This is a genomic window from Actinoplanes couchii, from assembly GCF_016862075.1.
Lineage (GTDB): Bacteria > Actinomycetota > Actinomycetes > Mycobacteriales > Micromonosporaceae > Actinoplanes > Actinoplanes couchii.
This window is the reverse complement of the sequence record NZ_BOMG01000003.1, coordinates 1-56,907: the sequence shown is the minus strand read 5'-3', so window position 1 is coordinate 56,907 and position 56,907 is coordinate 1. Positions and strand designations below refer to the sequence as shown.

The window sequence follows — 56,907 nt, the reverse complement described above, 5'->3', positions numbered from 1 at the left end:
GCTCCGGCGGCAGCACCAGCAGCCGGGACAGCGGCGCCGCCGCCCAGAGGTCGTGCAGCCAGCGGTCGGAGCGCAGTTCGTCCAGCATCCGGTCGGCCGCCCCGCCGACCACCGCGTGCGCGTAGAAGTCGGCCTGCCGCGGTGACAGCCGCTCGACCGTCCAGGTGCGGTACCCGGCGATCAGCAGCAACAGCGGAACCATCACCGCGTAGAGACCCTTGTCGTCCACGGCGAAGAACAGCAGCACCGTGCCGGTCAGCGCCACGATCGTGTACTGCAACCAGGCGACGCGCCGTTCGGTGGACCGATCGATTCCGGTCATGTGCGGCCTCCTGCGGCCAGGTCGATCAGGAGGAAGACCGCCCACTCCCGCGGATGCGGATGTCGGCGGCGCAGTTTCCGGGCCGCCTCGCGGTGGGCCTGCGCCACCGGCACACCGGCCGCCAGCAGCCGGTAGAGCTCCCGCATCTGTCGGGGCGCTATCGAGTCGCCGACCGGCCACCGGCTCACCAGCACCGCCCGGGCGCCCGCCGCGAACAGCGCGTAGGCCAGACCGACGGTGCCCTCGCCGGCCCGGGACTCGCCCTTGGCCGTCTCGCAGGCGGAACCGACCACCAGATCAGCACAAAGATCAAGATCGGCCATCTGGTACGCGTGCAGAAACTCGTCCCCACTCAGCGGGAAACCGGAGAACAGCGGCCGGTCGTCGGAGATCAGCCCGTGCATCGCGAAGTGCACGTACCGGGCCTCCGGCGCCCGCGCCCACACCGACGCCACGGTCGCCGTCTCGTCGATCGCCGACCGGTCGTCGCCGAGGGCCTCGGCCGCGCCGTACACCTCGCGTACCGTCCCGGGCAGCAGGTCCTGGCCGGGTGTCCGGGGCATCGCGAACCCGGCGAACGGCCGACGCGGCCGGTGCCGTCGCGGTGTGCCGCCGAAGCGGGTCAGCACCGTCGCGGACGGGATCGACCACACCACGGACCGTTCGACGAGCACGACGCCGTCCAGTTCCAGCGCCTCGAACGGCAGGTAGGCGAGCACGTCGTCGGCGCACACCGCCAGGTTGCCGAGCCGGCCGGCGAGCGGTCGCAGCAGCCACTCGCCCAGCCGGCGCAGCGCGTCGTCCGGGACGGCGCTGTCCGCGTCGCGGCAGGCGGCGTCGACCTCGGCGGCGGCCGCGGCGATCGTCTCGGTGCCCGCCGCGAGCCGGGTGAGACCCAGGTCGTCGTGGCGGACGGTGAACAGGAAGATCCCGTGATCGGTGACCGTGTACAGGGCGAGCGTGACCGACGGGTCCAGGCCGTCCTGGACCTCGGCGACCGTGCACGGCGGCGGGTAATCCTGGTCGGCGGCCCGCGGGTCGAGGGCCCGCAGGCGCAGCCGCAGCCGTTCGGCCCGCTGTTCGAGCCGGTCGCGGCGGTCGAGCAGGTGCCGGGCCGGTTCGACGACGATCTCGCGATACACGCCACCGAGTTCACGCCGGACCTCGTCCAGTTCGCCGACCACCTCCACGGCCGCTTCGGACGGCTCGACGGCGCCGGTTCCGGCGAGCATCTCGGCCAGAGTCCGGGCCCGGAAGCTCTCCGCGGTGCGGAAGGCAATCGCCGCCTCCTCGGGGGTGTTCCGCAGCCACGCGGCCTGGATCCGGCCGTGGTACGCCACCCGGGCGGTGCCGAACATAAGGCCGAGTCCCGGCTCGGCGGCCGACCCGGGCCGCATGCTCTCGGCGACCTCGATCGCCCGGTCGAAGCTGTCGGCCGCGCCGTCGGCGTCGCCCTGCTCCAGCAGCAACGCGCCGAGCGCGGTCCGCGCCCACCGCACGTCGGGCAGCAGGGGCGAGATCCGTTCGCCGATCGCACAGGCCTGTTCGAACATCGTGCGGGCCCGGTCCGGCCGGTCGAGTTCCTGACAGCCGATCCCGATGGCCAGGTACACCCCGATCAGGTGCCGGACCTCCGTCCGCGCCTCGGCCAGGATCTGCTCGCCGAGAGAGACGGCACCCGCCGGATCGCCGCCTTCCAGCAGCCGGAACAGCATCGCGCCGCGCATCCCGACCGCCGTCGGCGAACCGGGCGCGATGGCCTCGGCCAGATCCATCGCCTCGTCGAGCAGTGCGCCGGCCTCGGCGTCCTGCCCGTCGGTCGACAGCACGAGGCTGAGGTTGTGCAGATCCTGGGCCAGCGCCAGCGAGTCGGGTTGACGGTTCCGGCGGATCCGTACCGCTCGCCGGTGCCACCGCGCCGCCTCCTTGAGGTCCTGCATCTCGGCGTACGCCTGGGCGATCCCGCCCGCGATGTGGGCCGCGTCCATCGAATCCGGCCCGGCCCGGTCGAACTGCTCCCGCAGCGCCACCAGCGCGTCAGCGAACTCACCGCGCGTCACCATGTGGTAGGACCGTTCCTGGTCCAGGTGTCTGGTCGTCGCCGGTGACAGCCCGGTGAGGGCGGCCGCCCGGGCGAGGGCCTCGGCCGCTTCGCCGTGCCGCCCGGCGGTCTCGAGGGTCAGGGCGAGGTTGCTGAGGGTCGCCGCCTCCGCTTCCGGGCCGCGCCGGATCCGGCGATCGATCTCCAGGGCCCTGCGCAGCGCCGTCTCGGACTCGTCCAGCCGGCCGAGCCGCTCGTAGGCGATACCGAGATTGTTCAGGACGATCGAGAAGTCCGCCGATTCCGGGAAGCTGAGGCTCTCGTACCGCCGCAGGCATTCCTCGAAGGACTGAAGCGCCAGATCCGGCCGGCCACGGGCCATGTCGATCTCACCCAGGATGGCGAGCCCGTCCGCGGCGGCCCGGGCCCACAGAAGCCGTTTCATCGGTGAGTGCCACCAGCGCGGCCCGCGGTCCACGATCGTCAGGGCGGCGGTGATCTCCCGCCGGGCGGCCCCGAAGTCCTCGGCGGCGAGGAACCGGCGGGCGGCCGCACCGTGGCGCATCGCCCGCTCGGGAACCGGTCCGGCCACGTCAGAGCAAGCCTTCGGCCATCATGTTCCCAGCATGGTGCCGGTCCCGCGGGGCGACAATGCCGCGTTCGGCGGACCCCGTTCCGGGTAGCCTCCGGATGCGGGAGGGACATGATCCGGGCACCATGGACGGATGTCGGTCTCCCCCGACCTGAAGGCCTGCCGGGAAGCGGCTCGTGCGGTGCGCGCGACGCCGTTCTGGCGGCAGGTCCGGGACACGGTGCGCCCGCCCGGCGTCGCCATCCACCGGTCCCGTCCACCGCTCGGGCTGTTGCTCTACGCCGCCGCCCGTGACGGTCGCCTGGTCTGGCGGTCCGCCGACGAGTTCGCCCTGCTGGAGCCACCGATCGCCCGGGGCCGGGAGTGGGCGGGCAGCGACGCCGGGCGCACCTGGTCCGGCCGTCTGGACCGCTGGTGGGATCACTTGGTGTTCGGCGTCCCACCGGTTCTGCTGCTGGTCCTGAGCGTGCCGACGTCGTTCGTACCGCAGGTGGGAAAGCTTCTGGCTCTTCTGCTCGTCGGTGTCGCGCTGCTGTACATCTCGGGGCAGATGACTGTCGGGCTGATCCCGCGAACCCTCAGGCGGATGCGGGGTACGCCCGACGACAGCGCCCGTGGTCTGCACTGGACCGTGGTCCTGGCCCACCTGACCGATCCGGCGAAGGCCGATCGGCTGCTGCGAGTCGCTCTGGAGAGGTCGCAGCAGCTGACGAGGGCCAACATCCGGCCGGACGTGGCGGAGGGCACCCACGCCCTGATGTGCCTGGAACGCGCGATCACCACCGCGGAGGCCCGGAAGGCGGTATCGGTCGCGCCGTCGGCCACCGGTTCGGGCCCGGACCGCCCCGGGGTGTACGTCGTGCTCGACGGCGGTGGTTTCCAGCCACCCGATCCCGGGGCGCACCGGCCGATCAGTTTCATCCCGGTGCTCCTGGCCGGCACGGCACTCGTCGTCGGTGTGGTCGCCCAGCTCACCGCGGACGCCGAGGCCGCCGCGTGCGCCGCCGCCCGGGACTGTGCCGCCCACCCGGCGACCTGGATCGACGCCGTGACCTGGCTGATCAACCGCATGTTCCTCGACGACGCCGGTCTGGCCCCCGCCACCCGGCAGGCACGGATCTTCGGCTGGCTGATGCCGCCGCTGGCCCTGGTCGTCCTGCTCTGCCTGGCAGTCGCGGGCTGGCGGCAGGCGAGCACGTTCAAAAAACGACAGGAAAGGACCGACATCCACTTGAGTACGACGATCAACCGCCGCATCCGGGTCCTGGTCCTGACCGTGCTGGACGTCGAACGGGACGCCGTGATCAGCGCGGTCACCGCCGTGAACGGCAGGCAGCCGGAGCCCGACACGATGAACGGCTACCCGGTCTTCCGGCTGGGCCGGCTCGGCGACCAGGACACCGAGGTGCTCGTCGCCCAGTCCGCCCAGGGCACCGCCACCCCGGCCGCGATGACGCTGACCGCGGAACGCCTGATCCCGGTGGTGAATCCCGACTACGTGATCCTGGCCGGCATCTGCTTCGGCCTGTGGTCACGCCAGTGGGACGGTGGCAAGCAGGAGATCGGCGACGTCGTCGTCTCCGAATACGTGCAGAACATCGACCATCAGAAGGTCACCGACCGCGGCACCATCTGGCGCGGCGAGCGGGTCCAGGCGAGCACACCGCTGTATCTGGCGCTCAAGGCGGCGACATACGGCTGGACGGGCCGGCCGGTCCACTTCGGCACGGTCCTGTCCGGCAACACTCTGGTGAGCAGCGCAAAGTTGCGCGCGAAGCTGCGCCGCCAGTTCCCGGAGGCATCGGCCGGCGAGATGGAGCTGACCGGCGTCTACGTGACCACGGCCGGCCGCCGCAGCGGCTGGATCATGGTCAAGGGCATCTCCGACTGGGGCACCGGCGAACTGACCGACGACACCAGACGCGAAGCTTCAGGGGCCGCCGCAGCCTTCATCGTCAGAGCATTGACCTTCGGTGCCTTGCCGGTCCCCTCGAAAAGCTGATCCCGACGCAGAGACGTCGGAGGACGGAAATATGGAGCAGGTCCGGCGATCTCGGTCGGTAAAGGTCTGACGGCGAGATACACGCGAAGCCCTGATCACCCGAAGGTCTTGCGATTCGTCGTCGGCTCGCGGACGTCGCCAAGACTTATGACCGGCACGCGGTGATGGACGTGCTGAGCGGGCAGCCGGACCTCGTGAACTCGGCCCGTCCGGACGGCCAGTCGCGCTACGCCCCGTTGCATCAGGCCGCGCACGGCGGTGCGACGGTTGGGGTGGTACGGGAGCTGATCATGAAGGGCGCATGGCGCGGACTTCGGGAGGCAAAGGGCGAGCGGCCGATCGACATCGCCAAACGTCGCGGGCACGACCATCTGCTGGGCACCCTTGAGCCGCCGGACAAGCTGGGGCTGAACGAAGCAACGTTGGCGACGATTCAGCAGCGCTTCCACGCCGTGATCAAAAGCAGGGTCGGCACGATCCTCCAGCACCACAAGATACGGCTACCCGAACTCGAGGTTCTCCGGGAGCTTGACCGGCCGCAACTGTGGTTCCCGGTGCCGTACATGAACGGCGGTTTTTGGTTCAACCTCGAGACGAACAGCGGAAGCGCCAAACTTGTCTCGCTGAGCTGGAGCCGCGACGTTCCAGACTCCGAACGGCGTCACGAAATAACCGCGACCAATACTCTTGGTCAGAAATTCCCCTCAGAGTCTCGTGACATGGCACGGGTGTAAGGCCATCGAAGAGAGCTCCTTCTGATACACGCGCACCGCGACAACGGAACCGGGCGACGCCCACACCTTCGGCATCATGCCGATCCTTCATGAGACACGTGGATCACCAGGTCATCGGATGTCGTTGCCGGGGTGTTCCTGGTCGTAGGTGTCCCGGGCGCCGGCGATGGCGGCGCGGTTTTCCAGGGACCAGTCGGCGAGTGCTTTGACCAGGTGGGTGAGGCTGGCGCCGGTCGCGGTGAGGCGGTAGTCGACCTGGGCCGGCACGGTCGCGTAGACCGTGCGCAGCACCAGGCCGTCGCGTTCCAGACGTCGCACCGTGAGGGTCAGCATCCGCTGGGAGATCCCGTCGACGGCCTGCTGGAGTTGCCGGAAGCGCCGCGGCCCGCCGGCGAGTTCGACGATCACCAGGACCGACCATTTGTCGCCGACCCGGTCGAGGACGTCGCGGATCCCGCAGTCGGGGTGGTCCGGCTGCCCGCAGGGTTCGAGGTCCGCGCCGCTGTGGGTTACCTCGGTGTGCGTCGGTGACACGGAAATGCCTCCTTGTGGGCCTGATGCATCGGATTCAGGATCGCACCGTAGTTACCGAAGAGAACCACGGCGGGAGACCGAACCACAATGATCATGGTGACAGGCGCGAACGGGCAGCTGGCCTCGCTCACTCTGCACGAACTGGCCGGGCGAGGAGTGCCCGCCATCGGCGGAAGCCGCACTCCCGAGTCCGGGCAACGTGCCCTCGACTTCGACCGGCCGCACAGCCTCGACCTCACCGGCATCGCGACCCTGGTCCTCGTCTCGGCCGGGTACGCCGAAGACGACCGGGTCATCACCCGCCACCGCGCCGTTCTCGACGCCGCGACCCGCGACGGCGTGGGTCACGTGGTCTACACCAGCCTGACCGGAGCGGGCGACCACCTCGGCTTCGCGCTCGCCCATCGGGGCACCGAGCGGATGATCGAAGCCGGCGGATTCGGGTGGACCATTCTGCGCAACGGGCTCTACGCCGAACTGTTCGGTGCACTGCTGACCTGGACACCCGACGGCGTGGAATCGGCGTTCGGCGACGGCGCGCTCGCCGCGGTGGCGCGGGCGGATCTGGCCGCCGCGGCAGCGGTGGTGGCAAGCGACCCGGCCGCGCATGACGGCCGGATCTACGACCTGGTCGGCGCCCCGGTCACGGCCACCGACGTCGCTGATCGTCTCGGTGTCACGCACCGCGCCGTCGGGCTCGGCGAATACCGGGCCCGGCTACTGGCCGACGGCGCTCTCCTGCCGTTCCAGCCGCCGATGCTCACCTCGATCGCCAGCGGCGTCCGGCACGGCTTCCTCGGCGGCACCGGCCCCGACCTCGCCCGGCTACTCGGCCGCCCGCCCGTCGACCCGCTGACCGTCGCCGCGACGGCTGCCGCCGCGACGAGGCCCTGAAAGGGCGCCGGTGACCTCGAGCAGCCGCAGAGCCGCCTCGGACGGGCTGCCCGGCGCCGCGGTGTAGGTGATCAGCCGCTGCCCGGCGTCGCCCGGCAGGTGCAGGACCTCGAAAGCCAGCTCGAGATCACCCACCTCGGGGTGACGGAACAGTTTGCTGCCGGAAGTGCAGGTCCGCACCGGGTGCCGCGACCACGCCGCGGCGAACTCGGCGCTTCTCATCGTCAGCTCACCGACCAGCGACGCCAACTCGGGATCGTCCGGGTGCCGCCCGGCGACCAGCCGCAACGAGGCGATGGCCCGGGCCACCTCCTCCGGCCGGCGTACGTACAGCTCCTCGGTGTGTGGATCGAGGAACAGCATCCGGGTGAGGTTCGGCCGGTCCACGGGCCGGTCCGGCGCCGCGACGTCGGTGTGGCCGGCGAGCAGCGCATGGCCGAGCGGATTCCAGGCGAGCACCTCGGTGCGCCGGCCGACCACGATCGCCGCGACGCCGGTCATGGCGGCGAGCAGCTGCCGCAGGCCCGGAGGCGCCGTCTCCGGCCGGGCCGGCCGTGGGCGTCGGGCGCGCCGCGGCCGGGCCAGGTCGTGCAGGTGGCCGCGTTCGTCGTCGTCGAGGTGCAGCGCCCGCGCGATCGCGTCGATCACCGACGCCGACGCGTTGCTGCTCTGCCCCTGTTCGAGCCGGGTGTAGTAGGTGGCGCTGACCCCGGCCAGCTGGGCCAGTTCCTCGCGCCGAAGACCTTCTACACGGCGGCGGCCGTACGAGGTGATGCCGGCCTGCTCCGGTGAGACGCGGGCCCGGCGGCTGCGCAGGAAATCGCCGAGCTCGCCCGGTCCGGTCTCGTCGGTCATGTTCTTCAGTGTCGTCCGGCGGGAGCAGAGTTGCCTGACCCTGCCAGTACCAGCTTGCCCTGACGTGGGGTGCGCAGGACCACGCCGGCCAGCACCGCAGCGGCAACGCACAGTGCGGCGTTGACACCGATCGCCGTTCGCAGCGCGGACAGCTGCAGGCTCAGGCCGAGCACCGCCGACATGACCGGGATGCCCATCGTGATGCCGACCTGCTGGCTCATCGTGGCCAGCCCGGTGGCGAGCCCCTGTTCCCCGTCGGGCAGCCCCGAGGTCGCGGTCACCATGAAGCCGACGATCGCCACCAGGTTGGCGACACCGCCGGCGAACGTGGCAGCCAGCAGCAGCGGCAACCAGCGTGTCGAATCGCCCAGGGCGACCAACGACAGGGTCGCGCCCGCCTGCACCAGCAGACCGGCGACGAGCGCCCGGACACTACCGAGCCGGGCGATCACCCACGGCCCGGCGATGCCGCCGATGACGGTGCCGACGCCCAGCACGGCCAGCGAGATCCCGGCGCTCAACGGTGTGAAGCCCAGCACCGACTGCAGGTAGAGGGTCAGCACGAACACCAGCGACGTCTCGGTGGCGAAGGCGAGCAACCCGGCCACATTCCCCCCTGCGACGGTACGCCGACGCAGGATCGCCACCGGCACGAGCGGCTCGGAGACCCGCTTCTCCACCTGCCAGAACACGACGAGCAACAGCAAACCCACGAGCAGAGCCGCGACCGTACGCCGATCGGTCCAGGAATGCTCGGCGGCGGCCGTCAACCCGTACACCAGCGAAAGCAATCCACCGGTGACCGTGACCGCCCCGGGCAGATCGACCCGCGGCCGCCTCGCGGGCCGGCTCTCGACCAGCACGAACGGGCCGACGACCAACACGGCCACCGCGACGGCCACGTTGACGAAGAACGCCCACCGCCACGACAACAGGTCGGCGAGCAGGCCCCCGGCGACGGCCCCGGTGGTGAAGCCGGCCGCCATCAGCGCGCCGTTGAGGCCGAGCGCCCGTTCCCGCCGCGGCCCTTCCGGGAAGGACGTGGTCAGCAGCGACAACGCGGCCGGGGTGACGGCCGCCGTCGCCAGTCCCTGGGCGGCCCGGGCGGCGAGCAGCACCGGCGGTGTCTCGGCCAGCCCGCCGACCAGCGACGACACGCCGAGCACGGCGACACCACCGAGGAAGAGGCGACGCCGGCCGAACAGATCACCGACCCGCCCGAACGTCAGGGTGAACCCGGCCGCGCACAGCGCGAAGGAGGTAGCGATCCACTGCAGCCCGGTCAGCGAGAAGCCGACCTCCGCCCCGATCACCGGCAGCGCCACGTTGAGAATGGAGAAGTCGACGGCGAGCGTGAAACTCGCGGTCAGCAGAACGGCCAGGGTGAGCCGTTCACGTACGGAAGAGGTCATACCGCGACGATCGCGGCGTCGCCCGGCGCCAGCCAGCCCTCCGGAGATCCAGGGCTGGCGGCGCCTAGCACTGGCAGGAACAGCCGGACTAGTGCTCTTCGCGGTCGCTGGAGGCGCGGAGGCTGCCGGCGTGCGCCTTGAGCGACGGGTCCTGGCCGGATCTGATCAGGCTGGCCACTGTGGTGATCACCAGGATGCCGATGATGACGCCGAGCGAGACCGGGGTGCCGACCTCGGGAACCGCCGCGCTGACGTCCTTGTGGGCCCAATGCAGCACCAGCTTGACACCGATGAACGCCAGGATGACCGACAGACCCGTGGACAGGTAGACGAGACGGTCGAGTAGGCCCTTGACCAGGAAGAACAGCGCCCGCAGGCCGAGCAGGGCGAACGCGTTGGCGACGAAGACGATGTACGCCTCCGAGGTCACTCCGAACACCGCGGGAATGGAGTCCAGCGCGAACAGCAGGTCGGTGCCGCCGATCGCCAGCAGCACCAGGAACATCGGCGTGAACATTCGCTTGCCGTCGACCCGGGTGACCATCTTGCCCTCGACGTAGTCCTCGGTCACCGGCAGGAACCGGCGGCCCGCGCGGACCAGGGCGTTGTCCTCGATGCTCGGATCCTCGTCCCGGTGCCGGAACAGCTGGAACGCCGTGTACAGCAGGATCAGGCCGAAGACCAGGAACATGAACGAGAACAGGTTCAGCAGCGCCGCGCCGACCGCGATGAAGACGACCCGCAGGATCAGCGCGATGATGATGCCGAACGTCAGCACCTCCTGCTGATAGCGCTCGGGTACGGCGAACGTGCTCATGATGATGACGAAGACGAAGAGATTGTCGACCGACAGACTCTTCTCGACGATGTATCCGGCGAAATATTCGGTGCCGAATCCCCAGCCGTGGACATTGGCGAAGACCACCCCGAAAACGATCGCGACGGCGATGTAGAAAATCGACCAGCCGGCCGCCTCACGGAAACCGACGACGTGTGGACGAAGCACCCCGAGAGTCAAATCGAGGGCAAGCAGGGCGACGATGACGGCGATCGTCACACCCCATCCGAGCAGGGAGACCTCAAGCATGGCCCCGCAGTGCCCAGCGGGCACTGCGATCATGCCTGTCCCATCGTATTGCCAGGAATTTCTCACCTAGCACGGAGATCGGTAAAGAAAGCCTTCCTTTTCTTTTACCGTCTCTTACCACTCTCTTTCCCGGCCGCTGTGACTATGTCCTTTCCCGGATCGGTGTTCAGCGGCGGGTGTCGACGTGGACGGCGAGGCTCGCCGCGTATCCCTGAACGGCGTCGCCGGTGACGGTTGCCATCTGGGTCACCGCGTGGTCGTCCCGGAAGACCATGTCGGTGTCCAGGGTGACGCCGGCCAGGTTGGCCGCCGACTCCCGGTATCCCGGTTGCGCGTAGGCCTCCTCGCAGACGCCTTGCGGGAAGGCCAGCTGCGAGGTCGCGATCACCGCGGTGTGGTCGGTGATGCCCGCCCGGTCCGGGTACACCTCGAAGTGGACGTGCGGCCACCGGCCCGGATAACAACCGGGAAAGACGCTGGTGAATCTGACCTTGCCGGCCCGGTCGACGATCTGCACGCCCCGCAGGAACGTCTGCCGGGTCACGCCGTCGCTGTACATCGAATACCGCCCGTCGCGGTCGCACTGCCAGATGTAGACGGCCGCGCCGGTGAGCGGCCCGCCGCCGGTGGCCAGATCGCTGACGGTGAGTTCCAGCGCGAGGGCCACGCCGGGCACCGGGCCGGAACCGTCGAGACTCGCCCGGACGTCACTGCGCACCACGCCGCTGCGTTCGAGGACGTCGGGTCCGTTGGAGCCGTCACCGGGGAAGGGCCCCTGTGTCTCCTCCGGGATCCGGATTCCCGCGGCCGCCGGGGACGACGCCGGAGCAGCGGACGGCGCACCGGTCGCCGGGGGCGCCGGAGTGGCCGGGGTCGCGGGTTCCCGAGTGCACGCGGCGATCCCGAGGACGGCCGCGCCGGCACCGAAGGCGCGCAACAACTGGCGCCGCCGCATCAGGGTGGCCAGGTCGAACCCCAGCCCCTGATCGGTCACTTCCTCGTCCGGCCGCGGCAGGCGCCGCCCCTGGTACATGGACTCCGAAGACTGCTGCACAGGTTCACTCCGCTCTCGGCATCAAGCACCGAGAATCCCCGACGATCCTGCACGGATCCAGGAGAGTCGCTGAAAGATCTCTGAAATCCATCGCCCGGGTACGCCGGTGCAGCCCCGCCGGCCGTGACCGCGCCGTGCAGATCCACGGTGTGCGCCCGCATACTCTGCCCGGCAGATCCGCTGCAACCGCCGGAGACCTCACGAGCGAAGTAGTCGGTGACAGCACTGGTGATCGGGAAGGAGGTCGATGAACTCCGACAACGAGCTCGCCGAGCGGTTACGCGCCGGCGACGAGACAGCCTTGCGTGAGGTGTATGACCGGCACGGCGCGGCCGTCCTGCATCTGGCGCAACGCCTGCTGGGCAACCGGGCCGACGCCGAGGACGTCACCCAGGTGACGTTTGTGGCCGCGTGGACCGGGCGGGACGGGTTCGATCCACAGCGGGGCACGATCCTGGGCTGGTTGCTCGGCATCGCCCGGCGCAAGACGGTGGACCGGATCCGGGCGGCCACCCGTGACCAGCGGACGACCGAGTCCGTGCAGGTCCAGGCGCCGGCACCGGTGGTCGAGGAGTCACCGGACCGTGTCGTGGACCGTCTGGTGGTCGCCGACGAGATGAAACGGCTGCCCGAGGAGCAACGGCGCACACTGGAACTGGCGTTCTTCGACGATCTCAGCCATCCCCAGATAGCGGCGGTCACCGGGCTGCCGCTCGGCACGGTCAAGAGTCATATCCGGCGTGGGATGGCGAACCTGCGACGTCGTTGGGAGGTGGACGGTGCAACAACATTTGGATCCCGATCGACTGGTCCTTCTCGCGCTCTCTGAGGAAGTCGAGGAGCCGACCGAAATCGATCACCTGGAACACTGCGCCGGCTGCCGGCACGAGATCCAGGCGCTGCGGGACGTCGCCGAGATCGGCGCGGAGACCGGTGCGATACGTGACCTGCCCGCTCCCCCGGAGCACGTGTGGCAGGCCATCCGAGCCGATGTCGCGGCCACCCGGGCGCCGGTCACCGGCCTCACCCGGCACCGGGTGCGGCGGGCACGTCCGCGCTGGCTCGCCCCGGTTCTCGCCGCGGCCGCGGCAGCCGTGATCGCGGCGGCGGGCACCGTGGGATTCGACCGATTCGCCGACCGGGCGCCGGTGCTGGCCCGGGCCACCCTCGCACCGTTGGAGACGGTTCCACCCAATGCCGGAGGTGCCGTGCAGGTGTTCTCCGACGGGCGACTGCGCATCGACGTACAAAATCTGCCGTTGACCTCCGGTTTTCATGAGGTGTGGCTGTTGGATCCGGACACGCCGGGCAAGATGGTGGCGGTCGGGAATCTGCCCGGCCGGGCGGAGGCGGTGCTGACCGTGCCGGCGGGCACCGATCTGAACCGGTACCGGCTGGTCGACATCAGCGACGAACCCCACGACGGCGACGCCACCCATTCGGGCAAGAGCCTGCTCCGCGGAACTCTCACGAAATAGCCGCATCCATCGACGCGGGCCCGAGCGAAGTACGGGTGGTGGCCGTCGGAGCCACCACCCGCACCGATCGGAAAGAGACTCGAAGATGAGGTTCACCCGTCTCGGCAAGCAGGCAGCCGCTGTCGCCATGGCCGCGATCGTCGCCTCCGCACTGGGCGCCGCTCCCGCACAGGCCACCGGCAGCAAGCCGCTCAAGACCAGGTCCCTGGCCGCGGTCCTGACCGCGGACAAGAGCGGCTTCGACCACAACGGTCACGACTACGACATCCTCGCCGCCGCGGTGCAGGCCGTGCTGAAGGCCAAACCCGGCAGCAAGGTCGCCGTGCTCGCCGACGGCAAGGTCAAGCTCACCGCGTTCCTGCCCAACGACCGGGCCTTCCAGCTCCTCGTCAAGGACATCACCAAGTCCAGGAAGCTCCCGGGCGAGAAGAAAACGTTCACCGCCGTCGCCGGCCTCGGCATCAACACCGTCGAGTCGGTCCTGCTCTACCACGTCGTCCCGGGCGCGACGATCACCAAGAAGGCCACGCTCAAGTCCGACAACGCCAAGCTGGCCACCGCGGCCGGCGCGAAGATCAAGGTCAATGTGTACGGTCCGCGCTCACACAAGCGCATCTCGCTGATCGACGCCGATCGCTCCGACCGCAACCCGCGCATCAACCGCTTCGACATCAACAAGGGCAACCGCCAGATCGCCCACGGCATCGACCGCGTCCTGCGCCCGGTCAACCTCCCCTGACCCTCCCCGCGCCGAGGCCGGGCGTGACCTGCGGGTCACGCCCGGCCTCGGTGTTCATCCCCCGGCACAAGACTTCCCAGCGTGCCGGCGTCGTTCATATCGCGAATCGGCTTGTTTCCGACGCTCCTGCTCAACGGTGTGGCACTGTTGTACATGCTGGCGCCGATGGACAACCGGCGCCGGGTGCGGTACCACTCCGATGTGGGCTTGGCATGGTTCCTTCTCGTCGTGGGAGCTGCACTCGGTGCCGTATTGGCCATCTGGGTGCTGCCGGGCCGTAGGCCCAAGTATTTGTTGACTTTCATTGTGTTCGCCGCGTCAGCAGCGCTCTTCTTATTCGCCTTCGACAGTGTCCTGTGGTCCTGCGTGGCCCTTGGCCTGGCCGCGTTCACGGTCGCGGCAAAGGTCGAAGCGCGGAAGTCAAGCCGGCCGTCCGCCAGAGAGAAGTGAGCGGACCGGTCGACAGACTCTGCCCTGCCGCATCCACTGAAGTAGTCGCATGAGCACTGCACGAGGAGTATGTGTGAAGGCCAACGAGACGACGATTCGGAACCTTCTTCAGGGTGAGAGGCAGTATGTCGTCCCGCTCTACCAGCGGCGCTACAGCTGGAAGCGCCGGGATCTGGTGCAGTTGTGGTCTGATCTCCTGCGGGTGGTCGAGGCGGGTGGCACGCACTCCCACTTTCTCGGCTCCGTGGTGCTGGCTCCGTCACCCACGAACACCCCAGCCGGTGTGCAGAGCTGGCTTGTCGTCGATGGACAGCAGCGGCTGACGACATTGGGCATTTTGCTCTGCGCCATCCGTGATCATGTCAGGGACACCGATCCGCAACTCGCTGCCAAGATCGACGATCTCTACTTGTTCAACAAATACGCCTCCGGCGCCGACCGCTACACCTTGCTGCCCACCAAGGCAGACCGGGCGGCCTGGATCGCGTTGATCGAACGTGCGCCTGATGCCGGTGGGGAGGACCGCATCGGGGAGGCGTACCGCTATTTCCGAGCGGCGCTCCTGCAGACGGACGATCCTGCCGACGATTACGACGTCGTTCGGATAGAACAGGCTGTCGCCGGGCAGTTGAGCATCGTCGAGATAGCGGCACACGCCGATGACAACGTGCACCGCATCTTCGAGTCCCTCAACTACACCGGTCAACCACTCACCCAGGCCGACCTGCTCCGCAACTACCTTTTCATGCGCCTGCCGAACCGTGGTGACGATGTCTACGAACGGCAATGGCTACCGCTGCAGGAACTATTGACCGACAGACAACTCGAACAACTCGTCTGGCTCGACCTCGTGCTGCGCGGTGACGACCGGGCCACCCAGGAGTCGATCTATCAAGCCCAGCAGGACCGGCTCCGTCACCTACCGGACGAGGCCACGATCGAGCAGTGGATCGTGGAGCTGCATCACAAGGCGCGACTGTTCCGCAAGATCCTCGACCCGCAGCACGAGGCGGACCCCAAGCTGCGCCAGGCGCTCGATCGGCTCGACCGCTGGGGTGTCGCCGTCGTTCATCCCGTCGCCCTGCACGTCCTTATCGCTCACCACGCCGGCCAGCTCACCGCCGGTGAGGCCGCGGCCGCTCTACGCGTCGTCGAGAGCTATCTCGTCCGGCGCACCCTCGTCGGTCTATCCAGCTCGAACAACAACCGGCTGATGATGTCGCTGGTCAAGGACCTCGGCGAACAGGTCCCATCGGCCAAAGCCATCGTCCGTGCCCTGTCCGGGCCGAGAAAGCGCTTCCCCACGGACCAGCATGTGCGTGACGCCGTGCTGGCCAATAGTTTCTATTGGCTCGGCCGCGGACCCCAACGCGCCTACGTCCTGCGCTGCATCGAGGAGGACCACCGCCACGGCGAACCTCTCGATTTCGACAAGGCCAAGGTCACCATCGAGCATGTCCTCCCCCAGTCCCTGACCGACGAGTGGAAAGAGATGCTCCTCGCTGAGCTGCGGGACGGTGAGACCATCGAGGAACTGCACAGCTCGCTCGTTCACACCCTCGGCAACCTGAGCCTGACCGCCTACAACTCCAAGCTGTCCAACGACGGCTTCGCCGCGAAGAAGCAGATCCTGGCCGACAGCGGGCTCGCCATGAACCGGGACCTTGCCCGCGCCGAACGCTGGGGCCGGTCCGAGATCCACGCCCGGGGGCGGGAACTCGCTGAACGCATCACCAAGATCTGGCCCGGCCCTGATGAGAGCGTCGGCACCACACCGCCGTCCCCGCGTTGGTCGCTCATGAACCGGATCCTCGCGAGCATCCCGGCCGGCAGGTGGACCAGTTACTCCGACATCGCAGAGGTCATGGGTTCACATCAGGTCGCCGTCGGCGCCCGTCTTGCGGCGGTTCCCACGCCGAATGCGCACCGGGTGCTCAAACTGCACGGCGCCATCTCACCCGAATTTCGTTGGCCGGATCCGGAACGCCAGGACGACCCCAAGGCTCTCCTCGAGGCCGAAGGCGTCCGGTTCGACCAATGGAACCGGGCTGCGGCCGATCGACGAATGACCGCCAACGAACTCGCTGAGGCTGTAGGTCTCGACACCGACGACCCCAGCTCAGCGGTAGACGACGCCACCTGAAACGGCGCCAGCGGCTGCGCCAGTTATCGGATGTCGAGGTCATACCGCGACGATCGCGGCCTCACCCGGCCCCAGCCAGCCCTCCGGAGATCCAGGGCTGGCGGTGCCTGGCACCGGCAGGGACAGCCTGGCCTCGGGTGATCGCCGGTCAGAGGTCGTCGAGTTGGATCAGGCCGTCCTGCAGCGCGCGGGCGACCAGGGCCGCCTTGGTCGAGGCGGGGCGGCCGGCCCGGGCGTACCGGACCCGGACCCGGTCGATGTAGCCCTCCACGGTGCGCGGTGAGAGGTTGCAGCGGGCCGCCACCAGCTGTTTGGACTCGCACTGGAACCAGGCCAGCAGCACCTCCTGCTCGCGGCTGGTCAGCCGGGGGCGGTCGGCGGCCTGATCCGCTGACATGGCGCCGGCCAGCGACGGCGGCACGTACGGCAGGTCCTGTGCGGCGGCCCGCACGGCCGCCACCAGATGGTTCTCGCCCTCGGCCTTGGTCAGGTAGGTAGCGCAGCCGGCTTCCAGGCACCGCAACGCGGTCTCCCGGTCCTCACGCATGGTGTAGACGACCACTCGCCGGCCGGCGGCGACCAGCTCGGTCAGCGCGTTCCACTCCACCGTGTGCTGCTGGGAGAGTTGCAGGTCGAGGACGACGACATCGGCCAGCAGCCCCTCCGGGCCCCAGGCGATGCGGGGATCCTTGCCCGCGGCCGTCACCGTGATACCGGCGCCCTGCAGCCAGGACCGGGCTCCGGCGACCACCACCGGGTGATCGTCGATGAGCACGACGGACGGGTTCAGACGGGACATGTCAGCTCCACCCATAGGGTTTCGTCGATAGCGGTGGTGCGGATCGTCAGTGGCTGCGGAACGTCGCCGAGGGTGAGATCCGGGTCGAGGTCCTCGATCCGGGCCACGACGCTCAGGCACACCTGGCCGGTGCCCGGTACCGCGGTCAGGCGCAGGTGCCGAACGGAGTGGCGGGCGCACTCCCGCACCACGTCGCAGGCTGCCCGGCGCAGTTCGGCCGGCAGGGCGCCGGTGTGCACGGCAACCTCCACCCAGGTACCCGCGGCCTGCAGGCCGTCCAGGCGGGCCGACAGATCGGCGCCGAGCGGGTCGTCGTCGGCCTGGTACCACTCGTTCAGCAGCCGGCGCACCTGTGCGGCCGCGACCGGGCTGCGCTGGCGCAGGGTGTCGTCCGGTCCGTCGCCGGACACCGGGTCGGCGAGGCGGGCGAGGACGGGCTCGACGGCGGCGGCGACCGTCCGGGACCGGCGCATCCGGTCGTCGTGCAGCGCGTCGGCCACGATCCGCGCCGTGCGGATGGCCTCCTGCGCCAGGTGCCGTTCCCGGGCTTCCTCGGCGGACCGTTCGAGGGTCAGGGCCGCCAGGGCTACCGGCACCTGCAGGCCGAGGATGCCGAGGGCACGGGCGGTCATCGCGACGGCCTCCGCCGGGCCGGTGGCGCCGGCGACTCCCAGCGCGACCAGCACCGGTCCGGCCAGCACCAGCACCGCCGGCCAGAACCGGGCGCCGGAGAGGACCGTCAGCAGCAGCCAGCCGTTCACCCCGACCGCCCAGTTCGCGGAGGTGTGCTGCAGACCGGTCGGCACGGTCACGGTGACCGCGACGGTGGCGCCGAACGTCACCGTGCCGAGGACGATCGCTGGCACACGCCGGAATCGGCCGGGCGGTGGCCGCAGGCTCAGCAGCGCGGCCGCTCCGAGCCAGGCGACGACGCTGGCCAGGTAGGCAGCGCGACGGATGACGATTTCGCCGGAACCGAAATCGTCGAGCGCCTCGGTCCGATAGAGAACGATGAGCAGCACCCCGCTCATCACCCAGGTCCCCCATCGCATCGCCCCGCTGATGTCGGTCATCGGGCGGGCCAGCGCAGCTCGACCCGGGTTCCGCGGCCCGGCTCGCTGACCACCCGGGCGCTGCCTCCGGCTCGGCGCATCCGGGCATGGACGGACAACCGCAGGCCGAGGTGTACGCCGTCGGGAAGGTCGTCCGGGCGGAAGCCGCAGCCGTCGTCGACGACATCCACTTCCACCGCGCCGGGTTCGGGTTGCCGGATCCGCAGTTCCGCCCGGCCGACGGCGGCGTGCCGTTCGACGTTGCGCAACGCCTCGTCCCGCGCGGCAAGAAGGGCGCGGATGGCGTACGGGGGAAGGCTGCCGTCGCCGGTGACCGGCCCCTGCCCGACGGTGAGGTCGAGGGTGCTGTCGGCCGGTGCCGTGGCCAGGTCGGCGAAGGTGACGGCCCGGGCCGGGAAGTCGAGCAGCGACAGGTCGGCTCGCGCCCGCAGGCGCAGCTCCGGACCGCCGGAGTCGTGTGCCGACGCTGCCGTGAGGGTGGCGGCCACGGTGTCGTGCAGCACCCCCAGATGTTCTTCGACATCGGCGCGCCGGGCGGCGGCGAGTTCTTCCTCGCGCCGGGCGGCGGCCGTGGCGGCGGCGAGCGCGTCGACCCGCCGGGCGCCGCGGGTGATCAGCACGACGAGGCAGCGGGTCAGGCCGGCCTGCCAGAGGAACATCAGCGCATGGGCGGTGTGCAGGCCCCAGTCGTCGGGGCCCAGCGTCGATCCCCACCACACCGCGGCAGTGGTGAGCAGCGCGTAGACGGCACCGTCGCGCGGGCGGGTGTAGAACTGCGCGGCGGCTACACACATGGAGGCCACCGGCTTCGTCCAGTCGTCGAAGGCCAGATATCCGGGTGCCGGATTCCACCACGGCAGCAGGACGCAGAGAGCGGCCAGCGGAAGCGCCTCCAGGATCACCGTCCAGCGATGCCACCGCCGGGCCAGGAAGGAAACCGCTTGCCAGGTCAGCACGCCTGCCACGATCGCAAGAGTGTGCGTGGTGGCGCCGCCGAGCGGTAACAGGACCGTGCAGGCCACGACGACGAGCACACGGGTGACCATGGAGATCCGGGCTGCCGCGGCCCGAACCGACGTCTCGACCGGCCCGGAAGCGTTGTCGATCGACACTGGCCGGCGTCTCCTTCCCGTCACTGGACAATGTAATCGATCGATGTTTATGCCCGCCCGGTGAGGGGTGTTCACCCCTCACCGGGCGGGGTCGCCCGCCGGTAACGTCTGAACCGGGCCGGGCCACTCGTTCCGAGCCGGGCCCGCGCCACAACGCATCGGGGGTGTGCCAGGACGGCGAGTAGCCGTCCTGGCACAGGCGCGCCGTTGTCGACGGTGGCCGCGGCTATAACCGGCGCCGACCGATGCGAACTGGTACCCGGGGCTCGCGCGCGTAACGGTGACGGTCCCGTCGAAACCTCGTTGTTCGTATGGTCGGTCGGGTTGTGTATTGGTCCTGGTAGGTGGTGGGGGCATGAGGACCCTGCATAGCGGTCCCTGAGGACCCTGCGTAACGATTTTCGCGGTCCCTGAGGACCTTGCGCCGATCGGTGCTTGCGGGGTCCTGCGGACCGTGCGTCGCGGTCCCTGAGGACCCTGCGGTCATCTCCATTCACCTTCCTCGCGGTAGGGAAGTTCGGCCAGCCGCAGCCGGGCCCCGGAATGCCCGTGGAGCCACCACACCGGGTCGGCGGGCGACTTCCCTCCGGCGCTGGCGGTGGCGATCAGACCCGGCTGCGGTACGTCGGTCAGAAGCAGTTGGAAGTGGTGTTCGCGGCGGGCCGACGGCAGCCAGAACAGCACCGGCCACCACCAGCGGGTCAGTTCAGCGAGGCGGGTGTAGTTGGTGACCTTCGTGGTCAGGACGGACAGGGTTTCGGTGCCGAGGTCGGTCTCCAGCAGGAACGGGACCTGCCGGTCGTGTTCGGCCCAGATGCCGTGTCCGTCGGGGCGGGGCATCGTGGGCAGCAGCATGAGGCTGGGGTTGTCACCCGTACGCAGGAAGGCTCCTCTGTGTTGGAAGGTGGCGGCTGGCCGCCATGTGACGAGGCGGCTGCCGGGGTGGGTGCGTTCGAGGGCGGCCAGGTCGACGAAGAACTGGTTGGTGGCCAGCAGGTGCGGCAGATTGGCCCGCGACGTCAGGTGTTGCCGCCGTTGCCGGGCCTGGTCGCGGCGGGGTAGCGGGTCGCCGCGCTGGGCGGCGACGACTTCGGTGCCGAGCTGGTTGAGCAGGTAGTGGTAGGGGTAGGCGCCGCCTTCCCAGCGCTGGGGACGGAATCGGGTGACGACGCCGAGGTTGACGAGTCTCAGCAGGCGTCGCTGGCAGAACGTGAGCGAGCCGAACAGGGCGGCATCGATCTGCGGGGTGGTCAGGACGCCATGGTCGTAGAGCCAGCCGAGTAGTCGCATGTCGCGGTGGGTCAGGACGGCCTGCGCTTTCAGCAGGCGCTGTTCATTGCTGTTGTTGATGGTTCTCACCTCCCTCGGGGTAACCCCTCCAGGGGTTAGTCGGAGTACACGCTGATCGTGTGGAAACGCATTCTGAGCTGCACTGACAGGTCCATGAGGGGGTCGGTCCGGGGGTCGGTGTCATAGCCGACCCCCGGACCGACCCCGGAACGAACACCCGTGCCGACTCCCTCACGTCATCGGCGCTCCTCGCGGAGCACCTTGAGCAGCGCCGACACCCTTCCGTTCGACACGGCGTGGCCCTGGGTTCGCAGGGTCTCCGCCAGGGCGGTCCGGGACAGCGGACGGCCGTCCCGGACCAGCTGGTCGGCGGCTTCCCGGGCGATCGGCAGGAACTCGGCCACCTGCTCGTCCAGCCGTCCCGGACGGTCCGGGACGGTTCTCTTGCCGTCCGGGACGGTCCCGGTCCGGCCGAGGGCGATCTTCACCATGGCCAGGAACCCGGCCGCCGGAAGTGCCGCCGCGATCCATCCGATGACGGATGCCTCGGCTTCCACCACCTGTGCTCCCAGCGACAGCACCACGGCGACCACCAGGACCACGGCCGGGAACGTCAGATGCGCCCCGACTCGTTTGCGGCGCCGTAGTTCCAGACCGCCGGCCACCGACATCAGTTCCAGGACCACGGCGTTCGCCCAGGCCAGCCAGCCCGGCTGACCGTGAGCAGCGGCGACGTCGTGCACATGGGTGAACGACGCGGCCGCGGCGGCCGCCCCGATCGCCAGCATGATGACGATCTGGACGATGCCTTCCACGCGGGTGGCCTTCATCGGCGCCTCCAGCGGCACCGCCGGCGACGAGGCTCGCAGGTGCGGTGACCGGTCCTGTCAGGTTCTGTCAGGTGGCGGCGGATCACGATCAGCCGGTGGTGACAGAACCCCGGGGTATCCTTCCGGGCCCAGCAATCACAATCGTCGATACGCATGGCAATCTCCTCGGTAGGAGCCTTCGGTCCTGACAGGACCTGACACCCGTCCGGGGTGTCGGCGGCTCGCTACATGGAGAAGGGGACTGCTCTGCTCGGATCTGGACACGGCGGGGAGAACTTTCTCGAGAAAGCCGTTCCGTTCAGCCTTCCCGGGGCCGGCGCCGGGCCGCTGTTCGACTGGTTCCTCGACCGGTTCGCCCAGCTCACCTGGAACATTCCCGCCGAAGCGTTCGGCCCGGGTCTGCCGCCGCGGGAGATGCGCCCGCGTGGCCTGGAGCGGTTTCTGCTGGAGGACGCCGACTATCCGCAACGTGATCGGATCTGGGCGGCTGTCATCGCCGGATCCCGCCGGCCCGGCGCTGACGAGGCGTACCGCATCCTGGCTCTGGGTCTGGCCACCCGAGGCCTACGCGGTTTCCGGGACCGCCTGGCGATCCGCGACCGCAGCGACCTGGCCGACATCGATCACGACCTGGTGGCCGGTTTCCTACGCCGGTTGGCGACCATCGACACCGGCACCACGAACCTCGGCATGAAACTGATCGACAGCGGCATCACCCACGCCAAGGTCCGGCTCCGCCAGTCCCGCCTCCGCCCGCCGACGATCAACAGCGTTTCTTTGCCGTACGACGACCCGTACGCCCTGCTCGTAGGCCTGGCGGCGGAGTCAGCTCTGGCTCCGCTGGACGTTCAGCTGTTGAGCTTGACGGCCGTCGACGGGCTCAGCATCAAGGACGCGGCCAAGCATCTCGGGATCGGTGAGCAGGCCGCTTACAAACGACGCCAGCGAGCCGAGGCCCGCATCCGCCGCCACCTCACCGGTCGCGGTGCCAGGGCATAGGCGGCACGGGCGGCAGTGTCGACCCGGAGAACGGCTGGCCACCTTGGCCCACTGCGATCAGTTCGGAGACCAGCGCCGACAGTTCGGCCTGACAGCCCGGATCCCGGTCGAGGCGCAACACTCCCCGAATCCGGTCCGACACGACCAGAACCGGGCCACCGGAACGCGCCGCCAGGCTGAAGTCCGCCCCATGCACCAGCAGAACCGTCCCGGCGGCACCCCGCTGCACCGACACTCCAGCAGGCGACGGCCCCGAACGCGCGATGTCCCACAAGACGACGACAAGGTCCGCCAGTTCGACTTCGTCCTCGATGAACATCACATAGGAGCCGGTGGCACCACGGGAACGCTGGGACCACACCGAGGCGGGCATGTCCCGCAACTCCGCGGCGAGTGTCGATGTCAGCACTTCACGGGTGTTCGAGGACAGGATTACACTCCCGACCGGCCTGTCCCCGGCCTGGTTGGCCTTCGCGTTCACATCGCCCAGCGTGCCACCTTCCGCCTCTCGCCGACAGTCCGGCACAGGCCTGACGATCACCGGCCGTTCCGATCCGGGGAGGCGTCTGGCTGGTCATGCTGGTCCAATCGGCGTCCGGGGTCCGGGCCATGTGTTATCGACAAGCCGTGGACATCGCGAGCCTGGACAACTGATCCCTCGATCCTGTCGGCGTGGACGCTATTGGACACTGCGTCGTCTCGGAGGTCGCCGGAGCCGGTGATCGAGGGTGCTGCGCCGGGATCCGAGTCTTGCGTGTCCCTTGCCGCACGCCGGGTCAGCATCGCGCTGTAGAAGGCGAGTGCCAGTCCTGCCACATTGAGGAAGATGCCGAGCACGCTGGCCCACTTGTCGGATGCATCGAGCCCCGATCGGAGGAAGAGGACTCCCAGAGCGGTGATCGCCAAGCCCGCAGCGATGCCAGCGATCCAGCCGACAAGCTTGACTCGACGTCTGGTCATCAGTTGCGCCCGTGGATCGAGATGCCTCCGGAGACGTCACGGACTTGAACGACCGAGCCGCTGACGTTTCCTACCACCGAGTTGGTGATGCCGGATCGGTCGCTGGCCGGTGCCTGCACTCGTAACCATCGTGCATGGATCTCCCTGCCGAGGTCATGGTCGACACGAACCTGCTCGTCGAGAATCTCGGCAAGATGCCCCGCCGACTCTACGGATCGGCTTCGTATGGCGTCGTCGATGGCTGCAGAGCCCGCCGGGTGGGTCCTGAGCCGTTCCTTCAGGAAGTCGATCAGAGCGGAGGCGGCACCACGTTCTCGTGTCGCGGCCTCGCTCTCTGCGCGAGCGAGGATGGCCGTCACCATGGTCGAGGAGATGGGTCTCGTCATGCTGGACCTCCAATGACGCATAGGGGTGAGCGAACTCGCGCTGCTGTCCCCCGGCAATACGCGATGTTACCTTCGGTGCGCACGTAACTACCCGACTCGGGAGGCCGAAATGGACGGCGAGCGTTGGCAGGCAGATCCGTCGGCACAACTGACCCGGCGGTGGGGTAAGTCCTCCCATGAGCTGGGCAACACCTCCGGCGACGGGAGTTGTCCGGACGTCTGGGAGCTCAGCAACGGTGACGTGGCGGTGATCGGCCAGGATCTGACCGACTCCTATCGCGGTCGGCTTCCCGACGGTGTGTCGGTCGACCCCGGCGAGCGCCTTATCATCGTGCCCCGGTCAACAATGATCGCGGCAAGGGTGGACATTCCTGATGCATGATCTCTTCGACGGTCAGCCCGGTGAGTTGCTCGACCTCGACGACTACTGGGCTGACTTCGAGAAACAGTTCTGGAAGACGCGGCAGCCGGGCTTCTGGAAACTGGAGCGTCAACAGAGCTTCAAGGAACCGAACGACGACGGCTGGACGGCCTTCGCTCAGGGTCGATGGGACGACGCGATGCGGGTCCTCGAGGGCCGTCGCAGCGAATTCTCCGACTACTACCGGCGCGTGGCTGACAACGGATTCACCACGCGGCGAGTCCGTATCGTCGAGGAACCGCTGACCCCGTACTTGCAGTGGGAATTGCACGTATTGAACCTGCGGCACGAGTACGGTGGCCTCACCAGGGTCGTTGCCCCACAGGCCGTCCGATCGGCGGAGGTCAGCGGCATACTGCCGGAGCTCTACACCCTTGGCACCGAGGTCATGTACGAGGCGGTCTATGACGCCGACGGCGTGCTTGAGGCGGCACGGCGCTGGCAGGACCCCGCTCTGATCAGCCGGTGCCAGGCGTTCATCGCCACGCTGTACGACGACGGTGAGCCGCTTGACGCGTACTTCGCTCGTGCGGTCTCGCCCTTGGAGCCTCCCGCGGGAGGATGAGTGGCCGACGTCCAGGCAGAAGAGCCTGATCACGGGCCTGAACACGTCAATCGATCGCGTCTGTCCGGGCCGGCCGACCTGGTGCAGGCTCGTGATGTCTACGGCGGTGTTCACTTCCACCAGGATCAGCAGTCCGGTGATCCCCGGCCACGCCAGTTGCCCGGCGCCGTTCACGGCTTTGTCAATCGGGCTTCGGAACTCCGCCGGCTCAGTCAACCGCTCGGTGAGGAATCCGGAGTTCTCTGGGTCCTCACCGGCACGGCAGGTGTCGGCAAGACGAGCCTCGCCCTGCGGTGGGCGCACAGCGTGCGGCAGGATTTCCCGCACGGGCAGCTGTACGCCAATCTGCGCGGCTACGACCCAGGGCAACCCGCTGACCCGGGATCGGTGCTGGATCGGTTCCTGCGGGCGCTCGGAACACCGGGTACAGCCATTCCGGCCGACCTCGATGATCGAGCAGCCCTCTATCGGTCCTTGCTGGCTGATCGCCGCGTACTGATCGTTCTGGACAACGCTTCGACGGCTCGCCAGATCCGGCCCCTGCTGCCCGGGACCAGCAGCTGCCTCGTGGTGGTGACCAGCCGTAGCTTGCTCTCCGGCCTGATCACCCGCGACGGCGGCCGTCGGCTCACCGTGCGGATCCTGGATCAGGCAGACGCCGTCAACCTGCTGCAAACCGTCACCGCCGACTATCGAGCTGGCGATGATCCCGACGAGTTCACGGAGCTGGCACGGCTGTGTGCCTGCCTGCCGTTGGCATTGCGTATCGCTGCGGAACGCGCCGCGAGCCGGCCTTTCATGACCTTGGCAGAACTCGCCCAGGACCTTCGTGACGAATCGGCCCTCTGGGAAGCTCTCACCGCCGAGGACGGCGAAGAGGCGGACGCCGTCCGAACCGTATTCGCCTGGTCGTACCGCGCCCTCAGCGAACCCGTCGCACGGATGTTCCGGCTGCTCGGGCTGCATCCCGGGGCGGAATTCAGTACCCCGGCCGCTGCGGCGCTCGCCGGCGTCTCGACGAATCAGGTACGCCATCTGCTCGACGGGCTCGTCAACTCCCACCTCGTCGAACAGGTAGGGACCGGCCGATACCGGCTGCATGACCTGCTGCGCGCCTATGCGATCGAGGAACAACGCAAATTCGCGAACACCGAGGATCAAACCGACGGGGTACGCCGGATTCTCGCCTGGTACCTGCACTCCGCTGACGCAGCGGTCGCGGTGACTCTGCAGTTCAACCGAACCATGCCGCTCGACCCACCCCACGACGTAATACCGATGACCTTCACCTCCAACAGCGAGGCCACCGCCTGGCTCGACGCCGAACGCGACAACCTCGTAGCCGCCACCAAAGCCGCCGCAGAGCACGGAAGGCCGCATACGGCTTGGCAGTTGGCCGCGGTGCTGCGCAGTGTCTTCATGCACAACAACGCCTTCGAGGAATGGTTGTCGACCGCGCCGCTCGGTCTCGACGCCGCTCGGGCGATCGGTGATCGGCAAGGAGAGGCGGAAGCCCTCGAGAGCCTCGGCAAAGCCCACTTCCAGGCACGCAGGCTGACCGAAGCCGCCCGATTCCACGAAGCAGCACTCGCCATCCGAACCGACATCGGCGACGACCACGGCACAGCGGTGTCGATCAACGCCCTGGGACTGCTCGGCCTGCGGCACCGCCGTCTCGACGAGGCCCGAGCCCATTTCGAGAGAAGCCTGGCCATCTTCGAACGACTCGGCAATCGCCGATGGCAAGCGCTTCTGCTCAGCAACATCGCCGAAGCCGCCTACGAGACGGGCGACCTCACCAACGCAATCTCCTTGCTGACCGACGCGATCGACGTCCAACGCGACATCGGCGACGAAGGCCAGGAGGGTAACTCGCTGTTCTTCCTCAGCATGAGCCTGCGGGAACTGGAACGCATCGATGAGGCGCGGCTTGCCATCGAACGCGCTCTCGGCATCGCCGACAAACATGCCAATCAGGTTTGGACAGCCCACTGGCTCGTCGAATGCGCGCGGGTCGAACGTGCCTCCGGCGAACCGGCAACGGCGCTCGAAGCCGCGCACCGGGCCGCCACGATCCAACGAACCATCGGTGACCAGAGCCGTGAGGCGATGGCACTCGACGAAGCCGGGGAGGCGTACCGAGCACTCGGCCAGCCAAAGGAGGCCAGCGCCTTTCACCGGCGGGCGACCGCCGCCCACCGGCGCATGCAGGACAAGTGGCAACTGGCGATCTCGCTGCACCACCTGGCTCTCGATCTCACCGACGAAAGCCGCCACGAGGAGGCACACCGGCACTGGCACGAGGCACACTCCCTTCTGGCCACCTTCCCGGATGCCCGGTCGGTCCGCATGCGTGAGCAAATCTTTGGCCTCATGGAACGGCGGTGACTACGGCGACCAGAGCAGGCCGTCCCGTTGGTAGGAGGGCCGCGCCCAGCCGAGGAAACGTTCGTAGAGGTCGGATCCACCGTCGATGTTGTGCTGATGGAAGTCGTCGATCGCCGCGGCGAACAGCCCCGACATGAACACCAGGAGCGCCAGACGGTCGAAGGCATATTCCTCGAGGAGACTGGCCCTCCGTTCCGGGCACGGCCAGAGGCTTCCGCAGTCTTCGCAGGTCCAGCTCGGGCGAACGGCCCGGTGCTCCCCCGAGCTGGGCGGGCTATCCATGATCTCGCCGGTCGGCTTCGGGCGTTGTCGGTCCTGTGCGTCGGCCGCCTCGATAGGCACAGACCTGGTCGTGCCCGCGGTCGTCGATGTCGTTCAGCGTGCTGTTCCGCGGGTGCAGCAGGACGTTGAGCGCTGATCCGCGAACCGTCGGCGTCGTTCCGGTCTCCAGTGTTATCCACAGCGCTGCCGCGTCGTCATGGCGTCCGCACCAGCCCAGCAGCCGCAGGCACAAGATCTGGGCTGCTACGGCACTGGAATGTTCACTGTCGTCGCGGGTCTGGAGTAGCACGGTGACCGCGTCGTCGCATCGGCCCAGGCGGTGCAGGCAGAGGCCCCAGTGCAGTCGGGCTTCATCGGCTCGCGCCCACTGGTATCGCTGCTCTGCGTCGTGTGTCGCGTTCTCCCAGGCGACCGCCGCTCTGTGGACGTCGGCCTGTTCCAGTTCGGCCTCGACGGTGAAAGCCTGCTCCGACGCGCTGGTCACGGTCACGTCAACCTGCCAGCAGACCGGAAGCACCGACGCGGACAGCACCGACCAGCTCGGGCCGGGTCGCGCCCGGCTGACGCGCCGGCAACCGCAGGGTCCGGGAAAAAATCACCACGGCGTTCTCCCGCCGCCAGCACGGCCCATACGAGCCGCAGGCAAGGCACCTCCCCGTCGCACTCGACGTCACATGCTCGTCGAGGATCGCTTGAGCATCCTTCAGCTGCGTTTCCGCTGAGTTCGCGTAGTAGATGGTCGTCGTCATCGCAACCTTCCCCATCGAATCGGCGCGTCCCTCACAGCCCTCACGCTGCATGTTCGGGCGCGATGCACCGGAGGTCAGCCGCCACTGACATTCGGAGCGCACATGTGCGAGTTTGCTCGTTGTTATCTCGGAGCACAACAGGGATCGATGAATCCGCCCGAAATGTCTCGGTATTGAATCCAAAAGAGGGCCGGCCCTTTCGGGTCGGCCCTCAAGATGCACGTGTCGTTCTCAGTCCAGATCGAACTCTCCGCCGTGCGCACCACCGACAAAATCGGCCCACGCATCATGGGTGAAGGTCAACACTGGGCCCTCAGGGTCCTTCGAATCCTTCACCTGCACGTGGGTCGAGTTGTGGCGGACCATCACGCAGTTGGATTGACTGCCGCTGCGCTTGCTCTTACGCCACTCAGTGAACTGCATGGTGCACCTTCCTCTACGCCCGATCCACCAGCGCACTGAGGAACTCCAGCGTCGCCTCAGGCGTCTCGGCCGCGGCCCGAAGCCGCTCATAGACCACGCTATAGCGTGCAAGATCTTCGGGATCACCCAGCCAGAGATCACTCGTCTCGGTCTCCACGAATGCCATGTCATCCTGGACCGGATCGTCGAAGCGGTAGAGAGCGAAGCTGTTCAAGGCAACGGACAGGCACTCCACCGCAGCGTCCAGGCGCAGGACCCGCACGGTGAGGTTCTCGCGCCCGGCCATGTCGATCAGATGCCGCACCTGGTTCGCCATCACTCCCGGCGACGCGGTGCGGCGACGGATGGCAGCTTCATCGAGGACGACCTCGTACTCGATGCCACTCGCGAGGATCTTCTGTCGCTCCACCCGGCCTTGGATCGCCGCCGTCAGGTCGAAGTCCTTGAACGCGTCGCGATCACTGAACCGCTGGCGGATGTAGTCAGGGTGCTGAAGCAGCCCAGGAATGAAGACCATGGCGTACTCACGGATCCCGAGGACACCGGCCTCCATCTCGGCGAAGCCCATCTGCCGATCCGGCATTCCGGCGTACGCCCGCCACCAACCGCGCGCGTTGGCCTGCCGCCCCAATGCAACCAGCCGGTCAAAGGCCGGACCGGTCACGTCGTAGATGTCGAGAAGATCCATCACTTCGCCGACGTCAGCGCGGACCTTGCCGGTTTCCAGCCGGGAGACCTTCGTATGGCTCCAGCCCATGAGGCCCCCGACATGCGTCACCGACCAACCCCGCGACTCACGGAGTTTTCGCAGCTCACTACCCAGGCGAAGGCGTTTGCTCATGGGACCTTGACCAGCCGACATGCAGGCAGAGTACCGACCCGCGCCGCAAAGACCGACTCCAATACAGACGCCAGGCGGCCGGATCAGCCGGTGGCCTGTGTAAGGCGTTCTGTGAGGAATGGACTGGGTGTGCCATGCCAGAGCACGGCAAGCTCGTCACGGGCCCGGGTGGCGGCGACGAAAAGTAGCGAACGATCGCGTTGCCGTTCCTTCTCGTATCGCTTCGGGTCACCGCTGCGGTACCGGTCGATCATTCGGCGAGGCACCAAGCCATCGGCGACGCCCGCGATAATCATCTGCTGGTATTCCAGGCCTTTGAACCGGTGCATGGTGCCAACGTGCACACCACCGGTCTGCTTCGGCCCGTCAGGACCGATCTCCACCGGCGAGAGACCAGCCGCCTCCAGATGCGCCATCACGTCAGCGGCCAATTCACGAGTCGGTACGCAGATCGCTGCGGAACCGTCGCTCGGGGTACCCCACGCGGCGATCTGCTCCGTGATCAAGTCACGTTCGGCCGCCCAGGTGGCTGCTCCGCGGAAGGCCGGCTGGGCTCCGCGTAACAGGGATCGGTAGCCGGCCAGGTCCTCTTGCCCGCCGTCGAGATCGTCGTAGACTTCGCCGCTCATGATCTCCAGTGCGGCGGCGAGAATCTGCCGAGTGGTGCGGTAGCTCAGGGTCAGGCGTGAGGACCGGCCCCGAATGTTGATGCCCAGGCTGCCCAGCGTCACCCGGTTGTCGTAGATGCGCTGATGTGTGTCACCGGTGAGGAACATGTCATCGGTTCCGGCCGGCACCATGGCGCGAAGCATGCGCCAGTGAGCGGCACTCAGGTCCTGTGCCTCGTCGACCACGACGTGCTGATAACGATGGACGGCCAGAGCTGCAGCACGTACTGCGACCTGGCGCCAGGTGATGAGGTCCTGGGCGGTGAGCCACCGGCTGAACCGTTCGGCGAGGTCCCACACCTGGTCCCGTTCAGGACGGGTGAGATTGCGTCCGCGGAACGGTCGGCGGGCCTTGAAATAGGCGGCGCGTGATACGAGCGCCTGCCCGAGGATGACCTGATCCCATTCGGCAGCCAGAAAGTCGGGATCCCAGGGGCAGTCACCAACTTCAGCGGTCAGGAATCGGCGCCACAGCTGCGGCACCTGACCGTCGTCAATCTTGCGTTTGGGAGCCCGTTCGTCACCCTCGGACAGGACTTGAGCGGCAAGTCGGTCGATGTTGACCACCTCGACTCGGGCAAGCACATCCTCGCCGCCGAGAGCTCGAAGGCGGATCCGCAGATCCGCAGCGAGATTCCGGTTGAAGGTGGTCAGCAGGATCGGCTTACCAGGTCCCGGTGGCAGCTGCTGGGCCAGGTAGGTCACTCGATGCAACGCCACGATGGTCTTGCCGGTGCCCGGTCCGCCGCCGACCCGGGCCGGGCCGCTGTAGCGGCGCTCGACCAGCCGTCGCTGTGTCGGGTGCAGGAAGATCTGCCACGCCTGAAAGGATTCGGCCAGCATAAATTTCAGGGCTTCGTCGTCGGTGGCGACCTGGCTGGCGGGTCGTCGTACCGCCGCCTCGAAGTCGTCCACATCGACGGGTTCTGCTGACCGTACAGGCGTGGTGATCTCTTCCAGCACCAGCTCGTATGTCTTGCCGTCGAAGAGCGCGAACAACACATCGACGGTTAGCTGTGGTGCCCGATCCAGCAGCGTCATCAAGCCGTCTTCGTCGGTGAGCCCGCGGATCTCCGGCAGCAGCGGCTCAGCGACGCCCAGTTCAACGAGTTGGACATCGGTGAATCCCGCGAACAACGGCACCGGTGCGGCCGGCAGGACCCGGCCGATGATGCTGTCGCCCACCGGTTGGGTGTCAATGACTTCGATGCCGCCGGTGACCCGGTTGATCTGGTACGCGTACCGACTCAGGTCTTCGTAGACAGTGCTGCGTCGGTCCACGCCGACGAGCAGGTATTCACGCTGGCCCAGGTGCAGCAGCAAGGCACGAAGGTCACGTTTGATACGAGCAGCCATCAAACGGGTGTCGCCGTGCAGAGTCTTGAGGTCCAGGCCGGGCTGATCAGGGTTGTTGCGGAACTTGTGCATGAACTCGTAGACCGCCCCGATGTCCGTTCGGGACAACTTCATGATCTCTTTCTCGGCCCGGTCGATAACTCCCAGTGTGGCCTCGCTCATGACAGGGTGCCCCCGATCGGCCTGGTTGCGGACAGCGAGGACAGCACCGCCGCGTAGAGGCGGGTCGGGTCGGCCGGAGCGTTGACAACCACCGCTTCGACGAGCGGATCGAGATCGGTAAGCATCGGCAGCAACCGCTGGTAGACGACAGTGGCACTATCCGGCCGGTCCTCCGGCTTCTTCTCCAGAAGATCAAGAACAAGCCGTTCCAACCCGGCCGGTACGTCGGCACGCAGAGACCGCAACGGCGGCGGAGCGTCCTTCACGTGGCGCTGCATCACCTTGTACGGTTCCGTTCCGGCGAACAGTCGCTCACCGGTGAGCATCTCGTGCAGGGTGCAGCCGAGCGCATACAGGTCGGTCGCAGGTTCGCTGCGGTACGCCTCGATCTGCTCGGGCGCCATGTAAGCGGGTGTTCCAGCGAATTCCCCGGTCTGGGTGATACGGGAGTATTCGGCGCGGCTGGGTTCCACCGCCAACCCGAAGTCGAGCACCTTGACCGCACCGTTCGGCTCCAGCATCACGTTGCTGGGTTTGAGATCGCGATGCACCAGCGACTCCCGGTGGGCGGCGATGAGCACAGCACACACCTGCGCAGCGATGATGGCGGACCACCCGACCGGCAGCGGCCCGTGCTCGGCGATCAGGTCGGCGATGTCGATGCCGTGCACCCGCTGCATGACCAGGAACGGGCGGCCCTCGTCGACGCCCGCGTCGTAGACGGCCGGCACACCAGGGTGCGTCAGCCGGGCCGTGATCTGCGATTCGCGCCGGAAACGGCGGCGGATAAGTGCCTCGTCGGACGACCCGCGAGGCAGCCGGATGAACTTGACGACCACCTCGCGGTCGAGCCTGGTGTCGCGGCCCGGCCAGACCTGACCCATGGTGCCACCCGGCAGCGGCAGCGACTCCAACTCGTATCGTCCGCCGTTCAGGCTGTGCCCCGGCACGAATCCACCCCGATTTCTGTACACATGGGAGCCGTACTGTAACGGAACGCATGATCTGCCACGATCGGCTACTGCTGGGTCAGCCGAGTGGTCAGGAACGAACTGGGCGTGCCGTGCCAGAACACCGCAAGCTCATCACGGGCCCGTGTGGCGGCGACGAACAGCAGTGAACGATCACGCTGGCGTTCCCGCTCGTATCGTTTCGGATCGGTCAGCTGGAACTGGCCGATCATCTGGCGGGGCACCAGCCCGTCACTGACCCCAGCGATGATCATGCGCTGGTACTCCAGCCCTTTGAACCGGTGCATCGTGCCGACATGCACGCCACCGCCGGTCTTCGGTCCGTCCGGGCCGATCTCGATCACCGCCATACCCTCCCGCTCCAACCGGACCGTGACCTGGGCGGCAAGCTCACGAGTCGGCACACAGACCGCGATAGACCCGTCCGCCGGGCTTCCCCAGGCCTTCACCTGGTCGGCGATCAGGTCCTGTTCCTGAGCCCAGGTGGCAGCACCTCGGAAGGTAGGCCGCTCCCCGCGGAGCAGCGACCGGTAGCCCGCCAGGTTCTCCTCGCCTCCGTCGAGGTCGTCGTAGACCTCCCCACTCATGATCTCCAGCGCGGCGGCGAGGATCTGCCGCGTGGTCCGGTAGCTGAGCGTGAGCCGAGAAGACCGGCCGCGGATGTTGATACCCAGGCTGCCCAGGGTGACGTGGTTGTCGTAGATCCGCTGATGCGTGTCGCCGGCGAGGAACATGTCGTCCGGGACGGCCGGCACCATGGCCCGCAGCATCTTCCAGTGCGCGGCGCTGAGGTCCTGTGCCTCGTCGACCACGACGTGCCGGTATCGGTGCCGCAGCAGACTGCCGGAGCTTTCCTCGGCCGCGGTGGCCGCACGTGCTGCCCGGTCCATTTCCAGACGGGCGGCGCGTTCCGCGACCTGGCGCCACGTCCAGACGCCCTGACCGTCGAGCCAGTTGACGAACCGCTCGGTCAGCTGCCACACCTGGTCGCGTTCGCCTCGGGTGAGACTGCGGCCACGGTTGGGACGGCGCGCCCGGAAGTAGTCGGCGCGGGAGTTGAGGACCTGGCCGAGGATGATCTGGGTCCACTCGGCGCAGAGGAAGTCGGCGTCCCAGTCCTTCTCACCGGTCTCGAGAAGGAAGGTCTGCCAGAGGCCGACGACCTTGTTGTCGTCGATGATCCGCTTCCCCGTACCGGCTTTGGCCTCGGAGACGACCCGGCTGGCGAGCTTGTCGATATTGACGATGTCAACGCGGGCGGTCAGTTCCTGGCCGCCCAGCGCGATCAGCCGAGTACGCAGGTCTGCGGCAAGGTTGCGGTTGAAGGTGGTGAGCAGGATCGGTTTGTCCTTACCCGGGGGCAGCCGACGGACCAGATGGGCGACCCGGTGCAGGGCGACGATGGTCTTACCGGTTCCGGGACCGCCGCCGACCCGGGTGGGCCCGGTGGTCGGCTTCTCAGCGAGTTTGCGCTGTGTCGGGTGCAGGAAGACCTGCCATTGCTCGAACGTCTCCCCGAGTACCGCCTGCAACGCCTCGTCGTCGGAGAAGACCTGGGTGGCCGGGTTGTTCACCGCCGCGGTGAGGTCGTGCGGGTCGACGGGTGCCTCGGCCCGAACCGGCTCGGTGATCTGCTCGAGAACCTCCTGGTAGGGGGTGCCATCAGCGAGGGCCACCAGCACATCCGCGGTCAGTTGTGGGGCTGTGGCGGTCAGGGCCAGTAGTTCACTCTCACCGCTCACCGCCCGGATCTGGGCCAGCAGAGGTTCGGCGACGCCCAGAGCGAGCAGCTGAGCATCGGTGAACGCGGCGAAGATCGGCGGCTGCCCGCCGGTGCTCACCGGCACCGGTCGGACATCGATCACCTCGATACCACCGGTGACCGGGTTGACTTGGAAGTCGTAGCGAGCCAGGGTGTCGGCCACTTCGTCGCGGTGCTTCACCGCCACCAGCAGGTAATCGCGGGGCCCGACCGGCAGCAGTAGCGCCCGGTAGGTGCCGTCGATGCGGGCGGTACGTACGTCGGTCGCAGTCACCTGCAGGTACAACATCGGGTCGCGAGGGTTGGCGCGGAACCGATTCATGAACTCGTATACCGTGCCCTGTTCGGCCCGGGGCAGAGCACCCATCTCCTTGTGCGCCCGGTCCATGATCCGCAGCGTGGCTTCGGTGTTCACCCGTGTGCACTCCCGTTCGTACGCTCGATGAGCTCGGCGATGTCGTCGGCGGACCAGTCCCGGGCGGTGCGCGCATGCCATCCGGCGGCGCCGAAGGCCCTGTCGCGGTCTTCGGTCTCCGGGTCGCCGGTCGATCCGGACAGGACGATGGCCGTCAGCCGGTCGGGCCAGGCGATCTCGGCCTGCCAGCCCTGCTCGCCGAGTTCGTAACCGACCACCGGGACCGGCAGGTTGCGCTTCCACCCGGTTGTCCGGAAAGTGCGTCTTGAAGAAGAACGGTTCGCCGACGGACAGCGCACGGAACTGCCGGCCGCCAGAAGTTGACCTCGTCGAGCTGCGGGCGAGCCGCCAGGAATCGGTACCAGCTGCCGTCGGTCACTCCCGCATAAGCACGCACCGTGTAGATGTACCACAAAGGATCATCGCGCGACGCCATCACTGTTAACACTTAGACCAAAAATCACGCGTTGACAACGCCAACCTACTGTTGCAACATGGGAACCCAGAGCGTTCGAGCTCCTACGTAGTTCTCTGACGGACAGAGCCGACACCCATGCACGGACCGGGATTGGGTTGATGAACGAGAACGTCTGCTCGACGGAACCGGCACGTACTCGCCGGTGCGATGCCCGTACCCGCGGAAATTGTGGAAATCTGCCTGCAGTGACCCGGCATCTGGGGGTGTCATGAACGACGAGATGAGCCTGTTCCGGGAACTCGCCGACCGGGTCGCCGAGCAGCCGATCGCCGATCTCATCCTGGCCGCCTTCCACAGCGACGAAGCCTTGGATGCGACGCTGGCCGGCGCAAAGGCCCCGGAACCACCGCATGACCCGACCGGACAAGACGACACCGCTCCGGACGTCTTCCTCGAATCGATCCGGGTGGCCGGATTCCGTGGGGTCGGGCCGGCCGTCACGCTCGAACTCAAGCCGCGGCCCGGTCTCACCCTGGTGATCGGCCGTAACGGGTCCGGGAAGTCCAGCTTCGCCGAGGCCGCTGAACTCGCTCTCACCAACGACTCGATGCGCTGGTCGCAGCGGCCGGTCGTCTTTCGTGAGGGCTGGCGGAACCTGCACCACGATGGCGACACCGAGATCGCCGTCCGGCTGCGTCTCGGCGGCGACCGCCCACCCGTGAACATCCAGCGCCACTGGGATCGCACCGCCACCAACCCGGACGACAACGCCGCACCGCCGAACGAACTGCTGAACAAAGTCGGTCTCTACCGCCCGTTCCTTTCCGCCCGCGACTTGGAGCGGGTGATCACCGCGAAGCCGACGGAGCTCTACGACGCCCTCGCCCCGATCCTCGGTCTGGCGCCGCTCGCCGCCGCTGATGCCCGGCTCCAGGCCCGGCGAAAGCAGCGCAACGACCGTGCCAACGAGGTCAAGGCCGGGTTCACAACGCTGAAGAACGACCTGGCCGAAGTCGACGACGATCGCGCCCGGCAGGCGCTGCAAGCCCTCGGCGCCCGCCCCACCAGCGCCGACCTGGACACGCTGACCCAGCTCACCGAGACCGGGGCCGCCAGCACCGACGCCGCGATCGTGGCCGCCGCACGGCGGCTGATCGACGGCGAACTGCCGGATGTCGAATCGGCGGTGCAGGAGCGGGAACAGGCGCGAGAAGCCGTCGATCGGCTGGCCGGCAGCGAGTCGGCGACCGCCGGGAACACGGCTGACCTGCTGCGACGCGCGGTTCAGCAGCACACGGCCGAAGGTGATCAGCCCTGCCCGGTGTGCCGGACCGGCCGCCTCGACGACTCCTGGCGAACCGCGGCAGAAGCCGAGATCACCCGCTTGGAGGCAGCCGCCGCAGAGTCACGGGCGGCAACTCAGCGCCTAGACAAAGCCGAAAAGACCGCAGATCAAACCCTTGCTGAAGTACGCCGGGAGCTGGGCGCTGCCACGACCGCCCTGGCCGGGGCACTGCCCGAGGCCACTCAACACCTGAGCGAGGCGCTACTGAAGCTCCCCGAATCGACCGGCCTGGTCACGGCGTACACACAAATGGTGGAAGCCGCAACCAGATGGCTGATCCGGCGGCAGAACGCCTGGCGCGAGCCGGGCGCCGCCCTGCGTCGTTGGCTCGACTGCGCGGTGACGGTCCGCGACGAGGCCACCGACCTAAAGCGCCTCGTCGCCGCGCGCACCGCTCTGGGCAAGGCCGTCGATGAGATCCGGGCGGAGCGACTGTCGGCCTTCGTCGGGCAGTCCGAACACATCTGGCGGCGACTGCGGCAGGAGAGCAACGTCGAGCTGCAGCAGATGCGGATGGAGGGGACGAGCACCCAGCGCCGCGTCCGGTTCCCGGTGACCGTGGACGGCTCGGAGGCGAACGCGCTCGCCGTGATGAGCCAGGGTGAACTGCACGCGCTGGGCCTGTCGGTGTTCCTGCCGCGGGCGTGCGCGAACGCCAGCCCGTACCGGTTCGTGATCGTCGACGACCCGGTGCAGAGCATGGACCCGGCGAAGGTGGACGGCCTGGCCGAGGTGCTCGGTGAGATCGCCCGCGGTCGGCAGGTGGTCGTGTTCACACACGATGACCGTTTACCTGAGGCGATCCGGCGGCTCGGTGTGGAGGCGACGGTCTGGGAAGTCAGCCGGCGGGCCCGGTCGCTGGTCGAGCTGCGGATGGCCGACGATCCGGCGGACCGCTACCTCGCCGACGCGCACGCGCTGGCCGCGGCACAGTCCCTGCCGGAGGAGGCCCGGCATCCGGTGGTGGCCGGGTTCTGCCGGTCCGCGCTCGAAGCCGCGTCGATGGACGCCTACCGGGCCCGCCGCTACCGGGAGGGCGCCACGCACCGGCAGGTGGAGGAGAAGCTGGCGCCGGCGAACACCGTGCAGCAACGGCTCACCCTGGCCCTGCTCGGTGACCTCCGACGCGGCGACGAGCTTTACGGTCACCTGAACGAAACCTACGGCAGCTGGGCCGCCGACACGCTGCGCGCGGTCGCCGAAGGCGCGCACGGCACCCGCCGGATGACCATGACGACGCTGGTCCGCAACACCGACAACCTGCTGGAGAAGCTGCGATGAGCACCTATCTGGCCACCGCCGACCGGTTGCTGACCACCGTCGTGCCGGGCGCCCGCGGCACCTGGCCACGGGCCTGTGCCTGGCTGCTGCGCCTGGAACTGGAAGCGGCGATGGACCGGTTCTGGGCCCGGGTCGGCCCGGAGATCGGGAAAACTCGCGCGCAGCGGCCCAAGCTGTTGCTGCTTTCCGCGTACGCCGGTGAAGATCTGGCCCGTCGCACCGGCTATTTGTGGTGGGCGTTGTCCCGAGCCGGGCACCACCACCGTTACGAGCTGGGCCTGACGGTCAGTGAGCTGCTGCGACTGCGTACCGAATTGATTGCTGTCGCCGAACAGCTGGTGCGGGCCGGCCGCCCGTGAGCGAGTGGCAGCCGCCCCGCGAGGTGGCCACGGATCTCGTCTACCGCAGCCTGTTCACCTCCCCGGAACCGGACCTGCGGCAGCGGGCGGTGGAGCTGTTCGCCGCCTGGGCCACCGGCAAGAACGTCCCGGTGGACGCGGCGACCCTGCTGAACGGCGGCTCCGCCGAGGCGGACTCCGACGGCACCCGCCGCATCGCATCGGGCAGCGTCGGCACGTACACCGACCGGCCCAGCGGACGGCGGCTGCAGGCCGCGGTGTTCCGGCTGGAAGAACACGTGGGAAACGACGGCAGCCGGTGGACGACCTCGCTGCGGGTCGCGACTCCGCAGCAAGCCGACGGTGCAGACCCAGCGGACGTCCTGTTCAGTGCTGATCTGCCGTGGCCGGAGCAGCCCTGGATCTGGCTGGACCTGGAACATCGCCGGATGCCGGACACCGTGTCGGTCGCCCGGGCAGCCCGCGCCTGGTCCGCGATCTGCTCGCCGCCGTGGAAGGCACGGACGCCTCGCTGCCACTGACGTCCGAGGTTCTCACCATCACCGAGAGCCATGTCAGCGAGCTGTGCGGCTGGTTGTTCGATACCGGGCGCCGGGTACCGGTGATCGTTTTCAGCCCGGATCCGCAAGCGGCCGAGCAGCAGGAACGGTTCGCGAAGAAGCTGGCGCGCGATGTCACCGGCGTGGCAGTGGTGGTGCGACTGCGGGACACAGCGGCAGCGGCCGCCTTCTCCCGCCGGGTCGGCCCGCACCTGCACGTGTACGGCGGTGGCATACGCACGTACCTGCCCGGGCTGGTGCCGAACGAGCCGTTCCCGCGGCGGCACCGGATCCTGTCGGCGGCGAGCATGCGCGCTCTCGGACAACGGTCGGCCAACGCCGTACGGGATCAGGTGTTGGCTCTGTCCACCCGGCGGACTCAGCCCGCGTCGTACGTCCTGGTCCGCCGTGCTCTGTCGCGTGGCTCCGCGGAGCGGACCATGCGGGACCGGCGACCGCCGACCACCCACCCGGTCCTGTTGCCGGCGCCCGGCGAGCCGGACGTGCTGCCCAGCCCCGTCGAGAACGCCACCGTTGCGGAGACACCGGTCCTGGGCGACACCGTCGAGGGCAACCGGTTGTTGCGGGCCACGCTCACCCTGGCCGGCGTGGACCCGAGCGCGGTGGCCTTGGTCGACGATCCGGCGGATGCGCGAGCCGTGGAGCGGGAACGCGTCGCACTGCAGGAGCTGCTGCTCCGCGCCAGGCGGGCAACCGCCGACGACATCACCATGCTGTTCGCCGAGGTCGACGACCTGAGCGCGCAACTGACCGCGGAACAGCAGGCGCGGGAGCAGGCCGAGATTCCCCGCCTGCAGTGGGAACTCGGCGAGATCGAGCTGACCGATCTGGAACGTGACAACGACCGTCTGCAGGCCCGGGTCCGCTGGCTGGAGTCGCAGCTGGCCACCCATCAGGTGCACGTGGCCGGGCAGGAGACGCCGGATCAGATCGTTCCGCCCGGTCAGGTGGTAGAGGTGCTGGAACTGGCGGTAGCGCACCTGTCCTTCCTGGCGATCGGGCCGACGGCGGACGCGGCGGCCGGACTGGACGTGCATCCGGAGGCGGAGCGGTGGGCGCTCAAAGTCTGGCGGGCGCTCACCGCGTTGAACGCCTACGCCGCGGCCCGCGCGGCCGGGACCTGGAAGAACTCGTTCCTGGCGTGGTGCCAGGAACCGCCGTCCGGCGGCATCGCGGTGCCGGCGACCTGGGTGGCCCTGAACGAGTCGGAGACCACCGGCACCGTCCCGAAGCTGCGGGAGGCCCGGACGTTCCCGGGGCCGGGCGGGCGTGTCTACATGCCGGCCCACATCAAGATCCAGCAGGGCGGCAGCCCGTGCCCGCGGATCCATTTCCACGACGACAGCGGCGGTACGACCGGGCGGATCCACATCGGCTACGTCGGCGACCACCTGCCGACGGCGAACTTCCGTTGACCTCCCCCTCTTCGAATACCCCGAGAGGCCGACGTCGCCCTGCTACGTTCTCCCTCGTGGGAACCTCTTCCTACTTCCTGACCGCCCTCGACCCCCGGCCTGGCCACCGCGCCGACCGGGCAAGGGCCACCGCGTCAGCGCGGACACTATCGCCGACCTGCTGCGTGACGAGGGCTTCAGCCTGCAGGCCAATGTCAAGACCATCGAGGGCCGCCAGCACCCGGACCGCGACGCCCAGCTCACCTACATCAACGAGAAGGTCACCGTCCACCATGACACCAGCCACCCGGCGATCACCGTCGACACCAAGAAGAAGGAACTGGTCGGCCAGTTCACCACGCCGGCCGACAGTGGCGACCCACTGGTGAGCCGATCACTACCCTCACCCACGACTTCCCCGGCGACAGCGACGGCAAGGCCATCCCTTACGGCGTCTACGACCTGCAGATCACGTGTGTCACCTCCCGCCCGGAACATCGAAGTGGAACAAGATCGAACACCGACACCTCCCGCGATCCGGACGCCCGCTCCAACTCGGCTTCCCCGACCGGGCCCTGGCCGCCGTCCTGAACCGACGACTCCAACTACCTCATGACGTCCTCGACGTACTGTTCCACTCCCACCGCAGCACCATCCGCCGAGCCGTCACCGAAGTCCAGCAACTCCTGCACCACCATCACCCCGGCCGCACTACCACCAGCCGCAACAGCGTTCCTACGCACCGCAACCAACCGGCACTACCCAGACACGGAGATCAAAGCCGCGAGTTAAAAAGCCGCACCGCCTTAGGATCCACCCCTGACCGAGGCGATGAGGGAACATTCGGTCGCCATCCACGAGGATGCCCTGATCGACTCCCTACTCACCGATCTCCGCGCCCCCGCGCACCGAGATCAGACCTGACAGAGATCGATCTCCATCAGTTGTGCCTTTTCACGCCAGGGTATGAACGAAAGCGCGCCGACTGCTGTACTCACTCACAGAGGCAAGGGGATCAGCAGATCTCGATCTTCTGGCGGTTCGTACAACCGGGGGGAGCGGACATGATCGGCAACCCAGCAGAGGAGTTCGCCGAGTTCCAGCGCAGATTTCTCACGAACGCGCAGCGGGCAACGGCAGGTCAGGCCGCCGCATCCGGCATCTCGGCATCCGACAGCAGCGGCACGGTGACGGTCTCGTTGAACAGCGATGGGCAGGTCGGCAACGTGCGGCTGACCATGGACGCCAAGCATGTCCTCGGACCGGCGGGGATCGGACCATCGGTGATCGCAGCCGTCCAGGCGGCGTCCACCGCTCGGCTGACCGCTTGGGCCGAGGCATACACCGACGATGACGCCACGCGGCCATCGCATTCTGTGGTCGGCTCGGCATCGCCGGGCGCCGGACTGCCGGCAGCGAGTCCTGACGGCTTCGCCGCGGAGTTCGAGCGGCTGACCACCGGGCGTAACCTCGATTCCGCGGGCGTGCGTGACGCCATGTACGAACTTCTCGGCCTCCTTGAGCGCGTCGATCGAAGCCTTGACGTGGCGGCCGAACAGGCCCGCATCGGGGCCGCCGCGCGTCACATCGGAGTCAGTTCCGACAGGCACGTCCGCGTCATGATGACCGGCGCCGGCGAACTGGTGGATGTCCACTGCGACTCGCGCTGGCTCCGCGAGGCTCATGAGATCAACATCGGTCGACAGATCACCTCGGCCTTCCACGGGGCGTATCAGACGATCGCCCGCGATGGAGTCGCCGTGTCACTCGACGACAAGGGACTCGGGCAGCTTCGCAACCTGCTGCAGGATCCCGCTCGACTCGCCCAGATGCTGCGGCTCGGCGACTGACCTCGGAGACCTGACATGGCCGAAGAACTCACGGTGGCGCTGGAGGCCCTGCGCGCCGACTCCGACTTGTGGGACGGCGTATCAAGCACCCTCGGCAGGGCGCAGTTCAGCGTGGAAGGGCTGACTCTCACCTACTCGCAACTCTCCTGGGCCGGGGAGTCCAGCAACCTCATCGACACCTACACGCGATTGCAGCGCCACATCGCCGACCTGCTCGGTCAGGGCAGCAGGAACTATCTGGACCTCAGTGTCTCGCTCGACAAAATTGCCCTCGCATACGAAACGAACAACGAGAAGGCAGCGAAGGACTTCGACGATCTGTGGGAACCCAATGAGTAGTGCAAGCGCAGGCGGCGACGTGGTGGTTCAGAAGATCTACGACCTGCTGAATGAACTCGACCGTAAGGTCAACGAACTGCAGCGCAGCATCGACGACAAACTGCCGCACCTGCCGGGGTTTCTGGCCGACCGGGTATCCGCGGCTTGGAATGGTTTCTGCGACATGCTCGGCGAACTCTTTGCCTCGATCGGAGACTGGCTGTCACGCGCGGGCAGCCCGGGAGCGGTGACCGATACGGCCGACGACTGGGTGACCAAGGTCGGAGGCCCAGTCAGCGGGCAGGCAACCGTCGCCGACATCGCTCGGCTGAAGACCGACAACGAATGGAAGGGCGACGCCGCCAAGGCGTACGCGGACATGATGCCGCTGCACAAAGACATCCTGAACGCTGTCAAGGGTTTCGCTGACAACACGGCGACAGCGTTGAACTCGGTGGCGACCGGCATCACGATCTTCTGGGTGGGAATCGGCGCGGCTCTCGCTGAGTTGCTCCTCGGTATTGCCGGCGCCATAGGCGCGTCCGGAACCATCATCGGTCTGCCGGCCGCTCCGGTGATCGCGGGATCGGCAGTCGTCTTCGCCCTCGCCACCATGGGCGGAGTCGCCTTCGAGCTCAACCGCCGGGCGACCGACGCCAACACTGATCTGCTGAAGGTCCTGAACGACCGCGGAAAGCTTGTAGGTGGGCGATGGCCCTCGACCTTCACCCTCTGATTGGAAGGGATCACCTTGATTCGCGTTAGGCTTCGGCCATCAGCGGCAGCAGTCGTGACGTGCCTGTTCGGGCTTCTGTATCTGGCTATGGCGGCGTTGTCGGTCACGGCCTTCGACGTCGCACGATCAACCGCCGCGGCCGATTTCGATTCGTCCTGGGAATCGGCGGCCGGCTGGGTGTGGCTCGCCGCGTTCATCGTGCAGGCTCTCCTCACTTTCCTCATCGCCTTCGCCTGGATCGGGCGCCGCGATCCGGCCCGGGCGCGACTCGTTCGCGCGGGCGTCCGAGCGGCAGGCGGAGTCCTGCTGGTGACGCTGATCGTCATCGCGGTGATCGTGGCCATCGGGCTCAACCACGATGCCTTTCGCGGCTCGACCATCGCTTTCTGTGTCCTCTTCGGGCTGACCACTGCCACGGGAACCGGATCGTCGGCCTTCACCGCGTTGGCCCTGTCCGAGAGAACCAGGGCCTGATCATCGAACGGCCTCACTCGTGCATGACCACGCCGCCCCTTTTCAACCCGGCGTCGGCCAGACCCGAGGTGATGCGCGCCACCGTGGCAGGCGTTGATATCGCCTACGTAAACGCGTGACCTTTTCGGCCGGAACGGCTCCGGGAAGTCCAGCTTCGCCGAGGCCGCTGAACTCGCCCTCACCAACGACTCGATGCGCCGGCCCCAGCGCCCGGTCGTCTTCCGGGAGGGCTGGCGCAAACTGCACCGGCCGGCCCACCTCAAGATCCAACAGGGCGGCAGCCCGTGCCCACGGATCCATTTCCACGACGACAGCGGCGGTACGACCGGGCGGATCCACGTCGGCTACGTCGGCGATCACCTGCCGACGGCGAACTTCCGCTGATAGCCACTCACCCGTTCGGTTGCAAGATCATCCCCGGTTGTCGGGCAGCGGCGGCCCGCGCGCTGCGGTTACGTTCGAGCGGGTTCCTGTCAACACCCTCGTCTCCATGTGAAGGGATCCGTGTCTTGACCACCTCTCCGGTGAGTGCGACCCGTTTCGATCGCGCTGTCCGGCTCTTCGAGTTCCTGGCCCGGGCCCAGCAGTCCACGATCTCCGCGCCGCGCACGTTCGAAAACTACGACACCGCGTGGACCAGGGACCTGCCACGGCACCCGGCGATACATTTCGCGCACTGGGACGTGGAGCCGGAACCCGGGGACGAGATCGGGCACATCGACCGCCTGGACCGGCAGCGGCCGCCGGCACCCGGCGCCGAGCTGGCGCTCTGGATCGCCGACGGCTACCAGGACGCCGAACAGGAACCCAAGCTCGCCGACGAGATCGAGGACCCGGAAGCGGACGAACCGAAACTCCTGCTCGATCATCCACGGGTCGTGGAGTCGTACCGCAGGTGGTTGACCGGTTGGACCGCCTGGGCCGAGCGGGAACGGACCGAGAAACCGGTGCGCGACGCGTACAGCGTGCTCTTCACGATGCAGCAGGATGAGGCCAGCAACCCGGAGGAACGGGAACTGGTCCTGGCGGTGGGCTGCCTCGCGTGGCGGCCGGAGAACCATCCACCGGTACGACGGCACCTGATCACCGTCCCGGTCGGCATCGACCTCGACCCGGCCAGCGGAACACTGCGCGTCACCGTGGCCGAATCGGTCGACCCGCTGCGCCTGGAACTGGACATGCTGGACTCGCACCTGACCCGGTCCCGGCACATCGGGGACGTCCGGGAGTCGGCGCGGAGCTACGCCCACCACCCGCTGCACCTGAGCGCCATCGGCGAGCTGCTGCAACGGGTGGCGAACAGCCTTGACCCGGACGCCACCTACGTGGAGACGGAGAACCCGGGACGGGCCGCCACCGACACCGCCGAGGTGACCCTCGCACCGGCGATCGTGCTGCGCCGCCGCAATCACGGTCTGGTCGAGGTGCTGGAACGGATCCGGGAGCAGCTACTCGACTCGGAGGTCGTACCGGAAGGGGTCCTGCCTCTGGTCGACCCGGACCACCGGCCACCGACGACGGCGGACCCCACGCCGGGCGCGCTGGTGGCGGTCGACGACGAGCTGTATCTGCCGCTGCCGGTGAACGAACGGCAGTTGCAGATCCTGCGGCAGGTGGACCGGCACGCGCAGACCCTGGTGCAGGGGCCACCGGGGACCGGTAAGACACACACCGCGGCGGCGCTGCTCAGCCACCTGCTCGCGCAGGGCAAACGGGTGCTGGTCACCGCGCAGACCGACCGGGCGCTCAAGGAGGTCCGGGCGAGGCTGCCGGAGTCGATCCGGCCGCTGTCGGTGGCGGTGGTCGGCGCGTCCCGCGAGGACATGGCCGATCTCAAGGTCGCCGTGAACACCATCTCGCAACACGCCATCGACTTCGACGCCGACGACGCCGACCGGACGATCCAGCGGCACCTCGACGCGGTCGACCGGCTCCGCCGCCAGCGGGCACTGCTGCACCGGCGAATCGTGGACGTCCGATCCGCCGAGGTCACCGCACACGTGCAGGGGCCGTACCGCGGGACACTCGCGAAGATCGCCACCGCACACCGCGCCGACGGCGAACAACACGGCTGGATCCGCCCGTGGTCACCGGCCGACCCGGCCGCGCAGGCACCGCTGACGGCGACCGAGACCGCCGAGTGGCTGCGGCTGCTGCGCGACGAACGGCTGACCGCGGACCAGGAACCGGCCCGCGACATCCTGGCCGATCCCGCCGCGTTGACACCGCCCGCGGACTTCGCCGCCGCGGTCACCGCCGAGCACCTCGCGCGTACGGCCCACGAGTCCCACCACAGCGATCGGGCGCACGCGGCGTTCACGGCCGTCCGGGCCCTGCCGCCGGAGCTGCGGGAGTTCCTCCAGCAGAATCTGCACCGGCTCGCCGACACCGCCGACGACCTGGCCCGCCGCCGGGAGGCCTGGATGTCGGCGGCACTGTCCGACGTGGTCTCCGGCCGCGGCCGCGTCTGGCAGGACCGCGCCGCCCAACTGCGGCAGCTCACCGGCCAGGCCCAGCCGCACGTGCAGGGACTGGGCATCACCGAGGTCACCGTCACCGGCCCGGAGCTGGCGCCGCTGATCTCGCTCGCCGGGCACCTGCGACAGCACCTGAGCACCGGCGGCAAACTCAAACTGGCCGCCGACGGAACCCCCGCGCTGGGCATGCTGGCCGCCAAGCCGGTCAAAGCCGCCAAAGACCTCTTCCTTCTGGTACGGGTGAACGGCCGGCCGCCCACCTCGGTCGCATCCATCGACGCGTTCCTGGCCTGGTGCGAGTCGACCCGGCTGCTCACCGCGATCGACCGGGCCTGGCCCGCCACCGTCCCGGTTCCCCCGGAGGACACCTTCCAGGAACGGCTGACCTGGCACATCACCGAACTGCACCAACTGGAGCGGGTACTCGCCCTGGGCACCGAACTGGCCGCGCTGGAACAGAACCTGGCCACCTGGCACCTGCCCCGGCCGGAGTGGTCCGACCTCTCCGCGGTCCGCGCCTACGCCGCACTCGTCGACGCGGCCACCGCCGACGATCAACTGCTGGTCACCCGGGCCGCCGTGGACGCCGCAGCCGAACCGGTCACCGCCCTGCTGCACGACCCGGCGGCAGCACCGGTGCTGCTCGCTGTCGCGAAAGCCGTCGCCGACCGGGACGTCGACGCCTACGCCGTCGCGGTGCACCGGATCACGCGTCTCGTCGAGGTCCGCACCCTGGTGGCCCGACGCGACGGACTGGCCGCACGCCTGCGGCAGGACGCCCCGCTGCTGCACGACGCCATCGCCGGCAGCCCCGGTGACCCGGCATGGGACACGCGCATCGCCGGGTGGGAGCCCGCCTGGGCGTGGGCCGTCACCGCGGCCTGGCTCAACGACCGGCAGGTCGCCGACCTCAACCGCCTGCAAGCCGACGTCAGCAAGATCGAACAGACGATCCGGCGGCATGTCGAGGAACTGGCCGCCGGGCGCGCCTGGCGGCACGCGGCCTCCCCGGAGCGGATCAGCGGATCAGCGGATCAGCACGAGCCAACCTGCAGCAGTACGGCCAACTGGTCCGCGGCCTGGGCAAGGGCACCGGCAAGTACGCCCACCTGCGCCGCGCGGAGATCCGGCAGGCGATGGACCGCTGCCGCTCCTCGGTGCCCGTCTGGATCATGCCGATCTACCGGATCGCGGAGCAGCTGCAGGTCCAGCCGGACATGTTCGACGTGGTCGTGGTGGACGAGGCGTCCCAGGCCGGGCTGGCGGCGACGTTCCTGCAGTACCTGGCCCCGAAGATCGTGGTGATCGGCGACGACAAGCAGGTCTCCCCCGCCGCGGTCGGCGTCGACCAGCAGCACCTGCGGGACCTGGCCGAGCAGTACCTGTACGACGATCCGTACCGGGCGTCGTGGCAGGACCCGAAACGCAGCCTGTTCGACGAGGCGAAGATGCGGTTCAGCGGCCTGATCCCGCTGACCGAACACCGGCGCTGCGTACCCGAGATCATCAACTTCTCGAACCGGATCGCCTACGAGCCGGAGAACATCCGCCTGACCCCGGTGCGCCAGTACGGCGCGGACCGCCTCGAACCGATCAAGCCGGTGTTCGTACCCGACGGCTACGTCAGCGGCACCACCAACAAGATCAACCGGCCGGAGGCGGAAGCGGTCGTCGCGCAGATCCTGGCCTGCGTCGCCGACCCCCGCTACGACGGGATGACCTTCGGTGTGATCTCACTGCAGGGCCCGCACCAGGCGAAATGGATCCAGCGGCTGCTGCTGGAACGGCTCGCTCCGGCCGAATGGGAACGCCGGGACCTGCGCTGCGGCGACTCCGCCGACTTCCAAGGCTCGGAACGTGACGTGATGTTCCTGAGCATGGTCGCCGCGGCCGAACCCGGGACACGGCTGGGCTCGCTGACGCTGGAGATGTACGTCCAGCGCTACAACGTCGCGGCGTCCCGGGCCAAGGACCAGATGTGGGTGTTCCACTCGGTGCAGCTCAGCGATCTCGGCAACCCCGAGGACATGCGTTTCCAGCTGCTCGACTACTGCTACGGGGTGACCGCGCGACCGTCCGAGTTCGAGGGCGTGACACTGCCCGGCGACGTGCCGGACAACGAACGCGTGGCGCCGTTCGACTCGCTCTTCGAACAGCGGGTCTACAACCGCCTGGTAGGACGCGGCTTCACCGTGGTGCCGCAGTACTCGGCGATCGGCTACTCGATCGACCTGGTCGTGGTCGGCCCGAACGGCCGCCTGGCCATCGAATGCGACGGCGACGCGTGGCACGGCCCGGACCGCTACGAGGCGGACATGGCCCGTCAGCGCGAGCTGGAGCGCTGTGGCTGGGAGTTCTTCCGCATCCCGGAGTCGGCGTTCGTGGTCGACGAGGCCACGGTGCTGTCCGAGTTGTGGGCAGCCCTCGAGCGGCGCGGAATCCGCCCGTCGGACTGGTCCGAGCCGCTCCCCGAGCACCCGGCCGTCGCCGAACTGCCGACACTTCTGACCCTGGAAACTGTCGAGCCGGCGCCCGCCGTCGTGACGGTGTCTGCCGCGGTTGCGCAGACTCCGCCGGCCGCCCTCGTCCCGTCCACTGCCCCGTCCGCTATCCCCGAGATCGTCATCAGCAGTGAGGTCGACGGCATGCTCGTCATCGATCCCGCGGTGACCCCGGAGCCGCGGCCCGCCACCATGCTCGAACCGTACAAAATGTTCTCCGGTGTGGCCCCGCGGCCGATCGAACCCGCCTCCCCCGACATGCGCGACGCCCTGCTCGCCATCGTCGACAGCGAAGGCCCGGTCCTGGGAGCACGCCTGCACACCGCCTACAACCGTGCGGCCGGCGGCCGGCGGCCAGCGAGTCAGCCAGGCAACCGCCAGCGCGATCAACAAACTCCTCACTTCCGCCGTACGCAAGGGCCTGCTCGTCAAGGACAACCCGCTCCACAAACCGGGCAACAAGCCGTCCACCTATCGCCTGCCCGACCAGCCGGCGGTGGTGCTGCGTGAGCTCGGACCCCGAGACCTCGACGAGGTACCCCCACTGGAACTGGCAACCGTGATGGCCGCCCACGCACGTCTACTGGGCTGGTCCGACCCGGACGCGGTCTACCGGGCAACCCTGCAGACATACGGCCGCAAACTCCTGACCGGCGCAGCCGCCGCCCCCATGGCAGCAGCCGAGGAACTGGCCCGCTCGATGAGGCACTGAGCAGTCCAGTGCGTCGGTGTCGCCGTCCGATCCGGACGGCGACACCAATTCATCGTGCCGAGGATCGCCGGATCAGCTCGTCGATATCCTCATCCGCAGCCGCGCTCCACTTGTCGCCGTCACCGAACGGCTGGTAACTGAGTTTCGCGGGCCTGTTCCGATATCCCGGCACCACACCATCGATGATGGACATCTGCCACTCGCCCCGGGACTTCCCTCCCAGGCGCTGATCCACGGGACGATCGGGATCCACGAGTGGGGAGACCGCTCAGGGTGTCAGCGGCTCTCGGCGAAGTACTCGTAGTTGTCGGCGTTGTCGACGGCGTTGGCCGGGCTTGAGACGGCGAGTGCCTTCGCTGCGGTCTGACCGTAGGCGTGGTCGTCGGTGCCGCCGTTGACGGTGAAGTGGCTCGACTCGTGGATCAGCGTGCCGGCCTTCGAGTCGGTGCCGGTGGCCGGCGCCGTCCAGAACGCGTTGCACAGGTAGATGATGTAGGGCTGGTCCGGGTAGACGTAGGCGTAGTAGTCCTCGTTGCTGGTGCAGTCGAGCGTCAGAGCCTTGTTCGTCAGCTCATCGGTGATCTTGCTGTAGCCGTTGGTCACCCGCGAGAACCGGGACGCGCTGTAGGTGCCGAACCAGGTGGTGTAGGCGCCACCGCCGGACGGGTTCGCCGCGAGCCAGGTCTGGGACTTCTGCGACATCGTCGCGGCATTGGTGACCGCCGTCGCCAGCGAGGTCTTCTCACTCGTGGTGCAGCCGCGGTAGGTGATGCTGACCGCGGCCAGACCGACCTCGACCTGCTCGGTGGTCGTCGCCGCGGTGCTGGGCGCGTCGGCGGCGGCACGGATGCCGGTGCTGGTGCGGACGGTGGCGGCCCGGGACGTGTTCTGCAGGGTCGCTGTCTTGGCCGCCCGCACGCGGGTCGAGGCCACGTTGACGGTGAAGGTTCCCGGCCGTGACAGGTCGTAGTCACCGGCCAGGTCAACGGTCACCGTGTAGGCGCCGCCGGCGGGAATGCGCGTGTAGTCGGATGCGTCCGGCGCCCCGAGCTTCACCAGCCTGCCCTGATAGGGGACCGGCACACCGTCCCTGGTCACGGCCAGGACAGCGGCGGTCTGACGGGTCTGCGGCAGATCCCGGGAGAGCACGTCGACCGCCGACGACGAGGTGTTCCGCACCGTGACACGGACGGTGAGGGCGCTGTTGGTCACCTGGCCGATCTGAACGGTCGTGGTGAGATCGGTGGTGCCGGCGGCTGCGGCCGCACTCGCCCCGGCCGGGATCGACACCCCCACAGCGAGGCATACGGCCCAGAGCGAACGTCGAGAGATACCCACGTGGTTCTCCTTCTCTCGGTCATCGACTCGCGGGGGGCCACCGGGGACAGAGGCGCGGGAGTCGATGCCATGACATCTATTGGTCTCAATCTAATTGATCACCTTCTCTCTGAGATGAGAGGTTTTCATCCCAAGGGGGTCATATTGCGGTGCAACATCGGCAATGCCGGACCACGGACATCGGTGCCAGAGGGCACCGGCTCCCGGCAGCCGCCGCGATCGAAGGCCCTCGACGAGTCGCCGGGTACGTCCCTCCCGATGTGCGCACCCGTGGTCAGTGCTCGCCGACCGTGAAGCCGGCGCACCAGAAGGAGGCGATCCCGTACTCGGGGTCGGTGACCCGCCAGCGCAGGTCCTCCCAGCCGTCCGCGGCCATGTCGACGATCTGCAGCCCGAGTGGCAGGTCGCCGGCCTCCTGGTGGAACTCGAGCCCGGTGACTCCGGTGAAGCGGAGCACCGGCGCCTCCCCTGCCCCGGGGGTGGTCGCCCGCGCCTGGATGGACAGACGCAGGCCGTCGGCGGTGTTCTCGATCTCGACCCGCCCGATCACCCACGCGGCGCGGGCGAGCAGGGCGTCGTAGGCCTCCAGCGGATCGGTGGTCATGACGTGAACTCTCCCGGGACTTGTTTCTCGATCTCGTGGCCGTCCGTGCCGGGGCCGTACACGAACCGGCGGTAATGGGTGTCCAGGACAGCCCGGGATGTAGTCATCGTCGCCGATGAAGACGACCTGAGCCGGGCGGCACGGTGGATCATGCTCCTCTACGCTGCCCGTCATGCGACACGGGGAACGGAACAACACCATCGGACGCCGGGGCCTTTTCATCGGCGCCTTGGCCGCCCTGGCGGGCACCACTGCATTGGCGGGCTGCAGCACCGAACCGGCCGACACCCCCGCAGCGGGCACATCGTCCGCCGCGGTCACCATGCAGCACTTGGGACTCGACGGGTACGGCAAGCTGCGGATCACCATGACCAGGAGCGAGGCCCTGGCCACCGGCGACCTGATCACCTCACCCGTGTCGACGGTCGGCGACAGCGACGACTATTCATTCCTCGGCGGTCCGGCACCCGACCCGAGCCGGATGGCCGCGGACGAGAAACTGGAAAAGGACGTCGAGAAGGCCGAAAAGGCCGCGGACGCAGCCCGGGCCAAGGCGGAGAAGTACCGCAGCACCCACGGTCGTTCCGCGGAGGAGTCCGCGACGTCGGCCCAACTGTCGGCGGACTCCGCAAAAGCATCGATGAAAAGCATCGAGGCGACGACCGCCTCGATCGAGCGTATGGGAGAACGGCTCACCGCCTTCCTGAACGCCGGCGGCGTGTCGTTCACCGGCGACGTGATGACCACCATCGCGGCGCCGCCCAAGGCCACCACGGCCGAAGGCGTCGCACGCGGGTCGAGCCTGGAGCAGTTGAAGACGGCGTACGACGGCAAGGGCCTGAAGTCCACCTCGGAGGGCCGGTACGAGTTGCCGGCCGCTCAACCGGGCTGGACGTTGACCTTCGACGTGGAGGCGGACAAGGTCGCCTACATGATGCTGCGCGCCACCAGGAACTGAGCCGTCCCACCGGCCGAGGCCCGGCCCCGGAAGGGCGAATCAGGGTAGCCTTACCCCACCGTCAGGATAGCGGCGCGCATCGATACTGACACCAGTGGGAGGCTGCGTGCGCGAGGGACGACAGCCGGGCCGGGCGTTGCTGCGCCGAGCCGTCCGCGGCGAGGCCCGCAGCGTCGGCCTCAGCTCGATACTCAGCGCGGCCCATCAGGGCGGCGAGGCGCTGGTCCCGATCCTCATCGGCGTCATCATCGACCAGACGGCCGGTGGTGGGACCACCGGCGACCTGATCCTGTGGATCGCGGTGCTGGGGGCCACCTTCGCGATCCTCTCGGCCAGCTTCCAGTACGGCACCCGGACCGGCGAAACGCGGTCGAGAAAGCCGCCCATGCCATGCGCCTGGAGCTCACGACGCGCGTCCTGCACCCCCGCGGCTCGGCCGGGACCGGCCGGCTACCCGGCGCCCTGGTGAACGTGGCCACCGGCGACGCCCAGCGGGTCGGCGCGATAAACCTGGCCCTGCCCCTGGGCTTCGCCGCCTTCTGCGGGGTCGTGATCGGCGCCGTCGCCCTGCTGCGGATGTCCCTGCTGCTGGGCCTGCTCGTGCTCATCGGCGCGCCGATGCTGCTGCTGACCGCGCACTGGCTCGGCAGACCCCTGCAACGACGCAGCGAGAACGAGCAGGAGCACGCGGCCCGCGCGGCCGGAGTCGCAGCCGACCTCGTGGCCGGGCTGCGCGTGCTCAAGGGCATCGGCGCCGAACGGTCCGCCGCCCGGCGTTACCACCGGATCAGCCGGGACTCGCTCGCCGCCACCCAGCGCGCGGCCACCGCGAAGAGCTGGCACGACAGCACCCTGCTGGGCTTGACCGGGGTCTTCCTCGCCATCGTGGCCCTGGCCGGCGGCCGCCTCGCCATGACCGGGCAGATCACCGTCGGCGAGTTGGTCGCCGCGGTCGGCCTGGCCCAGTTCCTGCTCGGCCCGCTCGCCCTGGTCGCCTGGGCGAACGGCGAACTCGCGCAGGCCCGCGCCTCGGCCGACCGGATCGCCGCGGTGCTGTCGGCCGAGCCCCGCACCCCCGGCGGCGACGCCGAACCGGCCGGCCCGGTCCACGGCCACATCCGTTTCGCCGCCGTCAGCGGCGGCGGGCTGTCGGACCTCGACCTGGACATCGCACCGGGCGAGATCGTCGGCATCGTGACCGCCGATCAGGTGGCCGCCGGCACGCTCACCGAACTGTTCGGCCGCTCCCGGGATCCCGCATCCGGCACGGTCGAACTGGACGGCCGCCCGCTGCACACACTCGACCCCCTCGCCGTACGGGCCGCGGTGCTGGTCGCCGAGCACGACGCCGACCTGTTCGAGGGCACACTGCTGGAGAACGTCGCGCTGGGCCGGGCCCGGCCGGAGGCGGTCGACGCGGCCCTGGCGGCGTCCACCGTGGACGAGGTCGCGGACACCCTGCCCGGCCGGCTCGACGGCGCGATCGCCGAGCGTGGCGGTTCCCTGTCCGGCGGCCAGCGCCAACGGGTGGCCCTGGCCCGCGCCCTGGCCGCGGACCCGCCCGTGCTCGTCCTGCACGACCCCACCACGGCGGTGGACGCCGTCACCGAGCAGCGGATCGCGACCGGCCTGCGTGACCTGCGCCGAAGCCGGGACCGGACGACGGTGCTCGTGACGACCAGCCCCAGCCTGCTCTCGGTGGCCGACCGGGTGCTGTTCCTCGCCGACGGTGGGATCCGGGCGAGGGGAACCCACGCCGACCTGATCAGCGACGACCACTACCGGGCGGTCGTCCTGTCATGACGAGCCGAGACCGAACCCTGCTGCCGGTCGCCGGCGCCGCGCAGACCTGGGCCGCGGTGCGCCGGCTGCTGCGGCCCCGATGGCCACTGGCGGTCCTGGCCGGCGCCGTCCTGACCCTCGGCTCGGCGATCGGGCTGGTGACGATCCGGCTGCTGTGCCACATCGTCGATCTGGTCGCCGCCGGCCGGCCCGCCGACGCCCTCAACGCCCCGATCGTGGCGCTGGTGCTGGTCGCCGTCGGCCAGGCCGTCGCCGCGGGGTGGGGCCTGACCCTGGTCGCCCGGCTCGGCGAGGGCATGCTGGCCGACCTGCGCGAGCAGTTCATCGACCGGGTGCTCGGCCTGCCGCTGGAGCAGGTCGAACAGGCCGGCACCGGTGATCTGACCTCCCGGGTCACCAACGACGTGACGGTGATCGCCACCGCGGTCCGCAGCGCCCTGCCCGAGCTGGTCCGCTCGATGCTCACCATCGTGCTGACCGTGGTCGGGCTGGCCGTCCTGGACTGGCGTTTCCTGGTCGCCGCTCTGCTGGCCGCGCCGATCCAGATCCACACGGTCCGCTGGTACTCCGGCCGGGCGCTGCCGCTCTACGCCCGGCAACGGATCGCGGTCGGCGCGCTGCAGCAGCAGCTGCAGGAGACGGTCAGCGGCGCAGGCACCGTACGGGCGTTGCGGCTGCAGGACGAACACCGCGACCGGGTCCGGATCCGATCCCTCGACGCCGTCTCGTGGACGATGCGCGGCATCCGGGTACTGACCCGGTTCTACGGCCGGCTCAACCTGGCCGAGTTCACCGGGCTGGCCGCCGTGCTGGTCGCGGGCTTCCTGCTGGTACGCAACGGGTCGGTGACCATCGGCGCCGCCACCGTGGCGGCACTCTACTTCCACAGCCTGTTCACGCCGATCAACACCGCGCTCGGGCTCGTCGACGACGCCCAGGCGGCGGGGGCCGGCCTGGTGCGGCTGGTCGGTGTGACGGATCTGCCCGCGACGGCCGATCCGGTCGCGACCGGCCCGGTCCGGACCACCGTGGCGGTCGACGCGGTCGAGCACGCCTACCGGCCCGGCCGGCCCGTCCTGCGCGGGGTCAGCCTCGAGGTGGCCGCGGCGGAACGGGTGGCGCTGGTCGGCGCGAGCGGCGCCGGCAAGACCACGCTGGCCGGCCTGATCGCCGGTGTCCGCCGCCCGACCGGCGGCGTGATCCGGCTCGGCGGGACCAGCATGGCCGACCTCGACCCGGCCGACGTACGGCGCTCGGTCGTCATCCTGACCCAGGAGGTGCACGTCTTCGCCGGCCCGCTCGGCGACGACCTGCGACTGGCCCGGCCGGACGGCACCGACGAGCAGCTACGGTCGGCGCTGGCCCGGGTCGGCGCCGCCGACTGGGTGGCCGCGTTGCCGGACGGGCTCGGCACTGTCGTCGGCGCCGGCGGCCACCGGCTCACCGTGACCCAGGCCCAGCAGCTCGCGCTGGCCCGGCTGGTGCTGGCCGATCCGCCGATCGCCGTCCTCGACGAGGCGACCGCCGAGGCCGGCAGCGCGGGCGCCCGGTTGCTCGAAGCGGCGGTGGAGAAGGCCCTGGCCGGGCGGACCGGCATCGTCGTCGCGCACCGCCTCGGCCAGGCCGTGTCGGCCGACCGGGTGGTGGTGCTCGACGCGGGCCGGGTGCTGGAGGCCGGCACCCACGGCGAGCTCGCGGCCCGCCCGGGCGGCCACTACGCGATGCTCTGGCAGGCCTGGGCGAACCACCGGCCGCCCGCCTAACGGCCGCCGGCCATCTGGTCCCGCAGCGAGCGGGGGCGCAGATCGGTCCAGGTCCGCTCGACGTAGGCCAGGCAGGCGTCCCGCGACTCCTCACCGAAGGCGACCGTCCAGCCGGCCGGGACGTCGACGAACGACGGCCACAGCGAGTGCTGGTCCTCGGCGTTGACCAGCACCAGGTACCGGCCGTCGGGGTCCTCGAAGGGGTTGGTCATCAGATGGTCCTCTCTGCGTCGTCGACCAGCCGGGACAGCGGCCGATCGGGGTGGGCCACTGCCGCCGTCAGCAGCCGCCGGAACCGCTCACCGAGTTCGGCGACGGCCGCGCGGTCGAACAGGTCGGCCGCGTACTCCAGGTCGCAGTGCACCGGGCGGCCGTCGGCCGGCTCGTAGAAACTCAGCGTGAGCTCGGCCCGCAGCGCGCCGGTCGCCGGCGTCTCCAGGCGCACGCCCGGACCACCGACGTCAGCCAGCCGAGCCTCCTCGTGGTGCACGATCATCACCTGGGGCGCGATCTCCAGCACGTCGAACGGCAGATCTTGAAGATCAAGAGCACCGAGATCGATTTCCCGTACGCGGCCCAGCAGCTCGCCGAACGACGGATCCCCGGACGTGTCGGTCCGCAGCACCACCGTATTGAAGAAGGTGCCCACCAGGTCGGCCAGCGCCGGTTCGGACCGCCCGGCCATCAGCGCGCCGATCGGCAGGTCGGTCCCCGCGCCGGCGCCGGTCAGCAGCGCGGCCAGGGCGGCATGGAACACCATGAACATGCTGGTTCCGGTACGCCGGGCCAGCTCGTCCACCGCGGCGTGGGTGCCCGCGTCCAGCACCACCGGCACCAGTTCACTGCGACCGGTCGACGCAGCCGCCACCGGCCGACGGGCACCGGGCAGATCGATCCGGTCCGGTAGACCGGCCAGAGCCGAACGCCACCGGTCGAGCTGACGAGCGTGGGTGCTCGCCGGGTCGGCCGGGTCACCGAGCACCTCGTATGCCCACCGGGTGTAGTCGGCGTAGTCGACCGGCAGTGCCACCCACTCCGGCGCCCGCCCGGCGCTGCGGGCCGCGTACGCCCGGGACAGGTCGTCGATCAGCGGCACCACCGACCACTCGTCGACGGCCAGGTGATGCGCCGTGACCAGCACCGTGCCGGTGCCGACCAGGCGCGCCCGCATCGGCGCCCGCCCGGTCAGGTCGACCGGCTCCCGGCTGAGCGCCGCCAACCGCCGGT

General features: G+C 68.7%; 56 protein-coding genes and 1 pseudogene (1 of these 57 only partly in view). 29 read left to right on the top strand and 28 right to left on the bottom strand.

All coding sequences use genetic code 11. The annotated features are described in order from the left end of the window. Together Aco03nite_RS00455 and Aco03nite_RS00450 are read right to left on the bottom strand one after the other, a co-directional pair. Window positions 1-322, bottom strand: the 5' portion of a protein-coding gene (locus Aco03nite_RS00455; protein WP_203792422.1) for a hypothetical protein. Its footprint begins 452 nt before the window's first position; 322 of the gene's 774 nt are visible here — the first part of the coding sequence; its start codon is at window positions 320-322; its stop codon lies beyond the left edge, outside the window. Beyond that, window positions 319-2,955 (bottom strand): CHAT domain-containing protein, encoded by a 2,637-nt coding sequence (locus Aco03nite_RS00450; protein ID WP_203792420.1) that lies wholly within the window; start codon window positions 2,953-2,955, stop codon window positions 319-321. Before Aco03nite_RS00450 ends, Aco03nite_RS00455 begins: the two co-directional genes overlap by 4 nt. Before the next feature lie 133 nt (window positions 2,956-3,088). On the opposite strand from Aco03nite_RS00450, the gene Aco03nite_RS00445 reads away from it, so the two are divergent. After that, window positions 3,089-4,957, top strand: a complete 1,869-nt coding sequence (locus Aco03nite_RS00445) for a 5'-methylthioadenosine/S-adenosylhomocysteine nucleosidase family protein (RefSeq protein ID WP_203792418.1) — start codon at window positions 3,089-3,091, stop codon at window positions 4,955-4,957. Window positions 4,958-5,118: 161 nt separating this feature from the next. Next, window positions 5,119-5,691 carry an ankyrin repeat domain-containing protein gene (locus tag Aco03nite_RS00440; RefSeq protein WP_203792416.1) on the top strand — a complete coding sequence of 191 codons (573 nt, stop codon included), beginning with the start codon at window positions 5,119-5,121 and terminating at the stop codon, window positions 5,689-5,691. Between the two features lie 111 nt (window positions 5,692-5,802). Here Aco03nite_RS00440 and Aco03nite_RS00435 read toward each other — a convergent pair whose 3' ends face one another. Next, on the bottom strand, window positions 5,803-6,225 hold the full coding sequence (locus Aco03nite_RS00435; RefSeq protein WP_203792415.1) for a winged helix-turn-helix transcriptional regulator: 423 nt from the start codon (window positions 6,223-6,225) through the stop codon (window positions 5,803-5,805). Between the two features lie 87 nt (window positions 6,226-6,312). Here Aco03nite_RS00435 and Aco03nite_RS00430 point away from each other — a divergent pair, with 87 nt between their 5' ends. Beyond that, window positions 6,313-7,119, top strand: a complete 807-nt coding sequence (locus Aco03nite_RS00430; RefSeq protein ID WP_203792414.1) for a Rossmann-fold NAD(P)-binding domain-containing protein — start codon at window positions 6,313-6,315, stop codon at window positions 7,117-7,119. Here Aco03nite_RS00430 and Aco03nite_RS00425 read toward each other — a convergent pair. The 4 genes from Aco03nite_RS00425 to Aco03nite_RS00410 form a co-directional block, all read right to left on the bottom strand. Next, complete coding sequence (locus Aco03nite_RS00425; RefSeq protein ID WP_203792413.1) at window positions 7,051-7,974, bottom strand: helix-turn-helix transcriptional regulator; 924 nt, start codon at window positions 7,972-7,974, stop codon at window positions 7,051-7,053. The genes Aco03nite_RS00430 and Aco03nite_RS00425 overlap by 69 nt on opposite strands. 5 nt (window positions 7,975-7,979) lie before the next feature. After that, window positions 7,980-9,386 carry an MFS transporter gene (locus Aco03nite_RS00420; RefSeq protein ID WP_203792412.1) on the bottom strand — a complete coding sequence of 469 codons (1,407 nt, stop codon included), beginning with the start codon at window positions 9,384-9,386 and terminating at the stop codon, window positions 7,980-7,982. An 88-nt stretch (window positions 9,387-9,474) separates the two neighbouring features. After that, complete coding sequence (locus Aco03nite_RS00415) at window positions 9,475-10,473, bottom strand: TerC family protein (RefSeq protein ID WP_203792411.1); 999 nt, start codon at window positions 10,471-10,473, stop codon at window positions 9,475-9,477. A 166-nt stretch (window positions 10,474-10,639) separates the two neighbouring features. Beyond that, entirely contained in the window at window positions 10,640-11,527 is an 888-nt protein-coding gene (locus Aco03nite_RS00410; protein WP_239144808.1) for an intradiol ring-cleavage dioxygenase, read from the bottom strand. 247 nt (window positions 11,528-11,774) lie between these two features. Here Aco03nite_RS00410 and Aco03nite_RS00405 point away from each other — a divergent pair, with 247 nt between their 5' ends. The 5 genes from Aco03nite_RS00405 to Aco03nite_RS00385 all read left to right on the top strand — a co-directional run bounded on the left by Aco03nite_RS00405 (window position 11,775) and on the right by Aco03nite_RS00385 (window position 16,337). Beyond that, window positions 11,775-12,356, top strand: a complete 582-nt coding sequence (locus tag Aco03nite_RS00405) for an RNA polymerase sigma factor (RefSeq protein WP_203792409.1) — start codon at window positions 11,775-11,777, stop codon at window positions 12,354-12,356. Continuing rightward, window positions 12,319-13,005: an anti-sigma factor gene (locus Aco03nite_RS00400; protein WP_239144807.1), complete on the top strand. Its 687-nt coding sequence runs from the start codon at window positions 12,319-12,321 to the stop codon at window positions 13,003-13,005. Before Aco03nite_RS00405 ends, Aco03nite_RS00400 begins: the two co-directional genes overlap by 38 nt. Before the next feature lie 85 nt (window positions 13,006-13,090). After that, window positions 13,091-13,744 (top strand): fasciclin domain-containing protein, encoded by a 654-nt coding sequence (locus Aco03nite_RS00395; RefSeq protein ID WP_203792407.1) that lies wholly within the window; start codon window positions 13,091-13,093, stop codon window positions 13,742-13,744. A gap of 81 nt (window positions 13,745-13,825) precedes the next feature. Beyond that, a complete protein-coding gene (locus Aco03nite_RS00390) occupies window positions 13,826-14,194 on the top strand; it encodes a hypothetical protein (RefSeq protein ID WP_203792406.1) in 369 nt (122 codons plus the stop codon). 73 nt (window positions 14,195-14,267) lie between these two features. Next, window positions 14,268-16,337: a GmrSD restriction endonuclease domain-containing protein gene (locus Aco03nite_RS00385; protein WP_203792405.1), complete on the top strand. Its 2,070-nt coding sequence runs from the start codon at window positions 14,268-14,270 to the stop codon at window positions 16,335-16,337. 148 nt (window positions 16,338-16,485) lie between these two features. Here Aco03nite_RS00385 and Aco03nite_RS00380 read toward each other — a convergent pair whose 3' ends face one another. The 5 genes from Aco03nite_RS00380 to Aco03nite_RS00360 all read right to left on the bottom strand — a co-directional run bounded on the left by Aco03nite_RS00380 (window position 16,486) and on the right by Aco03nite_RS00360 (window position 21,441). Beyond that, window positions 16,486-17,136: a DNA-binding response regulator gene (locus tag Aco03nite_RS00380; RefSeq protein ID WP_239144806.1), complete on the bottom strand. Its 651-nt coding sequence runs from the start codon at window positions 17,134-17,136 to the stop codon at window positions 16,486-16,488. Further along, a complete protein-coding gene (locus Aco03nite_RS00375) occupies window positions 17,124-18,209 on the bottom strand; it encodes a sensor histidine kinase (RefSeq protein WP_203792402.1) in 1,086 nt (361 codons plus the stop codon). Before Aco03nite_RS00375 ends, Aco03nite_RS00380 begins: the two co-directional genes overlap by 13 nt. Further along, window positions 18,206-19,321 carry a sensor histidine kinase gene (locus tag Aco03nite_RS00370; protein ID WP_203792400.1) on the bottom strand — a complete coding sequence of 372 codons (1,116 nt, stop codon included), beginning with the start codon at window positions 19,319-19,321 and terminating at the stop codon, window positions 18,206-18,208. The genes Aco03nite_RS00375 and Aco03nite_RS00370 overlap by 4 nt, the downstream gene beginning before the upstream one ends. Window positions 19,322-19,804: 483 nt before the next feature. Beyond that, complete coding sequence (locus Aco03nite_RS00365; RefSeq protein ID WP_203792446.1) at window positions 19,805-20,611, bottom strand: replication-relaxation family protein; 807 nt, start codon at window positions 20,609-20,611, stop codon at window positions 19,805-19,807. A 236-nt stretch (window positions 20,612-20,847) separates the two neighbouring features. Then, entirely contained in the window at window positions 20,848-21,441 is a 594-nt protein-coding gene (locus Aco03nite_RS00360) for a DUF2637 domain-containing protein (protein ID WP_239144805.1), read from the bottom strand. A 228-nt stretch (window positions 21,442-21,669) separates the two neighbouring features. Between Aco03nite_RS00360 and Aco03nite_RS00355 the strand changes: the two genes are divergently transcribed. Further along, on the top strand, window positions 21,670-22,440 hold the full coding sequence (locus Aco03nite_RS00355) for an RNA polymerase sigma factor (RefSeq protein WP_203792398.1): 771 nt from the start codon (window positions 21,670-21,672) through the stop codon (window positions 22,438-22,440). On the opposite strand, the gene Aco03nite_RS00350 is transcribed toward Aco03nite_RS00355, so the two are convergent. Further along, complete coding sequence (locus Aco03nite_RS00350; RefSeq protein WP_203792396.1) at window positions 22,415-22,849, bottom strand: hypothetical protein; 435 nt, start codon at window positions 22,847-22,849, stop codon at window positions 22,415-22,417. The genes Aco03nite_RS00355 and Aco03nite_RS00350 overlap by 26 nt on opposite strands. Window positions 22,850-23,399: 550 nt before the next feature. Next, on the bottom strand, window positions 23,400-23,786 hold the full coding sequence (locus Aco03nite_RS00345; RefSeq protein ID WP_203792394.1) for a hypothetical protein: 387 nt from the start codon (window positions 23,784-23,786) through the stop codon (window positions 23,400-23,402). Window positions 23,787-23,895: 109 nt separating this feature from the next. Here Aco03nite_RS00345 and Aco03nite_RS00340 point away from each other — a divergent pair, with 109 nt between their 5' ends. The 3 genes from Aco03nite_RS00340 to Aco03nite_RS00330 are packed head-to-tail and all read left to right on the top strand — an operon-like array spanning window position 23,896 to window position 27,160. Then, window positions 23,896-24,168, top strand: coding sequence for a hypothetical protein (locus tag Aco03nite_RS00340; RefSeq protein WP_203792392.1), 273 nt, complete (start codon window positions 23,896-23,898; stop codon window positions 24,166-24,168). Then, window positions 24,161-24,772, top strand: a complete 612-nt coding sequence (locus Aco03nite_RS00335; RefSeq protein ID WP_203792390.1) for a DUF6879 family protein — start codon at window positions 24,161-24,163, stop codon at window positions 24,770-24,772. Before Aco03nite_RS00340 ends, Aco03nite_RS00335 begins: the two co-directional genes overlap by 8 nt. Further along, a complete protein-coding gene (locus tag Aco03nite_RS00330) occupies window positions 24,773-27,160 on the top strand; it encodes an ATP-binding protein (protein WP_203792388.1) in 2,388 nt (795 codons plus the stop codon). Here the strand turns inward: Aco03nite_RS00330 and Aco03nite_RS53945 are convergent, their stop codons facing one another. The 9 genes from Aco03nite_RS53945 to Aco03nite_RS00285 form a co-directional block, all read right to left on the bottom strand. Continuing rightward, window positions 27,161-27,295: a hypothetical protein gene (locus Aco03nite_RS53945; RefSeq protein ID WP_275415785.1), complete on the bottom strand. Its 135-nt coding sequence runs from the start codon at window positions 27,293-27,295 to the stop codon at window positions 27,161-27,163. It abuts the gene before it with no gap. Between the two features lie 139 nt (window positions 27,296-27,434). Continuing rightward, window positions 27,435-27,932 carry a hypothetical protein gene (locus Aco03nite_RS00320; RefSeq protein WP_203792386.1) on the bottom strand — a complete coding sequence of 166 codons (498 nt, stop codon included), beginning with the start codon at window positions 27,930-27,932 and terminating at the stop codon, window positions 27,435-27,437. A 1-nt stretch (window position 27,933) separates the two neighbouring features. Then, entirely contained in the window at window positions 27,934-28,191 is a 258-nt protein-coding gene (locus Aco03nite_RS00315; protein ID WP_203792385.1) for a hypothetical protein, read from the bottom strand. A gap of 231 nt (window positions 28,192-28,422) precedes the next feature. Next, complete coding sequence (locus tag Aco03nite_RS00310) at window positions 28,423-28,614, bottom strand: DUF397 domain-containing protein (RefSeq protein ID WP_203792384.1); 192 nt, start codon at window positions 28,612-28,614, stop codon at window positions 28,423-28,425. 13 nt (window positions 28,615-28,627) lie between these two features. Beyond that, on the bottom strand, window positions 28,628-29,455 hold the full coding sequence (locus Aco03nite_RS00305; RefSeq protein WP_203792383.1) for a helix-turn-helix domain-containing protein: 828 nt from the start codon (window positions 29,453-29,455) through the stop codon (window positions 28,628-28,630). Between the two features lie 83 nt (window positions 29,456-29,538). Further along, window positions 29,539-31,641, bottom strand: a complete 2,103-nt coding sequence (locus Aco03nite_RS00300; protein WP_203792382.1) for a UvrD-helicase domain-containing protein — start codon at window positions 31,639-31,641, stop codon at window positions 29,539-29,541. Beyond that, window positions 31,638-32,591, bottom strand: a complete 954-nt coding sequence (locus Aco03nite_RS00295) for a serine/threonine-protein kinase (protein WP_203792381.1) — start codon at window positions 32,589-32,591, stop codon at window positions 31,638-31,640. Before Aco03nite_RS00295 ends, Aco03nite_RS00300 begins: the two co-directional genes overlap by 4 nt. A 68-nt stretch (window positions 32,592-32,659) precedes the next feature. Further along, a complete protein-coding gene (locus Aco03nite_RS00290) occupies window positions 32,660-34,789 on the bottom strand; it encodes a UvrD-helicase domain-containing protein (RefSeq protein ID WP_203792380.1) in 2,130 nt (709 codons plus the stop codon). After that, entirely contained in the window at window positions 34,786-35,007 is a 222-nt protein-coding gene (locus Aco03nite_RS00285; RefSeq protein WP_203792378.1) for a hypothetical protein, read from the bottom strand. The genes Aco03nite_RS00290 and Aco03nite_RS00285 overlap by 4 nt, the downstream gene beginning before the upstream one ends. 468 nt (window positions 35,008-35,475) lie before the next feature. On the opposite strand from Aco03nite_RS00285, the gene Aco03nite_RS00280 reads away from it, so the two are divergent. The 13 genes and pseudogenes from Aco03nite_RS00280 to Aco03nite_RS00225 all read left to right on the top strand — a co-directional run bounded on the left by Aco03nite_RS00280 (window position 35,476) and on the right by Aco03nite_RS00225 (window position 49,214). Further along, complete coding sequence (locus Aco03nite_RS00280; protein ID WP_203792376.1) at window positions 35,476-37,833, top strand: AAA family ATPase; 2,358 nt, start codon at window positions 35,476-35,478, stop codon at window positions 37,831-37,833. Beyond that, window positions 37,830-38,192: a hypothetical protein gene (locus tag Aco03nite_RS00275; protein ID WP_203792374.1), complete on the top strand. Its 363-nt coding sequence runs from the start codon at window positions 37,830-37,832 to the stop codon at window positions 38,190-38,192. The genes Aco03nite_RS00280 and Aco03nite_RS00275 overlap by 4 nt, the downstream gene beginning before the upstream one ends. Then, window positions 38,189-38,713, top strand: a complete 525-nt coding sequence (locus tag Aco03nite_RS00270) for a hypothetical protein (protein WP_203792372.1) — start codon at window positions 38,189-38,191, stop codon at window positions 38,711-38,713. Before Aco03nite_RS00275 ends, Aco03nite_RS00270 begins: the two co-directional genes overlap by 4 nt. After that, window positions 38,683-40,167: a hypothetical protein gene (locus tag Aco03nite_RS00265; RefSeq protein ID WP_203792370.1), complete on the top strand. Its 1,485-nt coding sequence runs from the start codon at window positions 38,683-38,685 to the stop codon at window positions 40,165-40,167. The genes Aco03nite_RS00270 and Aco03nite_RS00265 overlap by 31 nt, the downstream gene beginning before the upstream one ends. A 121-nt stretch (window positions 40,168-40,288) precedes the next feature. Beyond that, a pseudogene (locus tag Aco03nite_RS52510) lies at window positions 40,289-40,611 on the top strand (ISAzo13-like element transposase-related protein); the annotation flags it as partial. Between the two features lie 599 nt (window positions 40,612-41,210). After that, window positions 41,211-41,996 (top strand): hypothetical protein, encoded by a 786-nt coding sequence (locus Aco03nite_RS52505; RefSeq protein WP_239144813.1) that lies wholly within the window; start codon window positions 41,211-41,213, stop codon window positions 41,994-41,996. Between the two features lie 15 nt (window positions 41,997-42,011). After that, window positions 42,012-42,335, top strand: coding sequence for a hypothetical protein (locus Aco03nite_RS00250; protein ID WP_203792366.1), 324 nt, complete (start codon window positions 42,012-42,014; stop codon window positions 42,333-42,335). Window positions 42,336-42,354: 19 nt separating this feature from the next. Further along, window positions 42,355-43,050: a hypothetical protein gene (locus Aco03nite_RS00245; protein ID WP_203792365.1), complete on the top strand. Its 696-nt coding sequence runs from the start codon at window positions 42,355-42,357 to the stop codon at window positions 43,048-43,050. 54 nt (window positions 43,051-43,104) lie between these two features. After that, entirely contained in the window at window positions 43,105-43,524 is a 420-nt protein-coding gene (locus Aco03nite_RS00240) for a hypothetical protein (RefSeq protein ID WP_203792364.1), read from the top strand. 192 nt (window positions 43,525-43,716) lie between these two features. Then, the gene (locus Aco03nite_RS00235; protein ID WP_203792363.1) at window positions 43,717-43,908 is read left to right on the top strand and encodes a hypothetical protein; all 192 of its coding nucleotides are present in this window, start codon (window positions 43,717-43,719) and stop codon (window positions 43,906-43,908) included. 140 nt (window positions 43,909-44,048) lie between these two features. Beyond that, window positions 44,049-47,306, top strand: coding sequence for an AAA domain-containing protein (locus tag Aco03nite_RS52500; protein ID WP_239144803.1), 3,258 nt, complete (start codon window positions 44,049-44,051; stop codon window positions 47,304-47,306). After that, window positions 47,219-49,012, top strand: a complete 1,794-nt coding sequence (locus Aco03nite_RS00230; protein WP_275415787.1) for a PDDEXK-like endonuclease domain-containing protein — start codon at window positions 47,219-47,221, stop codon at window positions 49,010-49,012. Before Aco03nite_RS52500 ends, Aco03nite_RS00230 begins: the two co-directional genes overlap by 88 nt. Continuing rightward, the gene (locus Aco03nite_RS00225) at window positions 48,999-49,214 is read left to right on the top strand and encodes a hypothetical protein (RefSeq protein ID WP_203792360.1); all 216 of its coding nucleotides are present in this window, start codon (window positions 48,999-49,001) and stop codon (window positions 49,212-49,214) included. The genes Aco03nite_RS00230 and Aco03nite_RS00225 overlap by 14 nt, the downstream gene beginning before the upstream one ends. A 49-nt stretch (window positions 49,215-49,263) precedes the next feature. Here the strand turns inward: Aco03nite_RS00225 and Aco03nite_RS00220 are convergent, their stop codons facing one another. From Aco03nite_RS00220 to Aco03nite_RS00210, 3 genes are all read right to left on the bottom strand, one after another. Beyond that, a complete protein-coding gene (locus tag Aco03nite_RS00220; protein ID WP_203792353.1) occupies window positions 49,264-49,449 on the bottom strand; it encodes a hypothetical protein in 186 nt (61 codons plus the stop codon). 41 nt (window positions 49,450-49,490) lie between these two features. Next, on the bottom strand, window positions 49,491-50,552 hold the full coding sequence (locus Aco03nite_RS00215; protein ID WP_203792351.1) for a M35 family metalloendopeptidase: 1,062 nt from the start codon (window positions 50,550-50,552) through the stop codon (window positions 49,491-49,493). Window positions 50,553-50,826: 274 nt separating this feature from the next. After that, window positions 50,827-51,156 (bottom strand): PIM8 family immunity protein, encoded by a 330-nt coding sequence (locus Aco03nite_RS00210; RefSeq protein WP_203792344.1) that lies wholly within the window; start codon window positions 51,154-51,156, stop codon window positions 50,827-50,829. 172 nt (window positions 51,157-51,328) lie between these two features. Between Aco03nite_RS00210 and Aco03nite_RS00205 the strand changes: the two genes are divergently transcribed. From Aco03nite_RS00205 to Aco03nite_RS00195, 4 genes are all read left to right on the top strand, one after another. Next, a complete protein-coding gene (locus Aco03nite_RS00205; protein WP_203792342.1) occupies window positions 51,329-52,114 on the top strand; it encodes a hypothetical protein in 786 nt (261 codons plus the stop codon). Window positions 52,115-52,220: 106 nt separating this feature from the next. Further along, complete coding sequence (locus Aco03nite_RS52495) at window positions 52,221-52,583, top strand: hypothetical protein (protein WP_239144802.1); 363 nt, start codon at window positions 52,221-52,223, stop codon at window positions 52,581-52,583. Beyond that, on the top strand, window positions 52,505-53,917 hold the full coding sequence (locus Aco03nite_RS00200) for an ABC transporter transmembrane domain-containing protein (protein WP_239144801.1): 1,413 nt from the start codon (window positions 52,505-52,507) through the stop codon (window positions 53,915-53,917). The genes Aco03nite_RS52495 and Aco03nite_RS00200 overlap by 79 nt, the downstream gene beginning before the upstream one ends. Beyond that, entirely contained in the window at window positions 53,914-55,680 is a 1,767-nt protein-coding gene (locus Aco03nite_RS00195) for an ABC transporter ATP-binding protein (RefSeq protein WP_203792341.1), read from the top strand. The genes Aco03nite_RS00200 and Aco03nite_RS00195 overlap by 4 nt, the downstream gene beginning before the upstream one ends. On the opposite strand, the gene Aco03nite_RS00190 is transcribed toward Aco03nite_RS00195, so the two are convergent. Together Aco03nite_RS00190 and Aco03nite_RS00185 are read right to left on the bottom strand one after the other, a co-directional pair. Beyond that, window positions 55,677-55,895, bottom strand: coding sequence for an MbtH family protein (locus tag Aco03nite_RS00190; RefSeq protein WP_203792444.1), 219 nt, complete (start codon window positions 55,893-55,895; stop codon window positions 55,677-55,679). The two genes, Aco03nite_RS00195 and Aco03nite_RS00190, sit on opposite strands and share 4 nt — an antisense overlap. Next, on the bottom strand, window positions 55,892-56,907 hold a 1,016-nt coding region (locus Aco03nite_RS00185; protein ID WP_239144800.1), incomplete at its 5' end, for a condensation domain-containing protein. The genes Aco03nite_RS00185 and Aco03nite_RS00190, both read right to left, overlap by 4 nt.

Bases quoted from the DNA above. Each gene is read 5' to 3' on its own strand.
- Aco03nite_RS00365 (WP_203792446.1), bottom strand. From the start codon at position 20,611: ATGCGACTACTCGGCTGGCTCTACGACCATGGCGTCCTGACCACCCCG.
- Aco03nite_RS00380 (WP_239144806.1), bottom strand. From the start codon at position 17,136: ATGTCCCGTCTGAACCCGTCCGTCGTGCTCATCGACGATCACCCGGTG.
- Aco03nite_RS53945 (WP_275415785.1), bottom strand. From the start codon at position 27,295: ATGTCGGGGCTGTTCGCCGCGGCGATCGACGACTTCCATCAGCACAAC.
- Aco03nite_RS00415 (WP_203792411.1), bottom strand. From the start codon at position 10,473: ATGCTTGAGGTCTCCCTGCTCGGATGGGGTGTGACGATCGCCGTCATC.
- Aco03nite_RS00340 (WP_203792392.1), top strand. From the start codon at position 23,896: ATGGACGGCGAGCGTTGGCAGGCAGATCCGTCGGCACAACTGACCCGG.
- Aco03nite_RS00250 (WP_203792366.1), top strand. From the start codon at position 42,012: ATGGCCGAAGAACTCACGGTGGCGCTGGAGGCCCTGCGCGCCGACTCC.
- Aco03nite_RS00355 (WP_203792398.1), top strand. From the start codon at position 21,670: ATGGAGAAGGGGACTGCTCTGCTCGGATCTGGACACGGCGGGGAGAAC.
- Aco03nite_RS00335 (WP_203792390.1), top strand. From the start codon at position 24,161: ATGCATGATCTCTTCGACGGTCAGCCCGGTGAGTTGCTCGACCTCGAC.
- Aco03nite_RS00205 (WP_203792342.1), top strand. From the start codon at position 51,329: ATGCGACACGGGGAACGGAACAACACCATCGGACGCCGGGGCCTTTTC.
- Aco03nite_RS00405 (WP_203792409.1), top strand. From the start codon at position 11,775: ATGAACTCCGACAACGAGCTCGCCGAGCGGTTACGCGCCGGCGACGAG.
- Aco03nite_RS00235 (WP_203792363.1), top strand. From the start codon at position 43,717: ATGCGCCGGCCCCAGCGCCCGGTCGTCTTCCGGGAGGGCTGGCGCAAA.
- Aco03nite_RS00210 (WP_203792344.1), bottom strand. From the start codon at position 51,156: ATGACCACCGATCCGCTGGAGGCCTACGACGCCCTGCTCGCCCGCGCC.
- Aco03nite_RS00275 (WP_203792374.1), top strand. From the start codon at position 37,830: ATGAGCACCTATCTGGCCACCGCCGACCGGTTGCTGACCACCGTCGTG.
- Aco03nite_RS00305 (WP_203792383.1), bottom strand. From the start codon at position 29,455: ATGAGCAAACGCCTTCGCCTGGGTAGTGAGCTGCGAAAACTCCGTGAG.
- Aco03nite_RS00420 (WP_203792412.1), bottom strand. From the start codon at position 9,386: ATGACCTCTTCCGTACGTGAACGGCTCACCCTGGCCGTTCTGCTGACC.
- Aco03nite_RS52505 (WP_239144813.1), top strand. From the start codon at position 41,211: ATGATCGGCAACCCAGCAGAGGAGTTCGCCGAGTTCCAGCGCAGATTT.
- Aco03nite_RS00230 (WP_275415787.1), top strand. From the start codon at position 47,219: ATGTTCGACGTGGTCGTGGTGGACGAGGCGTCCCAGGCCGGGCTGGCG.
- Aco03nite_RS00345 (WP_203792394.1), bottom strand. From the start codon at position 23,786: ATGACGAGACCCATCTCCTCGACCATGGTGACGGCCATCCTCGCTCGC.
- Aco03nite_RS00300 (WP_203792382.1), bottom strand. From the start codon at position 31,641: ATGAGCGAGGCCACACTGGGAGTTATCGACCGGGCCGAGAAAGAGATC.
- Aco03nite_RS00360 (WP_239144805.1), bottom strand. From the start codon at position 21,441: ATGAAGGCCACCCGCGTGGAAGGCATCGTCCAGATCGTCATCATGCTG.
- Aco03nite_RS00395 (WP_203792407.1), top strand. From the start codon at position 13,091: ATGAGGTTCACCCGTCTCGGCAAGCAGGCAGCCGCTGTCGCCATGGCC.
- Aco03nite_RS00375 (WP_203792402.1), bottom strand. From the start codon at position 18,209: ATGACCGACATCAGCGGGGCGATGCGATGGGGGACCTGGGTGATGAGC.
- Aco03nite_RS00445 (WP_203792418.1), top strand. From the start codon at position 3,089: ATGTCGGTCTCCCCCGACCTGAAGGCCTGCCGGGAAGCGGCTCGTGCG.
- Aco03nite_RS00425 (WP_203792413.1), bottom strand. From the start codon at position 7,974: ATGACCGACGAGACCGGACCGGGCGAGCTCGGCGATTTCCTGCGCAGC.
- Aco03nite_RS00200 (WP_239144801.1), top strand. From the start codon at position 52,505: ATGCGCCTGGAGCTCACGACGCGCGTCCTGCACCCCCGCGGCTCGGCC.
- Aco03nite_RS00195 (WP_203792341.1), top strand. From the start codon at position 53,914: ATGACGAGCCGAGACCGAACCCTGCTGCCGGTCGCCGGCGCCGCGCAG.
- Aco03nite_RS00430 (WP_203792414.1), top strand. From the start codon at position 6,313: ATGATCATGGTGACAGGCGCGAACGGGCAGCTGGCCTCGCTCACTCTG.
- Aco03nite_RS00315 (WP_203792385.1), bottom strand. From the start codon at position 28,191: ATGACGACGACCATCTACTACGCGAACTCAGCGGAAACGCAGCTGAAG.
- Aco03nite_RS00280 (WP_203792376.1), top strand. From the start codon at position 35,476: ATGAACGACGAGATGAGCCTGTTCCGGGAACTCGCCGACCGGGTCGCC.
- Aco03nite_RS00310 (WP_203792384.1), bottom strand. From the start codon at position 28,614: ATGCAGTTCACTGAGTGGCGTAAGAGCAAGCGCAGCGGCAGTCAATCC.